The 53,890-nt window shown below is 72.3% G+C and carries 57 protein-coding genes and 1 rRNA gene (1 of these 58 cut by a window edge); 28 read left to right on the top strand and 30 right to left on the bottom strand.

Going from position 1 to position 53,890, the window contains the following annotated elements:
- On the bottom strand, nucleotides 1-24 hold the beginning of the coding sequence (locus ACFWJB_RS21620) for a GntR family transcriptional regulator (protein WP_385458205.1). 852 nt of this gene lie to the left of the window's left edge; only the first 24 of its 876 coding nucleotides appear in the window; the start codon lies at nucleotides 22-24; the stop codon falls past the left edge of the window.
- Between the two features lie 150 nt (nucleotides 25-174).
- On the opposite strand from ACFWJB_RS21620, the gene ACFWJB_RS21615 reads away from it, so the two are divergent.
- Complete coding sequence (locus ACFWJB_RS21615) at nucleotides 175-363, top strand: hypothetical protein (protein ID WP_385458139.1); 189 nt, start codon at nucleotides 175-177, stop codon at nucleotides 361-363.
- A gap of 48 nt (nucleotides 364-411) precedes the next feature.
- On the opposite strand, the gene ACFWJB_RS21610 is transcribed toward ACFWJB_RS21615, so the two are convergent.
- Nucleotides 412-1,323, bottom strand: a complete 912-nt coding sequence (locus ACFWJB_RS21610; RefSeq protein WP_385458204.1) for a winged helix-turn-helix domain-containing protein — start codon at nucleotides 1,321-1,323, stop codon at nucleotides 412-414.
- Nucleotides 1,324-1,512: 189 nt separating this feature from the next.
- Here ACFWJB_RS21610 and ACFWJB_RS21605 point away from each other — a divergent pair, with 189 nt between their 5' ends.
- Nucleotides 1,513-1,698, top strand: coding sequence for a hypothetical protein (locus ACFWJB_RS21605; protein ID WP_385458137.1), 186 nt, complete (start codon nucleotides 1,513-1,515; stop codon nucleotides 1,696-1,698).
- 149 nt (nucleotides 1,699-1,847) lie between these two features.
- Here ACFWJB_RS21605 and ACFWJB_RS21600 read toward each other — a convergent pair whose 3' ends face one another.
- The 3 genes from ACFWJB_RS21600 to ACFWJB_RS21590 all read right to left on the bottom strand — a co-directional run bounded on the left by ACFWJB_RS21600 (nucleotide 1,848) and on the right by ACFWJB_RS21590 (nucleotide 4,975).
- Complete coding sequence (locus ACFWJB_RS21600) at nucleotides 1,848-3,104, bottom strand: GNAT family N-acetyltransferase (protein WP_385458135.1); 1,257 nt, start codon at nucleotides 3,102-3,104, stop codon at nucleotides 1,848-1,850.
- A gap of 161 nt (nucleotides 3,105-3,265) precedes the next feature.
- Nucleotides 3,266-4,249: an asparaginase gene (locus tag ACFWJB_RS21595; protein ID WP_385458133.1), complete on the bottom strand. Its 984-nt coding sequence runs from the start codon at nucleotides 4,247-4,249 to the stop codon at nucleotides 3,266-3,268.
- Between the two features lie 90 nt (nucleotides 4,250-4,339).
- Entirely contained in the window at nucleotides 4,340-4,975 is a 636-nt protein-coding gene (locus ACFWJB_RS21590; RefSeq protein WP_385458131.1) for an aerial mycelium formation protein, read from the bottom strand.
- A 170-nt stretch (nucleotides 4,976-5,145) separates the two neighbouring features.
- On the opposite strand from ACFWJB_RS21590, the gene dtd reads away from it, so the two are divergent.
- Nucleotides 5,146-5,571 (top strand): D-aminoacyl-tRNA deacylase, encoded by a 426-nt coding sequence (gene dtd, locus ACFWJB_RS21585; RefSeq protein ID WP_385458129.1) that lies wholly within the window; start codon nucleotides 5,146-5,148, stop codon nucleotides 5,569-5,571.
- A 33-nt stretch (nucleotides 5,572-5,604) separates the two neighbouring features.
- On the opposite strand, the gene ACFWJB_RS21580 is transcribed toward dtd, so the two are convergent.
- The 3 genes from ACFWJB_RS21580 to ACFWJB_RS21570 are packed head-to-tail and all read right to left on the bottom strand — an operon-like array spanning nucleotide 5,605 to nucleotide 7,609.
- Nucleotides 5,605-6,570 (bottom strand): YgfZ/GcvT domain-containing protein, encoded by a 966-nt coding sequence (locus tag ACFWJB_RS21580; protein ID WP_386924094.1) that lies wholly within the window; start codon nucleotides 6,568-6,570, stop codon nucleotides 5,605-5,607.
- A gap of 9 nt (nucleotides 6,571-6,579) precedes the next feature.
- Nucleotides 6,580-7,017: a Fur family transcriptional regulator gene (locus tag ACFWJB_RS21575; protein WP_385458125.1), complete on the bottom strand. Its 438-nt coding sequence runs from the start codon at nucleotides 7,015-7,017 to the stop codon at nucleotides 6,580-6,582.
- A 16-nt stretch (nucleotides 7,018-7,033) separates the two neighbouring features.
- Nucleotides 7,034-7,609, bottom strand: coding sequence for an FABP family protein (locus ACFWJB_RS21570; RefSeq protein WP_385458124.1), 576 nt, complete (start codon nucleotides 7,607-7,609; stop codon nucleotides 7,034-7,036).
- Nucleotides 7,610-7,859: 250 nt separating this feature from the next.
- On the opposite strand from ACFWJB_RS21570, the gene ACFWJB_RS21565 reads away from it, so the two are divergent.
- Complete coding sequence (locus ACFWJB_RS21565) at nucleotides 7,860-8,222, top strand: DsrE family protein (RefSeq protein ID WP_386924091.1); 363 nt, start codon at nucleotides 7,860-7,862, stop codon at nucleotides 8,220-8,222.
- A 19-nt stretch (nucleotides 8,223-8,241) separates the two neighbouring features.
- On the opposite strand, the gene ACFWJB_RS21560 is transcribed toward ACFWJB_RS21565, so the two are convergent.
- From ACFWJB_RS21560 to ACFWJB_RS21525, 8 genes are all read right to left on the bottom strand, one after another.
- The gene (locus ACFWJB_RS21560; protein WP_362489740.1) at nucleotides 8,242-8,502 is read right to left on the bottom strand and encodes a DUF3099 domain-containing protein; all 261 of its coding nucleotides are present in this window, start codon (nucleotides 8,500-8,502) and stop codon (nucleotides 8,242-8,244) included.
- Nucleotides 8,503-8,598: 96 nt separating this feature from the next.
- The gene (locus ACFWJB_RS21555; RefSeq protein ID WP_004986406.1) at nucleotides 8,599-8,886 is read right to left on the bottom strand and encodes a DUF1416 domain-containing protein; all 288 of its coding nucleotides are present in this window, start codon (nucleotides 8,884-8,886) and stop codon (nucleotides 8,599-8,601) included.
- 35 nt (nucleotides 8,887-8,921) lie between these two features.
- On the bottom strand, nucleotides 8,922-9,767 hold the full coding sequence (locus ACFWJB_RS21550) for a sulfurtransferase (RefSeq protein WP_385458119.1): 846 nt from the start codon (nucleotides 9,765-9,767) through the stop codon (nucleotides 8,922-8,924).
- Nucleotides 9,768-9,894: 127 nt separating this feature from the next.
- Nucleotides 9,895-9,975: a putative leader peptide gene (locus ACFWJB_RS21545; RefSeq protein WP_350310325.1), complete on the bottom strand. Its 81-nt coding sequence runs from the start codon at nucleotides 9,973-9,975 to the stop codon at nucleotides 9,895-9,897.
- A gap of 237 nt (nucleotides 9,976-10,212) precedes the next feature.
- Nucleotides 10,213-10,950 (bottom strand): DUF2993 domain-containing protein, encoded by a 738-nt coding sequence (locus ACFWJB_RS21540; RefSeq protein ID WP_385458117.1) that lies wholly within the window; start codon nucleotides 10,948-10,950, stop codon nucleotides 10,213-10,215.
- A 147-nt stretch (nucleotides 10,951-11,097) separates the two neighbouring features.
- On the bottom strand, nucleotides 11,098-12,495 hold the full coding sequence (locus tag ACFWJB_RS21535) for a hypothetical protein (protein WP_386924088.1): 1,398 nt from the start codon (nucleotides 12,493-12,495) through the stop codon (nucleotides 11,098-11,100).
- Between the two features lie 2 nt (nucleotides 12,496-12,497).
- Nucleotides 12,498-12,752 (bottom strand): MoaD/ThiS family protein, encoded by a 255-nt coding sequence (locus ACFWJB_RS21530; protein WP_385458113.1) that lies wholly within the window; start codon nucleotides 12,750-12,752, stop codon nucleotides 12,498-12,500.
- A gap of 62 nt (nucleotides 12,753-12,814) precedes the next feature.
- Nucleotides 12,815-13,675 (bottom strand): alpha/beta hydrolase, encoded by an 861-nt coding sequence (locus tag ACFWJB_RS21525; protein ID WP_385458111.1) that lies wholly within the window; start codon nucleotides 13,673-13,675, stop codon nucleotides 12,815-12,817.
- 234 nt (nucleotides 13,676-13,909) lie between these two features.
- On the opposite strand from ACFWJB_RS21525, the gene ACFWJB_RS21520 reads away from it, so the two are divergent.
- From ACFWJB_RS21520 to ACFWJB_RS21495, 6 genes are all read left to right on the top strand, one after another.
- Nucleotides 13,910-14,683 carry a winged-helix domain-containing protein gene (locus ACFWJB_RS21520; protein ID WP_386924085.1) on the top strand — a complete coding sequence of 258 codons (774 nt, stop codon included), beginning with the start codon at nucleotides 13,910-13,912 and terminating at the stop codon, nucleotides 14,681-14,683.
- 62 nt (nucleotides 14,684-14,745) lie between these two features.
- Nucleotides 14,746-15,768: a LacI family DNA-binding transcriptional regulator gene (locus ACFWJB_RS21515; RefSeq protein ID WP_386924083.1), complete on the top strand. Its 1,023-nt coding sequence runs from the start codon at nucleotides 14,746-14,748 to the stop codon at nucleotides 15,766-15,768.
- Nucleotides 15,769-15,955: 187 nt separating this feature from the next.
- Nucleotides 15,956-17,035 (top strand): S1C family serine protease, encoded by a 1,080-nt coding sequence (locus ACFWJB_RS21510; protein WP_385458105.1) that lies wholly within the window; start codon nucleotides 15,956-15,958, stop codon nucleotides 17,033-17,035.
- A gap of 17 nt (nucleotides 17,036-17,052) precedes the next feature.
- Complete coding sequence (locus tag ACFWJB_RS21505; protein ID WP_386924081.1) at nucleotides 17,053-17,250, top strand: hypothetical protein; 198 nt, start codon at nucleotides 17,053-17,055, stop codon at nucleotides 17,248-17,250.
- Between the two features lie 112 nt (nucleotides 17,251-17,362).
- Complete coding sequence (locus ACFWJB_RS21500; protein ID WP_385458103.1) at nucleotides 17,363-18,097, top strand: response regulator transcription factor; 735 nt, start codon at nucleotides 17,363-17,365, stop codon at nucleotides 18,095-18,097.
- Complete coding sequence (locus tag ACFWJB_RS21495) at nucleotides 18,094-19,533, top strand: sensor histidine kinase (protein WP_385458102.1); 1,440 nt, start codon at nucleotides 18,094-18,096, stop codon at nucleotides 19,531-19,533. Before ACFWJB_RS21500 ends, ACFWJB_RS21495 begins: the two co-directional genes overlap by 4 nt.
- A gap of 156 nt (nucleotides 19,534-19,689) precedes the next feature.
- Here ACFWJB_RS21495 and ACFWJB_RS21490 read toward each other — a convergent pair whose 3' ends face one another.
- Nucleotides 19,690-21,519 carry a bifunctional metallophosphatase/5'-nucleotidase gene (locus ACFWJB_RS21490; RefSeq protein ID WP_386924078.1) on the bottom strand — a complete coding sequence of 610 codons (1,830 nt, stop codon included), beginning with the start codon at nucleotides 21,517-21,519 and terminating at the stop codon, nucleotides 19,690-19,692.
- A gap of 182 nt (nucleotides 21,520-21,701) precedes the next feature.
- Here ACFWJB_RS21490 and mshD point away from each other — a divergent pair, with 182 nt between their 5' ends.
- Nucleotides 21,702-22,628, top strand: a complete 927-nt coding sequence (mshD, locus tag ACFWJB_RS21485; protein ID WP_385458099.1) for a mycothiol synthase — start codon at nucleotides 21,702-21,704, stop codon at nucleotides 22,626-22,628.
- 26 nt (nucleotides 22,629-22,654) lie between these two features.
- Here the strand turns inward: mshD and ACFWJB_RS21480 are convergent, their stop codons facing one another.
- From ACFWJB_RS21480 to ACFWJB_RS21460, 5 genes are read right to left on the bottom strand one after another with little or no spacing between them, the layout of a single operon-like run.
- On the bottom strand, nucleotides 22,655-23,338 hold the full coding sequence (locus ACFWJB_RS21480; RefSeq protein WP_386924076.1) for an ABC transporter: 684 nt from the start codon (nucleotides 23,336-23,338) through the stop codon (nucleotides 22,655-22,657).
- Nucleotides 23,326-24,855, bottom strand: coding sequence for an ABC transporter permease (locus ACFWJB_RS21475; RefSeq protein ID WP_386924074.1), 1,530 nt, complete (start codon nucleotides 24,853-24,855; stop codon nucleotides 23,326-23,328). The genes ACFWJB_RS21480 and ACFWJB_RS21475 overlap by 13 nt, the downstream gene beginning before the upstream one ends.
- Entirely contained in the window at nucleotides 24,852-25,712 is an 861-nt protein-coding gene (locus ACFWJB_RS21470) for an ABC transporter ATP-binding protein (RefSeq protein ID WP_386924072.1), read from the bottom strand. The genes ACFWJB_RS21475 and ACFWJB_RS21470 overlap by 4 nt, the downstream gene beginning before the upstream one ends.
- Nucleotides 25,713-25,755: 43 nt before the next feature.
- The gene (locus ACFWJB_RS21465) at nucleotides 25,756-26,604 is read right to left on the bottom strand and encodes a zf-HC2 domain-containing protein (RefSeq protein ID WP_386924070.1); all 849 of its coding nucleotides are present in this window, start codon (nucleotides 26,602-26,604) and stop codon (nucleotides 25,756-25,758) included.
- Entirely contained in the window at nucleotides 26,601-27,143 is a 543-nt protein-coding gene (locus ACFWJB_RS21460) for an RNA polymerase sigma factor (protein WP_385458090.1), read from the bottom strand. The genes ACFWJB_RS21465 and ACFWJB_RS21460 overlap by 4 nt, the downstream gene beginning before the upstream one ends.
- Before the next feature lie 424 nt (nucleotides 27,144-27,567).
- Between ACFWJB_RS21460 and ACFWJB_RS21455 the strand changes: the two genes are divergently transcribed.
- The 7 genes from ACFWJB_RS21455 to pstB all read left to right on the top strand — a co-directional run bounded on the left by ACFWJB_RS21455 (nucleotide 27,568) and on the right by pstB (nucleotide 35,916).
- Nucleotides 27,568-29,814 carry an RNA degradosome polyphosphate kinase gene (locus ACFWJB_RS21455; RefSeq protein ID WP_386924067.1) on the top strand — a complete coding sequence of 749 codons (2,247 nt, stop codon included), beginning with the start codon at nucleotides 27,568-27,570 and terminating at the stop codon, nucleotides 29,812-29,814.
- Nucleotides 29,795-31,018, top strand: a complete 1,224-nt coding sequence (locus ACFWJB_RS21450; RefSeq protein ID WP_386924065.1) for a CHAD domain-containing protein — start codon at nucleotides 29,795-29,797, stop codon at nucleotides 31,016-31,018. The genes ACFWJB_RS21455 and ACFWJB_RS21450 overlap by 20 nt, the downstream gene beginning before the upstream one ends.
- A gap of 25 nt (nucleotides 31,019-31,043) precedes the next feature.
- A complete protein-coding gene (locus ACFWJB_RS21445) occupies nucleotides 31,044-31,487 on the top strand; it encodes an NUDIX hydrolase (protein ID WP_386924063.1) in 444 nt (147 codons plus the stop codon).
- A gap of 293 nt (nucleotides 31,488-31,780) precedes the next feature.
- The gene (pstS, locus tag ACFWJB_RS21440; RefSeq protein ID WP_386924061.1) at nucleotides 31,781-32,911 is read left to right on the top strand and encodes a phosphate ABC transporter substrate-binding protein PstS; all 1,131 of its coding nucleotides are present in this window, start codon (nucleotides 31,781-31,783) and stop codon (nucleotides 32,909-32,911) included.
- A gap of 129 nt (nucleotides 32,912-33,040) precedes the next feature.
- The gene (gene pstC / locus ACFWJB_RS21435; RefSeq protein ID WP_385458080.1) at nucleotides 33,041-34,054 is read left to right on the top strand and encodes a phosphate ABC transporter permease subunit PstC; all 1,014 of its coding nucleotides are present in this window, start codon (nucleotides 33,041-33,043) and stop codon (nucleotides 34,052-34,054) included.
- The gene (pstA, locus tag ACFWJB_RS21430; protein ID WP_386924059.1) at nucleotides 34,051-35,109 is read left to right on the top strand and encodes a phosphate ABC transporter permease PstA; all 1,059 of its coding nucleotides are present in this window, start codon (nucleotides 34,051-34,053) and stop codon (nucleotides 35,107-35,109) included. Before pstC ends, pstA begins: the two co-directional genes overlap by 4 nt.
- A 30-nt stretch (nucleotides 35,110-35,139) precedes the next feature.
- Nucleotides 35,140-35,916 carry a phosphate ABC transporter ATP-binding protein PstB gene (gene pstB, locus ACFWJB_RS21425; RefSeq protein WP_030191650.1) on the top strand — a complete coding sequence of 259 codons (777 nt, stop codon included), beginning with the start codon at nucleotides 35,140-35,142 and terminating at the stop codon, nucleotides 35,914-35,916.
- A gap of 104 nt (nucleotides 35,917-36,020) precedes the next feature.
- Here pstB and pitH read toward each other — a convergent pair whose 3' ends face one another.
- Nucleotides 36,021-37,019 carry a low-affinity phosphate transporter PitH gene (pitH, locus tag ACFWJB_RS21420; protein WP_385458075.1) on the bottom strand — a complete coding sequence of 333 codons (999 nt, stop codon included), beginning with the start codon at nucleotides 37,017-37,019 and terminating at the stop codon, nucleotides 36,021-36,023.
- A 7-nt stretch (nucleotides 37,020-37,026) separates the two neighbouring features.
- Nucleotides 37,027-37,647, bottom strand: a complete 621-nt coding sequence (locus ACFWJB_RS21415) for a DUF47 domain-containing protein (RefSeq protein WP_385458073.1) — start codon at nucleotides 37,645-37,647, stop codon at nucleotides 37,027-37,029.
- Nucleotides 37,648-37,874: 227 nt separating this feature from the next.
- Here ACFWJB_RS21415 and ACFWJB_RS21410 point away from each other — a divergent pair, with 227 nt between their 5' ends.
- The gene (locus tag ACFWJB_RS21410; RefSeq protein WP_385458071.1) at nucleotides 37,875-38,252 is read left to right on the top strand and encodes a metal-sensitive transcriptional regulator; all 378 of its coding nucleotides are present in this window, start codon (nucleotides 37,875-37,877) and stop codon (nucleotides 38,250-38,252) included.
- Between the two features lie 12 nt (nucleotides 38,253-38,264).
- Here ACFWJB_RS21410 and ACFWJB_RS21405 read toward each other — a convergent pair whose 3' ends face one another.
- On the bottom strand, nucleotides 38,265-38,444 hold the full coding sequence (locus tag ACFWJB_RS21405) for a hypothetical protein (RefSeq protein ID WP_385458069.1): 180 nt from the start codon (nucleotides 38,442-38,444) through the stop codon (nucleotides 38,265-38,267).
- A gap of 68 nt (nucleotides 38,445-38,512) precedes the next feature.
- Nucleotides 38,513-39,412 (bottom strand): hypothetical protein, encoded by a 900-nt coding sequence (locus ACFWJB_RS21400; RefSeq protein ID WP_386924055.1) that lies wholly within the window; start codon nucleotides 39,410-39,412, stop codon nucleotides 38,513-38,515.
- A gap of 496 nt (nucleotides 39,413-39,908) precedes the next feature.
- On the opposite strand from ACFWJB_RS21400, the gene ACFWJB_RS21395 reads away from it, so the two are divergent.
- A complete protein-coding gene (locus ACFWJB_RS21395) occupies nucleotides 39,909-41,498 on the top strand; it encodes an FAD-binding oxidoreductase (protein ID WP_386924053.1) in 1,590 nt (529 codons plus the stop codon).
- Between the two features lie 2 nt (nucleotides 41,499-41,500).
- Here the strand turns inward: ACFWJB_RS21395 and ACFWJB_RS21390 are convergent, their stop codons facing one another.
- Entirely contained in the window at nucleotides 41,501-42,205 is a 705-nt protein-coding gene (locus tag ACFWJB_RS21390; RefSeq protein ID WP_385458063.1) for a phosphatase PAP2 family protein, read from the bottom strand.
- Nucleotides 42,206-42,429: 224 nt separating this feature from the next.
- Nucleotides 42,430-43,449: an NlpC/P60 family protein gene (locus ACFWJB_RS21385; RefSeq protein WP_386924051.1), complete on the bottom strand. Its 1,020-nt coding sequence runs from the start codon at nucleotides 43,447-43,449 to the stop codon at nucleotides 42,430-42,432.
- Between the two features lie 383 nt (nucleotides 43,450-43,832).
- Here ACFWJB_RS21385 and ACFWJB_RS21380 point away from each other — a divergent pair, with 383 nt between their 5' ends.
- From ACFWJB_RS21380 to ACFWJB_RS21355, 6 genes are all read left to right on the top strand, one after another.
- A complete protein-coding gene (locus ACFWJB_RS21380) occupies nucleotides 43,833-44,141 on the top strand; it encodes a hypothetical protein (RefSeq protein ID WP_019526682.1) in 309 nt (102 codons plus the stop codon).
- A gap of 205 nt (nucleotides 44,142-44,346) precedes the next feature.
- Nucleotides 44,347-45,183 (top strand): hypothetical protein, encoded by an 837-nt coding sequence (locus ACFWJB_RS21375; protein WP_386924048.1) that lies wholly within the window; start codon nucleotides 44,347-44,349, stop codon nucleotides 45,181-45,183.
- Nucleotides 45,173-46,519: a hypothetical protein gene (locus tag ACFWJB_RS21370; protein ID WP_386924046.1), complete on the top strand. Its 1,347-nt coding sequence runs from the start codon at nucleotides 45,173-45,175 to the stop codon at nucleotides 46,517-46,519. The genes ACFWJB_RS21375 and ACFWJB_RS21370 overlap by 11 nt, the downstream gene beginning before the upstream one ends.
- A gap of 14 nt (nucleotides 46,520-46,533) precedes the next feature.
- A complete protein-coding gene (locus tag ACFWJB_RS21365) occupies nucleotides 46,534-48,075 on the top strand; it encodes an SCO6880 family protein (protein ID WP_385458203.1) in 1,542 nt (513 codons plus the stop codon).
- A gap of 12 nt (nucleotides 48,076-48,087) precedes the next feature.
- The gene (locus tag ACFWJB_RS21360) at nucleotides 48,088-49,500 is read left to right on the top strand and encodes an ATP-binding protein (protein ID WP_385458056.1); all 1,413 of its coding nucleotides are present in this window, start codon (nucleotides 48,088-48,090) and stop codon (nucleotides 49,498-49,500) included.
- Nucleotides 49,501-49,518: 18 nt separating this feature from the next.
- Nucleotides 49,519-51,114, top strand: a complete 1,596-nt coding sequence (locus ACFWJB_RS21355; protein WP_386924044.1) for a TraM recognition domain-containing protein — start codon at nucleotides 49,519-49,521, stop codon at nucleotides 51,112-51,114.
- 50 nt (nucleotides 51,115-51,164) lie between these two features.
- Here the strand turns inward: ACFWJB_RS21355 and ACFWJB_RS21350 are convergent, their stop codons facing one another.
- On the bottom strand, nucleotides 51,165-51,725 hold the full coding sequence (locus tag ACFWJB_RS21350) for a GNAT family N-acetyltransferase (protein WP_385458052.1): 561 nt from the start codon (nucleotides 51,723-51,725) through the stop codon (nucleotides 51,165-51,167).
- 92 nt (nucleotides 51,726-51,817) lie between these two features.
- Between ACFWJB_RS21350 and ACFWJB_RS21345 the strand changes: the two genes are divergently transcribed.
- Together ACFWJB_RS21345 and ACFWJB_RS21340 are read left to right on the top strand one after the other, a co-directional pair.
- Complete coding sequence (locus tag ACFWJB_RS21345) at nucleotides 51,818-53,065, top strand: sensor histidine kinase (RefSeq protein WP_386924041.1); 1,248 nt, start codon at nucleotides 51,818-51,820, stop codon at nucleotides 53,063-53,065.
- Nucleotides 53,062-53,739: a response regulator gene (locus tag ACFWJB_RS21340; protein WP_385458048.1), complete on the top strand. Its 678-nt coding sequence runs from the start codon at nucleotides 53,062-53,064 to the stop codon at nucleotides 53,737-53,739. The genes ACFWJB_RS21345 and ACFWJB_RS21340 overlap by 4 nt, the downstream gene beginning before the upstream one ends.
- A 58-nt stretch (nucleotides 53,740-53,797) precedes the next feature.
- Here ACFWJB_RS21340 and rrf read toward each other — a convergent pair.
- Nucleotides 53,798-53,890, bottom strand: a 5S ribosomal RNA gene (rrf, locus tag ACFWJB_RS21335); the annotation flags it as partial.

Genomic DNA, 53,890 nt, shown 5'->3' with positions numbered 1-53,890 from the left:
CACGTTCTCCTGAGTCACGACCAGACGCTACAACTCCGACCTACCTAACGGGAGTTGTTTGAAACTTGTTTATAACTAGTAGCCAAGTGGGGACAACATAGGCAGAGTTGGTTGCCAACTTACTCAAGTTGGCGGAGGTTTTGGTCCCGAAGCTTCCGAAGGGGGAAAACGACCATGCCCGTCCTCGCTCTCGTCTCCGCGGTCTTCGTCGTCGCCTTCGAGCAGATCGTCCAATGGAAGTACGGCGCCACCGGTGTCGTCGGCCTTCTCCTGCTCACCATAGGCATCAAGGCCAAGAGCCCGTCCCTCAGCTCCGCCGGCGCGGTGGTGCTGGCCCTGCTGGTCGCGGGGCCCGCCCTGTGAGGGGCCGGCCCCCGGATCCGCACGGGGGACACCGGACGTGGGAGGCGGTCAGTCCGTGAGCACCAGCTCCGAACTGATCGTCTCCCACAGTGCGTCGAACCACAGCTGCGACTGCCGCACGAATGCCGTGTCACGCCGGCCGGCCCCCTGCTCGAAGGCGAACAGGGTGGAGCGGGTGCCCTCGGCGTCGTACATCTGCATCCGCTCGTCACCGACCTGCCGTTCGTGCCGGTCGAGCGTGTAGTAGGCGAAGAGCGCCTCCTCGCCGTTGAGCAGGTACAGCTTCACCGGCGGGGTGAAGGGCAGCGCGCGGAACGAGACGCTCACGTCGATGCCGTGCGTGGCGCGCAGCGACCGCAGGTTGTGCTGGAGCACCTGCCCCTGGGCGTTGCGCATGGACAGCCACCGCTCGTGCACCGCGCCCTCGTCGCCGCCGCCCGCCACCGGTACCGGGAAGGCCAGGTCGATGCCGCGGCCGGGCAGCAGGACCCGGACGTCGACCTTGGCCGGTTTCCGTCGCCCGGTGTGGATCTGGCGCAGCGCCTCGCCGATGGCGAGCGTGAGGGAGACCGCGGTCAGGCACAGCGCGTCGATCCTGACGTGCGGGGCCGCGAAGGCGTCCGCGATCCGCGGGGCGAGGGCCACCGTGGTGGGCATGGGCAGCGCATGAGGGCCGGTCAGGGCCGCTCCGGGGTCGGGCGCGACGGTCGCCGGGCTCCCCTTGGACACATTGGTGAGCAGCTGCTCCGACTGCAGGATGCGCAGGGCCTGACGGACGGTGCCGCGCTCCACACCGAACTCGTCCGCCAACTGCGCCTGGGTGGGCATGCGCTGCCCCGACTGCAACGTCCCCGACCTGATCCGGGCGCGCAGTTCGTCGGCCACCTCGCGGTGCGTCCGCGCAGGCTCCTGCGGCTTCTTCCGACCGTTGACGACGACGTGATCCCGTTCCACGACCAAACAGTACAACTTCCCGCCATCTTTGGGCAGTTCGCGGGAAGGTGGTTATGCGTCGCCCCCAAGCGGAGATAACTTCAGAGAAGTTGGCTGCCAACTTGGGCAACGTGGTCCTCCCCTTCCAAGGGTTGGTCACCACGCTGACAGCAGAAGGGACCCGTCCCGCCCGGGACGGCCCGAAGGGGGATCGCCATGCCGTTCGTCGCCATCGTCGTCGCCGCTCTGGCCATCGGGTTCGAGCAGCTGGTGCAGTGGAGGTACGGGCCGATGGGAATCATCGCGTTCGTCGCCCTGTCCATCGGCATCAAGGCGAAGAACACCGCCGTCGGCGGTGTGGGCGCGGTGATCCTCGTGATGCTGCTCGCCCAGTCCGGCTGAGCAGGCGTATCGCCGGCCGGGCTCCCGTTCCGGAGGGGAGCCAGGAGCCCGGACAGCGGTCCGTACCACCGCACGACAACCACAACCGAACAGCGTGCGCCCGCTACGGACGGCGCGCGCCCACCCGTCGCCGGCAGAAGGGAGCGGGGTCAGAACAGGTCCGGGCACCAAGGCCGCCTGGACGTACGCAGCAGGGCGTCGGCCAGCCGGGCGGCGCCCGCTCGCTCTTCCCGGACCCGGCCGAGCGCCGCCAGCCGCACGGCCGACTCGTCACCCAGCCACAGCGCCGCCAGCTCGGCGACGTCGAGCACCAGCTCGGCGCTCTCCGTGGTCGGCGTGCAGGACGCCCCGTTCCCTGAGGCCTCCAGCCGCCACCGCCCACCGGTCAGCCCGTCCCGGTCCACGACCTCCAGCACCAGCGACCCCTCGGCGCCGTACGTACGCGCCTCCAGCGCCCGTACGACGTCCAGGATCCGCACCCACAGCCAGTCCGCCTGCGTGAGGATCCTGGCCGCGCGCGGGTCCGGCAGGAGGTGCGGGAGCAGGTCGTCGGGGGCCCGCCAGCCGCTCTTCACGGTCGTGATCCAGTCGATCGAGCACAGGTACCGCCACAGCGCCCGCTCGGCGGCCGGCGTCACGCCGAGCAGCCAGTCGACGGTCGCCGTGTTCAGCGGCTGCTTGGCGTCGCCCCACGTGTCGTCCGCCCGGTAGCAGACCATGCCCTCGACCTCGCCGCCCGCCGAGCGGTACACGGCGTAGAAGGGCTCGGTCCACGGGGTGCCCCGCATGTTCACCACACCGGTGCGCAGCTGCCACCACAGGTCGGTCCGGCTCACCGCGCCCGGCTGCGTCCGGCGCAGCCGCTCGTGCAGCTCGGGGCCCAACTTGCGGACGTCCTCGCCGTCCACGAGGTCGATCCGGCCGCCGTCCTCCGGGGCGGCCCAGCGCGGGTCGAGACCGGCCCGGGGCACGTCGACCGTCCACTCGGTCATGGTGGTGGCGGGGCCGAAGCCGTAGCGGCCGTAGATCCGGTACTCCGCCGCGATCAGCGTCGCGACGACGTCTCCGCGTTCCTTCGCCGCCGCCAGGTCCTGCGCCATCATGCGGGTGAGCAGGCCGCGCCGGCGGTGGGTCGGGCTGACGGTGACGTTGGAGACGGCGTCGGCGCGGACGGGCGCCCCGCCGACGGCGGTGATCTCCTGGTCGAAGGACCGGAAGGTCGCCACGCAGCGGTCGCCGTCGAAGGCGCCGAGGAGCCGTCCGGGGACGAACTCGTGGCGGCGGGCCTCCAGCTGCTCCGCGGAGACGGCGGGCGGCTGGAGGAACCCGGTGCTCATGGCCCGGCTCCAGTCGGAGAGCTCGGCCTCGGATATGGGACGTACGTCGATGTCGGTGCGGCGGGTCATGCGCTCACGGTAGGTCGGCGACCGCACCGGCGTCGCGGGTATTTGCCCCGCCCCGCACGGGCCGGCGCCCCGGACGGCCCCCGGGAGGCCGGCCGTGGCGTCCGGCGTCTCCCGGCCGCCCGCCGGCCTCGTGCGCCCCCCGGCCCCGTGCGCCCCCGGCCTCAGAAGGCCGCGCGGATCTCCCCCACCTCGTGGCCGCCGCCCAGCAGCGGGGCGCGGCCGATGCGGTCCACCACCGGGGCGTCCACGCCCAGCAGCGTCAGCGCGCGGGCCAGCACCGGGCCCAGCGCCCGGCTCGCCCCGTCCTCGACCTTGAAGGCCAGCGCGCGGCCGTCCGGCAGGGCCACCGCCTGGACGGCCTCCGCGCCCATCTTGGAGAGCGTGCCGGGCACCTCGTGCATCAGCCAGGTGTCGGCGCGGCGGGTACCGGCGACGTACTCGGGGTGGGCGCGCATCGCGTCGGCGACCCGTCGCTCGGCGGTGCCGGGCTCGGCACCCACGAAGGCGCGGAAGGCGCGGGCCAGCCCCACCAGGCTGATCGCCATCAGCGGCGCCCCGCACCCGTCCGTGCCGACCGCGGCGACCGGCTCGCCCGCCGCGTCCTCCACCACCCGGTGGATGAGGCGCTGGAGCGGGTGGTCCGCGTCCAGGTAGGTCTCCAGGGGCCAGCCGCGCTGGGCGCAGACGGCCAGCATCGCGGTGTGCTTGCCGGAGCAGTTCATGGTGATCCGGTCGGGCCCGGCGCCCGAGGCCAGGTACGTGTCGCGCTCCTCCGGGTCCAGCGGCAGGTCGGGCGGGCACTGGAGCAGGGCCGGGTCGAGACCGTGCTCGTCGAGCATCTTGCGGACCAGGTCGCGGTGGAAGGGCTCCCCGGAGTGGCTGGCGGCGGCCAGCGCGAGCCGCTCCCCCGAGAGGTCCAGGCCGGCCCGCAGCACGCCCGCCGCCTGCATCGGCTTGTTGGAGGAGCGCGGGAAGACCGGCGCCGTCACGTCCCCGAGCGCCAGCTCCACGGCTCCGTCGGCGGCCAGGACGACCAGACTGCCCCGGTGCCGCCCCTCGACGAAGCCGGACCGGACGACCTCGGCGAGGACGGGCGGTGCGGCGGGCGAGAGGGCGGACGTGGGTGCGGACGGGGACGCGGGCATCGGCGGTGGCCTTCCGAACGGGTGACCCGCCGCTGTGACGGCCCGGGTTCACCGGGCTCTGCGGGGCGGCTGGAGGAAGCCGCTCCCGCGTCACACGAGCAGGTCGTCGACTTGTGCTTCCCCCTCACGGTACCGGCGTGCGATCTCCGCGCTGCAGTCGTCGGCCGTCCGCTGCAGGTGCTGGCGCCGCAGGGAGACCTGCTGCTCGTAGCGCACGAGGCGGCCCATCGCGGCGGCCAGCTCCGGGTCGGTGCGGGCCGTCAGGTCGGACAGCTCGACCTCGCCGAGCATCTCCGCGGCCAGCCGCCGGCCCTCCTCGCTGCGCGGCGTGCCCAGCGTCACATGGCGTGCGGAGGACCGCTGCCGGGCCGGCGCGTCGGTCAGGATCTCCGACAGCCGCTCCACGACGGACGCCACGGACTCCGCGGCCGTCACGTCCGGATCCACCGCGGACGCCGGCCCGCGCCGGGCCAGCTCCGCCCGCAGGATGTCGATCCGCCCCTGCAGCAGCCGCCGTACGTAACTGAGATCGGCCTCCTCGTGCCGGGCGTCCCGGCGCAGGGCGCGCAGCTCGGGCAGGCTCAGCACGGGCAGGCCGGGCTCCGGCGGGCCCACGGGCAACTCCGGGCTGTCCGTGCGCTGCACGGGCGGCCGGGGCGGCTCCAGGCCCCCCGGGCAGGTCCACGCGACAGTCCCGGTCGGCTGCCCCGTACTCGGTGTGCTCATATCCCTCAACCGTCCCCTCGACCGGCGTCCGGCAAGCATCGTGCCACCCCAAGTGGCCACTATGTGACCGAGTGCCCCCGATCGGCCCCAGATGGGGGGTTACGGAGCGAAAAGAAGCCCCCGTACGGCCCGCCCGCCGGGCTCCCCGGACGGCACGGCATCATGGCGGCATGCGTGCGGTGGTGCAGAGGGTGGACGGCGCGAGCGTCGTCGTGGACGGCGAGACGGTGGGCGCGATCGAGGGCGAGGGCCTGTGCGTCCTGGTCGGCGTGACCCACGAGGACACCGTGGAGAAGGCGGCGCAGCTCGCCCGCAAGCTCTGGTCGGTGCGGATGCTGCACGAGGAGAGGTCGTGCAGCGACGTCGGCGCCCCGCTCCTGGTGATCAGCCAGTTCACCCTGTACGGCGACGCCCGCAAGGGCCGCCGCCCCACCTGGAACGCCGCCGCCCCCGGTGACGTCGCCGAACCGCTCGTCGACGAGGTCGTCGCGCGGCTGCGCGCGCTGGGCGCGACCGTGGCGACGGGCCGCTTCGGGGCGCGGATGCGGGTGTCCCTGACGAACGACGGCCCGTTCACGGTGCTGATCGAGGTCTAGGGCCCGGTCCGGACGACGGGCCCCAGGGGCCTCCTACGGCTCCACGACCGTCTCCTGGGCCGCGGCCGTGGTCTCGGCGAGCAGCGGGGCGTCCACGGGCACGTTCCGCTTGACCAGGGCGAGGGCGACCGGGCCGAGCTCGTGGTGGCGTACGGACGTGGTGACGAACCCGATCTTGCGGCCGTCGGGCCCGTCGTCGGCGAGGCGCAGCTCGGCACCGGCGGGGGGCAGGTGGACCTCGCTGCCGTCCAGGTGCAGGAAGACCAGCCGGCGCGGCGGCTTGCCCAGGTTCTGCACCCGGGCGACGGTTTCCTGTCCCCGGTAGCAGCCCTTCTGGAGGTGCACGGCCGTGCCGATCCAGCCCAGCTCGTGGGGAATGGTGCGGTGGTCGGTCTCGAAGCCGAGGCGGGGCCGGCGCTGCTCGACGCGCAGCGCCTCGTGGGCGAGGATCCCGGCCGGCGGACCGGCCTCGGCGGCGAAGGCCTCCAGCTCCTCGCGCGGCAGGAAGAGATCACGGCCGTACGGCGTCTCGCGCACGACGGCGCCCTCGGGGGCCGTGGCGATGGACCCGGCCGGCAGGTGCACGACCGCGGTGTCCGCGGTGCGGTCGGCGACCTCGACCCGGTAGAAGAACTTCATCGACTCCAGGTAGGCGATCAGCGCCTCCTGGCTGCCGGGCTCCACGTGGGCCCAGACGGTCCCGCCGTCGTCCACGAGGTACAGCGCGTGCTCGATGTGACCGTTGGCCGAGAGGATCAGCGCCTCGGTGGCCCGGCCGGCCGGCAGCTCGCTGACGTGCTGGGTGAGCAGCAGGTGCAGCCAGGCCAGCCGGTCGTCGCCGGTGACCGTGACGACCCCGCGGTGGGAGAGGTCGACGAAGCCGGTGCCGTCGGCGAGGGCACGCTGCTCGCGGAACAGGTCGCCGTAGTGGGCGGCGACGCCTTCGTCCACACCCTCGGCGGGGACGGCGCCGGGCAGGGACAGCAGGGGGCTCTTCATATGCCTAGCCTACGACTCGGCGGCGGGGCCCTCCGGAGCGCAGTCCCGGCACCGGCCGAAGATCGCGAAGTGCTTCATGTCCGTGTCGAAGCCGAACTGTTCGCGCAGCTTGGCGGTGAACTCGGCGGCCACCGACAGGTCGGCCTCGATGACGCTGGTGCAGTCCCGGCAGACCAGGTGGATGTGGTGGTGCCGGTCGGCGAGGTGGTAGGTGGGCGCCCCGTGCCCGAGGTGGGCGTGGCTGACCAGCCCGAGCTCCTCCAGGAGTTCCAGCGTGCGGTACACGGTGGAGATGTTGACCCCCGACGCCGTCTTCCTCACTTCGCCGAGGATGTCGTCGGGGGTCGCGTGTTCCAGGGTGTCGACGGCTTCGAGCACCAGCTGCCGCTGCGGGGTCAGCCGGTAGCCGCGCTGCCTGAGGTCGCTCTTCCAGTCGGTGCTCACCACACCCAAGAGTCTAGGACTACTTGAAGAAAGCGATCCCGTCGTCCGGCATGTCGTCGGGGAGGGCCTTGGCCCAGCGCTCGACGTCCTCCGGGGTGACGACTTTCTTCAGGTGCGCCGACATGTAGGGGCGCAGCTCGACCTCGGGGGTCTGCTTCTCGCCGACCCACATCAGGTCGCTCTTGACGTAGCCGTACAGCCGCTTGCCGCCGGTGTAGGGCTGGGAGGCGGCCGTGCGGGCCACGGCGTCGGTCACCAGGTCGATCTGCGGCTTCTGGTCGGCCATCTCGCCGTACCAGATCTCGATGACGCCGTCGTCGCGGGTCATCGTGACCTCGACCTTGCGGTGGGCGTCGATGCGCCAGTAGCCGTGCTCGGACTCCAGCGGGCGGACCTTGTTGCCGTCCTGGTCCAGCACCCAGGTGTGGGACTGGTACTCGAGGAAGTCCCGGCCGTCGTGGCCGAAGGTGACCTCCTGGCCGAAGTTGCACTTCTCGGCACCCGGGAAGTCGTGCACGCCGGCGCCCGCCCAGTCGCCGAGCAGGAAGGCGAGCGGGACGAGGTCCTTGTGGAGGTCGGACGGGATCTCGATCATGAGCAGAACTTCCTGGCGTGAGGGGTCAGCGCTGGCCCTGGTACAGCTTCTTCACGGTCAGTCCGGCGAAGGCGAGGACGCCGACGCAGACCAGGACCAGCAGGGTTTCGAAGAAGATCTCCACGGGTGCTCCTCGATTGAGCGGGGTGCGGTGCGTGCGCTGTGTGCACAGGGCCGGGGCCCAGCTTACGCGGCCGGGCCGGAGGGCACCGGACGAGGTGTGCCCTCGCGGCGGCCGTACGATGCGGCCATGGCGAAGAAGCTCGTGATCAAGGTGACGGCGGGGGCCGATGCGCCCGAGCGGTGCTCTCAGGCGTTCACGGTGGCGGCGGTGGCCGTGGCCAGCGGGGTCGACGTCTCGCTGTGGCTGACCGGCGAGTCCGCCTGGTTCGCCCTGCCGGGCCGCGCGGCCGAGTTCGAGCTGCCGCACGCCGCGCCGCTGCCCGACCTGCTCGACGCGCTGCTGGCGGGGGGCCAGGTGACCCTGTGCACGCAGTGCGCGGCCCGCCGCGACATCACCGAGAAGGACGTCCTGGAGGGCGTGCGGATCGCGGGCGCCCAGGTCTTCGTGCAGGAGTCCCTGGCCGACGGCACGCAGGCGCTCGTCTACTGAGCCCGCCGGGGCGCCCCCGTCAGCGGCCGCGGCGCTTGCCGTCCAGCTCGTCCCACCACTCGTCGGACTTCGCGTCGCCCGAGGGGTCGTCCCACCAGCGGTCGTCGGGGCCACGGCGGTTGGCGACCATCGCCGCCAGCGGGGGGATGACCATGGCCACCACGCACATGCCGACGGCCGCCGGGACGGACCAGAGGCGGACGACTCCCCAGGCCAGCACGAACAGCGCGATGCAGGTGCCCATCATCACGAAGTAGACGTGCCGCCGCCGTGCGTACATACGTCCAGCGTAGGTCCGTGCACGCCGAAGGGGCCGCACCCCAGGCGTCCAACCCGGTGGGTGCGGCCCCTCGGCCGTGGTGTGCCGCGTCCGCCGTCAGACGGCGATCGCGACCTCCGCCAGCCCGCCCTGCTGGGCGACGACGGTGCGGTCGGCGGTGCCGCCCGGCACGAGCGCCCGTACGGTCCAGGTGCCCTCGGCCGCGTAGAAGCGGAACTGGCCCGTCGCGGAGGTCGGGACCTCCGCCGTGAACTCGCCGGTGGAGTCCAGCAGACGGACGTAGCCCGTCACCGGCTCGCCGTCGCGGGTCACCTGACCCTGGATGGTGGTCTCACCGGGCTTGATCGTCGAGGCGTCGGGGCCGCCGGCCTTCGCTCCGCACATGTCGTACTCCTGAGGGGGTTGGTCGGTCGGGGTGGTTACTTCGCGGCGCCGAGCTCGATCGGCACGCCGACGAGGGAGCCGTACTCGGTCCAGGAGCCGTCGTAGTTCTTGACGTTCTCCACGCCCAGCAGCTCGTGCAGCACGAACCAGGTCAGGGCCGAGCGCTCACCGATGCGGCAGTAGGCGATGGTGTCCTTCGCCAGGTCGACCTGCTCGTCGGTGTAGAGCTGCTTGAGCTCCTCGTCCGACTTGAAGGTGCCGTCGTCGTTGGCGTTCTTGGACCACGGGATGTTGCGGGCGGACGGGACGTGGCCCGGACGCTGCGACTGCTCCTGCGGGAGGTGGGCCGGGGCGAGCAGCTTGCCCGAGAACTCGTCGGGGGAGCGGACGTCGACCAGGTTCTGCGCGCCGATCGCCTCGACGACGTCGTCGCGGAAGGCGCGGATCGACGTGTCCTGCGGCTTGGCCTTGTAGTCGGTCGCCGCGCGCTCGGGCACCTCGGTGCCGTCGACCAGCTCGCGGGCGTCCAGCTCCCACTTCTTGCGGCCGCCGTCGAGGAGCTTCACGTTCTCGTGGCCGTACAGCTTGAAGTACCAGTAGGCGTAGGACGCGAACCAGTTGTTGTTGCCGCCGTAGAGGACCACGGTGTGGTCGTTGGAGATGCCCTTCTTCGACAGGAGCTTCTCGAAGCCCTCCTGGTCGACGAAGTCACGGCGGACCGGGTCCTGGAGGTCCTGGGTCCAGTCGATCCGGATCGCGTTCTTGATGTGGTTCTTGTCGTACGCGGACGTGTCCTCGTCCACCTCGACGATCGCGATGGTCGGGTCGTCCAGGTGGTCCTGCAGCCAGTCGGCGTCGACCAGGACGTCGCTGCGGCTCATGCTTTCTCCTCCGGGGCAGTTGCGGCGGGGCGTGCGAGTGAGAGGGCGTGCGCGCTCATGCCGGAGCGGCGCGCGGGTGCCCTGAGCAGGGCGGTGAGGGGAACCGGACGGCGGTGTCGCCGTCCGCTCAGAAGGTGCGACAGAGCATGGCGGCAACGCGGCACAGGTCCACTGCCCGCCGCTTCGTGAGATCCGCCTGTCGCTTCATAGCCCCGATCGTAGGGACGGATACCGGGCCATGTCACCGGCGTGTCGCATGATGAGACACGATCGTCCGCACTGTGGGATCAGGGTCCTGCCCGAGCGCCGCCCGGCGACCCGTCGGCCCGCCGCGCCCACCTTCACATCTGCGGTACGGACATCGGCGTCTCGCCTGTCGGACGCCGACTCGCTCCCGCCGGTCGGCGGGCGGTCCGTGGGCCTCCCCGGGGGGCCGACCGTCGTCCTACCCGGCCAGCTTGACGCCCGAACCCTTCACCGAGATCTCGACACCGTTCTTCGCCGCCTCGACCTTGTCCAGCTTGATCCCGCCGGGCAGCTCGTCGATGGTCTGCTGGAAGTCGGTGATGGCCCGGATCCGGGACTCGGCGAACTGCTTGCCGCCTATGGTCGGCAGGCCGTCGGCGACCACCTCGACGTTGTCGTCCTTGACCTTGACCGAGCTGAGCACGTCGACCGGCTCGGGCAGTTCGACGCCCAGGACCGTGGCCTGGAGAGCGACCTTGATCTTGCCGTTGCCGCCGTCGGAGAGGCCGACGACCTTGGCGGTGATGCCGGGCCCGATGTCCGTGGGCTCGGACTTGGCGGCCTTCATCAGCTCGTCGTAGCCGATCGTCGCCGTGCCGGTGGCCGTGGCCGCGGTGGCGGAGCTGAAGTCGCCGGAGAACTCGACGCCCTTCATGTCCGCGCGCAGGTCGTCGATGCGGATCTTCTCGGTGCCGTCGCCGGTGGCGGCCTCGTAGTCGTGGATGCCGACCTCGACCTCGTCGAGTTCACCGCCGGCGAGCTGCGTGAGGAAGGGGAAGCCGTTGATGGACACGTCCGGCGTCGAGGCCAGGTTCTCCGTGGTGCGCAGCTTGTCCGCCGCCCGGTCCTCCGCGAAGTTGACCGCGATCCGGTCGGCGATCACGAAGAGGCCGCCCAGGATCACGACGACGACCAACAGTATTCGCAGTGCGCGCATGCGAGTGTTCCCCACCAGTAGGCGTCAACGGCAGCGGTCTCCCGACGACCGGCGGCCGTCCAGCGCGAGCCTAACGCGGTGGATGACGGCCGCCGGATTTTGTCGATCACCTGTGACAGGAGGAACGCGAGTGCCTCGCGGGCCGGCTCAGCCGAGCGCCCGTCCGAGCACGTACACGGCCGGTGCCGAGGCCGCCAGCGGCAGCGCCACACCCGCCGTGAAGTGCACGAACCGGGACGGGTAGTCGTAGGCCGCGACCCGGTGCCCGATCAGCGCGCACACGGCCGCGCCCGCTCCGAGCAGCGCCCCTGACGTGCCGAGGTCCGTCACCGCGCCGGCCGCGAACCCGGCGCCCGCCGCCGCGAGCAGTGCGACGAGCACGGACGCGGGCGTCGGCAGCGGCAGCGCGCGGGCCACGACGGCCACCGCCACGGCGACCGCGCCGACCGTCACCGCGTCCGCGTCGGCCGCGAGGTACCCGCCCGCGACGACGGCCAGGGCCGTCGCGGCGACGGTCGCCATCAGGCCGTACATCCGCTCGTCCGGGTCGGCGTGCGACCGGAGCTGCAGGACGAGGGACAGCAGCACCCACACGCCGAGCGTGCCGAGGAGCGCCGCCGGGGAACGGTCCGACGCCAGCATCGCCGCGTCCGCGGCCAGCGCGCCCGCGAAGCCCAGCGCGATGCCCTGCCGGGCGGGCCACATGCCGTTCAGCCGGAACCAGCCCGCCGCGGTGACCGCCTGGAGGACGACCAGCGGGACGAGCAGCGCGTACGTGCCGACCGCGGCCGCGCCGGCCAGCAGCAGCCCGAGCAGCGCGGTGAGCGCGGCCGGCTGCATCCCGGGGTCGATGATCGGCGAACGCCCCTCGGCGCGGGCCCGCTGCGCGTCGGTGATCCGGGCGTTGCCCGCGAGGGTGGCCGGCCCGTACTCGGGCCCGTCGGCGGAACCGGCGGAACCGGCAGCCGCCGGGGAAGCCGGGGCGGCCTGGGGCTCGGGGGCGGTGGGGGCCGCCGGAGGCTCGGAGGCGTAGGGCTGCGGCTGCGGCTGCGGGGTGTACGCCTGGGGCTGGTACGGCTGCGGCTGGGGCTGCGCCTGGTACTGCTGCGGCTGCCCCTGGTACTGCTGCTGCTGGGGCTGTGCCTGCTGCTGCCCTTGATACTGCTGCTGCGCGTGGTGCTGGGGTGCCTGTGGCTGTTGCGGTGCCTGTGGCTGTTGCGGCTGGTACTGCTGCTGCGGGTGCGGCTGGTACTGCTGTGGTTGCGCCTGGTACTGCTGCGCTCCGTGGGTCTGCCCGCCGTACCCGCCGCCGTACGAGCTGTCCCCCTGCGGCGGCAGGTAGGCCGTCTCCTCCGCCGGCACGGGCGGTTGCAGCTGGGTCTCCCAGGTCTGTCCCTGCCACTGCTGCGTGTGCTCGCCGCTGTCCGGGTCGTCGTACGCCCGGTGGCCCTGCTGGTGCTGTCCGGGCCACACCTGGGCGTCGTACCCCTCGTGTCCCGGGTACGGCTGATGCGGCTGCTGTCCCTGATACGGCTGGTCGGTCATCGTCACCCTCCCGCGAACGGCGGGAGCACCTCGACCGTGCCGCCCTCGGCCAGCCGCACCGTCTCGTGCGCGCGCGTGCCCACCGGGTCGCCGTCGACGAGGAACGAGCAGCGCGACAGCACGCGCGTGAGTTCGCCGGGGTGGCTCTCGCGCACCGCGCCGAGCGCGTCGGCGAGGGTGGCCGCCTCGTACGGCTCCTCGGCCACTCCCGCCGCGGCCTTCGCGGCGGCCCAGTAGCGCACCGTGACCTTTGCCATCTGGATCCTTCGTCGCCGGTGCCGGTCGGCGTCGGTGCCGACCGGCGGTGAACACCGTCAGGCTAGCCCGCCCGCGACACGGCCCAGTCGCCGATCCTGCGCAGCAGCTCCTCGCCGGAGGCGTGCTCGGCGTGGCCCATGCCGGGCTCCACCCAGAGTTCGCCGTGGTCACCGGCCGCCTCGGCCAGCATCCGGGGGTGGTCCAGCGGAAAGTAGCCGTCCCGGTCGCCGTGCACGACGAGCAGCGGCGTCGGCGCGATCCGCGGCACCGCCTCCACCGGTGACAGCGGCACCGGATCCCAGTCGCGGTGGTGGATACGGGTCCGCAGTCCGTAGCGGCCCACCAGGCGCCCGGCGGGGCGCATCACCAGCCAGTGCAGCCGGCGCATGGGCGCCGTGCCCCGGTAGTACCAGCGGGCGGGGGCGCTCACCGAGACGACGGCGTCCGTACGGGCGGCGCTGTCGCCGCCGTACAGCGCGGCGTGCCGCAGCACCACCGAGCCGCCCATGGAGAAGCCGACGGTCACCACGCGCGCGTGCCCGAAGCCGCGCGCCCAGGCCACCGCCGCCGCCAGGTCCAGCACCTCGCGGTCGCCGACGGTCGAGCGCCCGCCGGAGGCGCCGTGGCCGCGGAAGGAGAACGTGACGACGGCCCCGTGGTGCGCGAACGCCCGCGCGATCCGGCGCACGTGCGGGCGCCCGGCGTCGCCGGTGAACCCGTGCGCGACGACGAACACCAGGTCGGCGGCGTCCCGCCGGGCCGGCCCGGGCTCGTACACCGCGTCGATCCGCACCCCGTCGGACGTGCGCAGGAACGTCCGCGCGGGCGTGCGGCGGGGCCTCCGTCCCGCCGTCTCCCGGGGCGTCCCGGGATGCGGACGAATGGTGGAACGCGCCACATGACCTGCCCGACCGTCGCTCATGTCGGCTATTCTGCTGGGCAGAGGACTCGGGCGACGTAGCCCCCGGGTCCTTTTGTGCTTTCGGGAGCGTTCACCAGCGTTCACCTCCCGGACCCGCAGCGGACCCCGCGGGCGTGGGATCCGCACCGTTCGAAGCAGTGCCGTAAACGTCCTCGCAGGGACCGAGGAGGAACCAGACGTTATGGGCGAGCGAAACGTGCACGACCGCAGGACGACCCAGGCAGGTGGGGCGCGATGAGTTCTCTGCTGCTCCTGACCAACGCCCTCCAGCCGTCGACGGAGGTGCTTCCCGCCCTCGGCCTGCTGCTGCACAACGTCCGCGTGGCCCCGGCGGAGGGGCCCGCTCTCGTCGACACCCCCGGCGCCGACGCGATCCTCGTCGACGGGCGCCGCGACCTCCCCCAGGTCCGCAGCCTGTGCCAGCTGCTGCGCTCCACGGGCCTCGGCTGCCCGCTGATCCTCGTCGTCACCGAGGGCGGCCTCGCCGCCGTCACCGCCGACTGGGGCATCGACGACGTCCTGCTGGACACCGCCGGTCCGGCGGAGGTCGAGGCCCGGCTGCGGCTGGCCACGGGCCGCCGGCAGATCGTCGGCGACGACTCCCCCATGGAGATCCGCAACGGCGACCTGTCGGTCGACGAGGCGACGTACTCCGCCAAGCTCAAGGGCCGGGTCCTGGACCTGACCTTCAAGGAGTTCGAGCTGCTGAAGTACCTCGCCCAGCACCCGGGCCGGGTCTTCACGCGCGCCCAGCTGCTCCAGGAGGTGTGGGGCTACGACTACTTCGGCGGCACCCGCACCGTCGACGTGCACGTACGGCGGCTGCGCGCCAAGCTCGGCCCCGAGCACGAGTCGCTGATCGGCACCGTCCGCAACGTCGGCTACCGCTTCGTCACGCCCGAGAAGCCGGAGAAGAAGGAGCGGGCCGCGGAGGAGGCGACGGCGAAGGCCGGGGCGAAGGGGGACGCCGTGGAGGCGGCACCCGCCGCGGCCGAGGCACGAACGTGACCGGGCGGACCGAGGGCTGATACGCCCTGCCCGGAGCGGGTCCATCCGCGTAGACTCCGCGCGTGGCCAAGGTGACTCGGGATGATGTGGCGCGGCTGGCGGGGACTTCGACCGCCGTCGTCAGCTATGTCATCAACAACGGACCCCGGCCGGTCGCCCCGGCCACGCGCGAGCGTGTCCTCGCCGCGATCAAGGAGCTGGGGTACCGGCCCGACCGGGTCGCCCAGGCCATGGCGTCGCGGCGCACGGACCTCATAGGCCTGATCATCCCCGACGCCCGCCAGCCCTTCTTCGGGGAGATGGCGCACGCCGTCGAACAGGCCGCGTCCGAGCGCGGCAAGATGGTCCTCGTCGGCAACACCGACTACGTCGCGGAGCGCGAGGTCCACTACCTGCGGGCCTTCCTCGGCATGCGGGTATCCGGCCTGATCCTGGTCAGCCACGCCCTGAACGACCTCGCCGCGGCCGAGATCGACGCGTGGGACGCCCGGGTCGTCCTGCTGCACGAGCGCCCCGAGGCCATCGACGACGTCGCCGTCGTCACCGACGACCTGGGCGGCGCCCAGCTCGCCGTGCGCCACCTGCTGGAGCACGGGTACGAGTACGTCGCCTGCATGGGCGGCACCGCCGACACCCCGTCCGTCGGCGACCCGGTCTCCGACCACGTCGAGGGCTGGAGGCGGGCGATGAAGGAGGCCGGGCTCTCCACCGAGGGCCGGCTCTTCGAGGCGCCGTACAACCGCTACGACGCGTACGAGGTGGCCCTGGAACTCCTCGCCGGGCCGCACCGCCCGCCCGCGATCTTCTGCTCCACCGACGACCAGGCGATCGGCCTGCTGCGCGCGGCCCGCGAGCTGCGCCTCGACGTCCCCGGCGAGCTGGCGGTGGCCGGCTTCGACGACATCAAGGAGGCGGACCTGGCCGACCCGCCGCTGACCACGGTCGCCTCCGACCGGTCGGCGATGGCGCGGTCCGCCGTGGACCTGGTCCTGGACGACGGGCTGCGGGTCGCGGGCTCGCGGCGGGAGCGGCTGAAGGTGTTCCCGTCGCGGCTGGTGGTACGGCGGTCCTGCGGCTGCGAGTAGCCTCCGGCGGCTGTGCGGCTGTGCGGCACGGGTGCCATTCGGCGGTCTCTCGGCTGCGGGCCGGGCCTCTTCACGGCGGCTCGGCGACTGCGGGGCGGGGCCTCTTTATATCGGGCATACGAGGTTCTGCCGGGCTTCTCAGGCGGGACTCAGAAAGCTCTCATCCGCGGGCGGGAAGCTCATGAACATGACCGAGAGCTTCCGCCGCAGCGGCGAGTACGAGAACGCGAATCCGTACGTCACCCCCTACGAGGGCGCCGGGCAGCACGCCTCCTCGCCGGAGCCGGAGAGCCGCACGAGCCCGGTGAACCCGGAGTGGCCGCCCCCGCCGGCCCTGCCGCCCCACCTTCCGGCGGCCGCGGCACCGCAGGAGCCCGGCCGGCCGCCCCGCCGCAGGAGCCGGCGCGGCCCGGTCGCCCTGCTCGCGGCCGTGGCGATCGTCGCGGCGGCCGTCGGCGGCGGCACCGCCTTCGGCATCCAGGAGCTGACCGGCGGCGACACCGTCGCCTCCAGCTCCACCAGCACCACCGTGGTGCCCTCCAGCCAGAAGGGCACGGTCGCCGGCGTGGCCCGGGCGGTCAGCCCGAGCATCGTCGAGATCAGCGCGACCTCGAACGCCGGCTCCTCCACCGGTTCCGGTGTGATCATCACCGGCGACGGCGAGATCATCACCAACAACCACGTGGTGTCCGGTGCCTCCTCGGTCAAGGTGACGACCAGCGACGGCAAGCAGTACGGCGCGCAGGTCGTCGGCACCGACAGCAAGAAGGACCTGGCGCTGATCAAGCTGGAGAACGCGTCCGGCCTGACGACCGCCACCCTCGGCGACTCCGACGGCGTCCAGGTCGGCGCCCAGGTCGTGGCGATCGGCTCGCCCGAGGGCCTGACCGGCACCGTGACCAGCGGCATCGTCTCGGCCCTGAACCGCGACGTGACCGTGTCGACCGACGAGGGCCAGCAGCAGCAACAGCAGCAGCAGGGCGGCCAGTGGCCGTTCGAGTTCGGCGGCCGGCAGTTCAACGGCGACACCGGCTCGTCCACGACGACGTACAAGGCGATCCAGACGGACGCCTCCCTCAACCCGGGCAACTCCGGCGGCGCGCTGATCGACATGAACGGCAACATCATCGGCATCAACTCGGCGATGTACTCGGCGGCCGGTTCCTCGTCCTCGGCGGACGCCGGCAGCGTCGGCCTCGGCTTCGCCATCCCGATCAACACGGTCAAGGCGGACCTGGCCACGCTGCGGGCGGGCGCCCAGAACTGAGCGAAGGAGCACAGTCCATGATCCAGCGGATCGCCCACGCGGCGACGTCCACCGGCGGCGGCCCGGCCGCGCTCGCCCTCGCGCTCGAGGTCGCCGCCGCGCTGCACCCGCCGGCGCCCCGGCCGCCGGAGGTCTCGGCCCGCGCGGCCACCCGTGCCCCCGCCCGCCGGGCGGCGCGCCGCTCCGCGCACCGCCGTCGCGCCGCGCGGGGCTGACCCGGACGCACGACGCCGCACCGTCCGGCGTCCCCGTCCCGGGGCCCGCCCCGACGTGCGACGCTGAAGGCGTCGGCAGCCCGTACCCACCGCACCCGAGGAACCCGAGACCATGAGCCCCGCAGAAGGCGACCGTGACCCCCAGCGCATCCTGATCGTCGACGACGAGCCGGCGGTCCGCGAAGCCCTCCAGCGCAGCCTCGCCTTCGAGGGGTACGGCACCGAGGTCGCCGTCGACGGCGCCGACGCCCTGGAGAAGGCGGCGGCGTACCGGCCCGACCTGGTCGTCCTCGACATCCAGATGCCCCGCATGGACGGCCTGACCGCCGCCCGCCGGATCCGCGGCGCGGGCGACACGACCCCGATCCTGATGCTCACGGCTCGCGACACGGTCGGCGACCGGGTGACCGGCCTCGACGCCGGCGCCGACGACTACCTGGTCAAGCCCTTCGAGCTGGACGAACTCTTCGCCCGCATCCGGGCGCTGCTGCGCCGCAGCTCCTACGCGGCGGCGGTCGAGGCCACCGCCGGCGACGACGACACCCTCCGCTTCGCCGACCTGACCATGGACCTGGCGACACGGGAGGTCACCCGGGCGGGACGCCCGGTGGAGCTGACCCGCACTGAGTTCACCCTCCTCGAGATGTTCATGGCCCACCCGCGCCAGGTCCTCACCCGGGAGCAGATCCTCAAGGCCGTCTGGGGATTCGACTTCGAGCCGTCGTCCAACTCCCTCGACGTGTACGTCATGTACCTGCGCCGCAAGACCGAGGCGGGCGGCGAACCGCGCCTCGTCCACACGGTCCGCGGCGTCGGCTACGTCCTGCGGCAGGGCGGCGCGGAGTGATCCGACGGTTCCGCAGCCTGCCCCTGCGCTCCCGCCTGGCCCTGCTGGTGGCGGCGGCGGTGGCGTTCGCGGTCGCGGCGGTCTCGGTGACGTGCTGGTTCGTGGTGCGCAACCAGCTGTACCACCAGCTCGACGACCAGCTGCGCGGGGAACAGGTCTCCAGCCAGCTTCTGCAGAGCATGCTGGCGAACTGCCGGTCGGCCGACCCGCAGGCGCTGCCCCAGGCACCGAACGCGCCCATCGTCACGATCCTCTACTCGGACGGCTCCACGTGCGTCGACCCGGGCAGCGAGCAGATGCGCGTGCAGGAAGCGGACGTGGCCGTCGCCGACGGACTGGCCGAGAGCACCCTGCACACCGGCAGGACCACGGACGGCACCACGGTCCGCGTCTACACCCGGCCGGTCGTCGACCGGCTCACCAAGCAGGTGCAGCCCGGCATCGCCGTGTCCGTCGCCAAACCGGTGAAGGAGGTCACCGAGCCGCTGTCCTCGCTGGTCTGGGTCCTCCTGCTCGTCTCCGGCATCGGCGTCGTGGGCGCCGGGGCCGCCGGGCTCGCCGTCGCCCGAGCCGGGCTGCGCCCGGTGGACGACCTGGCCCAGGCCGTCGAACACGTGGCCCGCACCGAGGACCTGAACGTCCGCATCCCCGTGGAGGACGACAGCGAGGACGAGATCGCCCGCCTCTCCCGCTCCTTCAACTCCATGACCTCCTCCCTGGCCAGCTCCCGCGACCTGCAACAGCAGCTCATCGCCGACGCCGGCCACGAACTGCGCACCCCCCTCACCTCCCTGCGCACCAACATCGAGCTGCTGTCCCGCAGCGAGGAGACCGGCCGCCCGATCCCCGAGGCCGACCGCCGGGCCCTCCTCGCCTCCGTGAAGGCGCAGATGACGGAACTCGCCGCGCTGATCGGCGACCTCCAGGAGCTGTCCCGGCCGGACACCGGCCAGCACGCGGGCAAGACGCAGATCCTCGCCTGGCAGGACGTCGTCGAGGCGGCGCTGCGCCGGGCCCGCCTGCGCGGCCCGGAGCTGACGATCACCGCCGACGTCCGGCCCTGGTACGTCCGGGCGGAACCCTCCGCGCTGGAACGCGCGATGGTCAACATCCTGGACAACGCGGTGAAGTTCAGCCCCGAGCGCGGCACCGTCGACGTACGCCTCCGGGACGGCGTCCTCACCGTCCGCGACCACGGCCCGGGCATCCCCGCCGAGGAACTCCCGCACGTCTTCGACCGCTTCTGGCGCTCACCGTCGGCACGCGCGCTGCCCGGCTCGGGCCTCGGCCTGTCGATCGTGGCGCGCACGGTCCAGCAGGCGGGCGGCGAGGTGACGCTGACCCCGGCGGAGGACGGTGGCACGACGGTCACGGTGCGGCTGCCGGGGGCGCCCGTGCCGCCGCCCGGCCCGGACGCGGCGGACGGCGACGGCTGACCGGCCGGGCCCGGGATCCGGCGGTCGGGTCCGGCGGTCGGGTCCGGCGGTCGGGTCCGGCGCCCTCGTGGGCGAAGACGGCACGAGGCTCGGGACGCGTACCGGTCGTGCCGGTGTACGCGTCCCGGGCCTCGGAGCGGAGGAACCGGGAGATCCCTACTGCACGATCGTGATCCGGTCCGCCGCCGGCGGCGCGATCGGCGCGGACGCCGACGAGTTGGCCGTCAGGTACTGCTCGAGGGCCGACAGGTCGTCGGTGCCGACCACCTCGTCCGTGCCCTGGCCCAGCGTGGTGAAGCCGTCGCCGCCGCCCGCGAGGAAGCCGTTCATCGCGACGCGGTAGGTGGCCGCCGGGTCGATCGGGGCGCCGTTCAGGCGGACGGAGCCGGTGACGACCCGGTCCGCGCCCGTCTTCGTCAGGTCCAGGGTGTAGGTGAGACCGGACGAGATCTGGAGGATCTTCGGCGCCGCCTCGTTGCCGCCGCTCACCTGCTCCTTGAGCGCCTGCACCAGCTGGGCGCCCGTGTAGCTGCGCAGGTTCACCGTGTTGGCGAAGGGCTGGACCGTGAAGCCCTCGGCGTACGTCACCACGCCGTCGCCCTCACCGCCCTTCGCCGCGTACGTGAGCGACGCCCGGATGCCGCCCGGGTTCATCAGGGCCAGGTCGGTCTCCGGGTCCAGGGTCCTGCCGTAGGCCAGTTGCGCGTCGGCGATGAGGTCGCCGAGGGGGGACTCGGTGCCGTCGCGGTTGATGTCGCCGGAGATGTAGCCGATGGGGCGGTTGCCGATGGGGGCGGCCAGGGCGTTCCACCGGTCGATCAGGCGCGTGATGTCGGACGCCTTCGGGACGTCCCGCGTGACCACGTGGTTCGCCGACTTCACGGCCGTGCGGGCGATGTCGCCCGTCGCGCGGTCGTACGTCAGCGTCGTGTCCGTGTAGAGGCGGCCGAAGGAGGCGGCCGACGTGACCATGCGGGGCTTGCCCGCGGGGTCGGGGATCGTGCAGACGTACGCGTTGTGGGTGTGGCCGGTGACCAGCGCGTCCACCTGGGGCGAGACGTTCCTGGCGATGTCGACGATCGGTCCGGAGATGCCGTCGCCGGCGCCCGGGGAGTCGCAGCCGTAGTTGTAGGACGACGACGCCGGGAAGCCGCCCTCGTGGACGAGGGCCACGATCGACTTCACGCCCTGGCGCTCCAGCTCCTTGGCGTACTTGTTGATCGTGTCGACCTCGTCCTTGAAGCGCAGGCCCTTCACGCCGTCCGCCGAGACGATGTTCGGGGTGCCCTCCAGGGTCACGCCGATGAAGCCGACCTTGACGCCGTTCCGCTTCCACACCCAGTACGGCTTGAGGATGGGCTTGCCGGTCTTCTCGTCGAGGACGTTCGCCGCGAGGTAGGGGAAGTCGGCGCCCTGGAACTCCTTGTCCGTGTAGCAGCCGTCGGTGGGGTGGCAGCCGCCGTTCTGCAGGCGGGCCAGCTCCTTGGCGCCCTCGTCGAACTCGTGGTTGCCCACCGACGTGACGTCGAGGTCGAGCTTGTTCAGCGCCTCGATGGTCGGCTCGTCGTGGAAGAGACCCGACATCAGCGGGGAGGCGCCGACCATGTCGCCGCCGGCGGCGGTGATGGAGTACGGGTGGCCCTTGCGGGCCTGGCGCAGGTGGGTGGCGAGGTACTCGGCGCCACCCGCGTCGATCGTCTTCGTGGTGCCGTCCGGCTGGAGCTCGGTGACCCGGCCGGAGGAGCCGGCCGGGGGCTCCAGGTTGCCGTGCAGGTCGTTGAAGGACAGGAGCTGGACGTCCTGGTAGCGGCCCGGCTGGTGGTGACCGCGGTCGTGGCCCCGGTCGCTCTCGCCCGCGCTCGCCGTTCCCGGCAGTGCGGCGGCGGCGAGTGCCCCTGCGGTGGCCACACCGGCGGCCACCGCGAGGAGGCGGCGGCCGGCGCGGCGTCTGCGGCGCGGTTCGTACGACTGTGCTGTGGCTGGCATGCGCCCCCCTGTGGGTCTGCCTGCGGATCTGCCTGGATACGGGTCGTCGGGAGAGGAACGGCCCGTCGGCGCAGCCTAGGGTCAACGCGCGTAGCGCAACAGGGGTTTCCGGGTTACATCCTGGTTTACCTTCCCCGTCCCGTGCCGCCACTTTGCCGGGCCCGCCCCTTACCCTCGTACGCATGACCAGCGACGACACCGTGCGACCCGGCCGCCCCCGCTCGATCGAGACCCTCGCCGCACTCACCCCGGAACAGACCGAAGCCGTGCTCGCCCTGCTCGGCGAGGCCGCCCGGAACGACGGGCAGCACGCCGTGTCCGAGCAGGGACGACTGCAACTGCGGGGTGAGGCGCGGGAGGGCATCGCACACCTGCTGCTCACCGTGGACGGCCAACTCGTCGGGTACGCCCAGCTGGAGGACACCGACCCGGTGGAGCCGCCGGCCGCCGAACTGGTCGTCCACCCCTCCTACCGCGGGCAGGGGCACGGGCGGGCGCTGGGCTCCGCGCTGCTCGCGGCCTCCGGGAAGCGGCTGCGGATCTGGGCGCACGGCGGCCACTCCGCCGCCCGGCATCTCGCGCAGGTCCTCGGGCTGACCCTCTTCCGCGAACTGCGGCAGATGCGGCGCCCCTTGGCCGACCTGGACCTGCCGGACCCCCGCCTGCCCGACGGTGTGGGCGTACGCACCTTCGTGCCCGGTCAGGACGACGCGGCCTGGCTCGCCGTGAACGCCGCCGCCTTCGCCCACCACCCCGAGCAGGGCTCCCTCACACAGCGGGACCTCGACGACCGCAAGGCCGAGGCGTGGTTCGACCCGGCCGGGTTCTTCCTCGCCGAACGCGGGGACGAACTCATCGGCTTCCACTGGACCAAGGTGCACGCCGAGGAACGGCTCGGTGAGGTGTACGTCCTCGGCATCCGCCCCGACGCCCAGGGCGGTGGCCTGGGCAAGGCCCTGACCACCATCGGCCTGCGGCACCTGGCGGAGCAGGGCCTGCCCACGGCGATGCTGTACGTCGACGCCGACAACAAGGCGGCGGTGTCCGTCTACGAGCGCCTCGGCTTCGTCACGCACGAGACGGACCTGATGTACCGCACGGAGACCTGAGGCGCCCTCGGTGTCCCAGCCGTGCCCTAGCCGTGTCCGCCGGGCGGGCCGGGCACGGTGACGGCACCCGGCGGTCGCCGCCGCCCCCGCCGGCCCAGCGGCTCCGGCCCGGACACCGCCCACACCACCACGACCGCCGCCAGCAGCACCGCCCACCGGTCGTGCGCCGCCGGCCACCGCGGGTCGTCCGGCACCACGAGCAGCGCCCACTCCGCGGGTATCAGCAAGGGCCCGAGGACGGCCGTGACCAGCAGGGCCGCCGCGACGCCCGGACCGGGGCGCGGTTCGTCCGTCAGGCGTACCGCCGCCGCGGCACCGGCGAGCGCCAGCCCGCAGATCGCCGCGGCCTCCAGCGTGATGTCGCCGGCCGGGGGCCTGATGCCGGCGGGCGTGAGCAGCAGCACCGCCGTCCACCACAGCACGGCGGCCGGTGCCACGAGGGCCGCTCGCAGAGCCTGCCGGAGGGGGCGCCGGGTCGGGACCGGCGCGGTGAGGTGCCGGGCCCGGTCGTCCAGCAGGAAGACCAGGCCGAGCGCGCCGACCAGGGCGACGCCCCGCAGCAGGGTGAGCGTCTGCCAGGGGCTCGGCTCGGCGCCCGTCAGCCTCGGCGTCCCGGCGAGCAGCAGCCCGAGGACCCCTGCGGAACCCAGGGCCCGCCACGGCAGCGTGCGCCACACGGGGCCGGCCAGCGCACACGTCAGTCCTCGCACGAGTCCGCCTTCTCCGGCACGGTCACGCCCAGCAGCCGGGCGGCCTCGGCCGTCGTGACGCCCGGGGAGGTCAGCTCGGCCCAGTGCGCCTTGACCCGCTCGGCGACGCCGGGGTCCGGCTTCTCGAGCAGCTGCCGCACGACATCGGTTGGGCCCTCTTGCATGGTGAGCGGGTCGGTCGGCGACAGGACGACCGCGGACCCCTCGACGCTGTCGTCGAGACGGACTCGGCGCAGGGCGCTCATCGGGTCGTCCTGCCAGCTGAGGGAGAGCCACATGACGGTGACCATGCGCCCGTCGCACAGCGTGCTCCCCGCCTCCTCGCTGCCCGCGACCAGCACGGCGGCTACGGCGGTGGAGAACTCCGGGACCCGGTTGCCGCCCCAGGCGGTGCCGACGGTCACCTGGTGCGGCGCGGTCAGCGCGGGGATCGCGGTGTCGCCCCCCAGCCCGTACCGGGCGTCTATCCGCTGCCGTACGACGAGCCGCTGATCGTGCGCGGCGCCGCCCGCCAGGGACTGGACGCGGTCCACCACGTCCGCCCAGGTGCCGGTCCGGGCCACCCACTCGGGGAACGCGCAGTAGGTCGACCGGCCCCGCTCGACGCAGGTCTGCTCCTTCTCCGGGCTCACCGAGGCCCGGTCCCGGGCCGCGGTCAGCTCCGGCGACGGTGCCGCGCCCCGGGCCTGCAGTATGCCGCCGGCGACCGCCACCGCGAGGGTCAGGGCGACGCCCGCCCGGACGGCGGCTCCGCGTCCGCCGGCGGCCAGCACCGCGACGAAGCCCACGCACGACGCGACGCCCGCCAGATACAGGGCGTGCCAGGCGGCGGGCCGCCCCAGCAGGTCGGAGGGCAGGGACTCGGCGCCCCCTCCCTCGACGACCACCGGGGACAGCCACGACAGCCCGTCCGTGCTGTCCGGGCCGGTGCCGAGGACGAGCGTGAACAGCAGGCAGGCCACCAGCAGCGGCGCGCCCGCCGGCGACCGCAGCACCCGGGCCAGCAGCACCCCGAGGACGCCGAACAGCAGGACCGTCAGCGGACCGACGAGCAGCTCGGCCGGCGAACCGTCGCCGACCGCGCCCGCCTTGGCCGCCTCCCAGGCGAACTGCCCGCCCACGCAGACCGCGGTGAGCAGGACGGCCGGCAGCACGGACAGCGCGTGGGCCGCCGTACGGCGCCAGGGCGCCACGGCCAGGACCGCGAACTGGCCCTCCGTACCGTGCCGCCCGGAGCGCAGCACGGCGGCGTTGGCGTGGAGCAGGACGGCGAGGCCGACGAGCAGGGGCCCGCCCTGGGTGGCGCGGTCGGCGTCCTGGAGGGCCGGATAACCGTCCCAGGAGTCCCGCGTACGCCAGACGATCCAGGCGATGTACGCGACGAAGGCGATGACGACGGGGATGCTCAGCAGCAGTTGGCGGGCCTCGAACCGGGCGAGGGCGAGGACGGCCCGGGCTCCGCCGACGCGCGGCCCGGTGTCCTCGGCGGGCCGGGCCGCCGTCGTCAGGGCACTCATGCCGCCACCTCCGCACCGGCGCCGTCGAGGGTCAGCAGGTACCCGTCCTCCAGCGTGGGGTCGAGCAGGTGGGCGCCGGCGGGCGGGTCGCCCACGTTCCGGAAGGAGCCGGTGCCGGTGCGCCACCCCGCCTTCGCGTGCGGGTCGCGTTCCGTACTGCTCCACACGCGCCCGTCGGCCCGGGCGGTCAGCTCGTCCGGGGTCCCGTCGAACCGCACGGCCCCGGCGACCAGGACGATCACCCGGTGGCAGAGCATCGCCACGTCCTCGGTCTGGTGGGTGGACAGCAGCACGGTCCGCCCCTCCCCCGCCCCGGCGATCAACTCTCTGAAGCGCATGCGCTGTTCGGGATCGAGCCCGACCGTCGGTTCGTCGAGGACCAGGAACCCGGGGTCGCCGACGAGCGCGGCCGCGAGCGCGACCCGCTGCCGCATGCCGCCGGACAGCTTCCTGATCCGCTTGCCGCGCACGTCGCCCAGTGCGACCTCGTCCAGGACGCGCCGCACCTCGCGGTGCCGTCCGGCCCGGTCGGTGAGCTCCTTCAGGATCGCGACGTAGTCGACGAACTCGAAGGCGGTGAAGTCCGGGTGGAAGCCGGGGGCCTGCGGCAGGTACCCGAGCCGCCGCCGCACCTCCTGCCGTCCCCGCGCGGTGCCGGGATCGTGCCCCAGCACGGTGAAGGAGCCGCGGTCGGCGGGCACGGCGGTCGCCAGCACGCGCAGCAGGGTGGTCTTCCCGGCCCCGTTCGGCCCGAGGAGCCCGGTGACGCCCGGCGTCAGCCGCAGCGACACCTCGTCCAGGGCCCGGGTGCGCCCGAAGTGCAGGCTGAGCCCGGCGGCGGAAACGGTGGGGGTCATGCGCCACTCCCGTACAGAGATCGGAGGAAGAAGGAAGAAGGACTCACGCGGCACCCCGCGGAAACACGTCGAACCGGTCGCGGAACAGGACCAGCAGCCCCGCCCCCAGCACGGCCACGGCCGCGGACACGCCCTGCCCCGCCGCGGTGAACGGCGCCAGCGGGCCTCCACCGGGGGCCTGCGCCGCGTCCGCGGCGAGCAGCACCGCGCCCCACGCCCCGGCGACGACCGAGGGCGCGGCCACCGGACCCAGCCGGGGCGTCAGCGCCAGCCCCGACGCGGTGAGGGCGAGCGCGGGCAGCAGCCAGGCCAGGGCACGCAGCCCGTACCCCGGCAGGGCGAGCGTCGCGAGGCCGTTGACACCGAGCCCGACGGCCAGGACGGCGACCGTACGAATCATCAGCAGCCGGAAGCCGTGCAGCGGCGAGACGACCGCCATCTCGTACGTCGGATCCAGCGTGGGCCCGTAGGCGAGCGCCACCCCGGCCAGCGGCAGCAGCGGCGCGAAGGCGAGGAAGACCGTCGGCCGGTCGGTGACGCCGGACGTGAAGGCGACGGCGAAGGTCATCACGAGCACGGCGACGACCGCGCCCAGCCAGGACCGGCGCAGCACGGGCGTGGCCGCGAGCAGCCGCGCGGTGTGGTCGGCGACCCCGAACCGCACCAGCAGACCCTCGAGCCATCCCGGCCGGGGCGCGTCCAGCTCGGCGTCGAGCCGCTCCCACCCCGCCTCCAGGGCGGCGGCATCGCTCACCTCGGCGAGGACGCCCCGGCACCGCCCGCAGGCGGCCAGATGCGCGTCGGCGGACCACAGCACGGGCGCCGCGAGCTCGCCGAGGGCGTACGCCCGCAGGTCGTCCTCGCCCACGTGCCAGCCGTTGTCGGTTCTCATGCCAGCGCCTCCCTCAGCTGCCGGCGGGCCCGCATCGCCCGCGTCTTGACCGTGCCCGGCGGGATGCCGAGCAGGACGGCCGCCTCGCGGGTGGTCAGCCCGTCGATGACCGTCGCCTGGAGCACCGCGCGCAGCTCCGGCGAGAGCCGGACGAGTGCGCCGGCGAGGTCCCCGTGCTCCACCCCGGCGAGCACCCGCTCCTCGGCGGACGCCTCGTCCCGGTGCCGGAGGCGGGCCAGCGCCTGCCGCAGCCGCCCCCGGGCGCCGTCGCCGCGCAGCGTGTCGACCAGCCGCCGGGAGCCAATCCGCCACAGCCAGCCGGCCACGTCCCCGTCCTCCCGATACCGCGCGCTGCCGCGCCACACCGCGAGGAACGTCTCCTGCACGACGTCGTCGACGACACCGGGGTCGGCGCAGCGGCCGCGCATCCGGGCGGCCAGCCAGGGGGCGTACCTGCGGTACAGCTCCTCAAAGGCGCGCCGGTCGGCGTCCGCCGCGACGGCCCGCAGCAGCTCGCCGTCGGTTCTCGTTTCGCTCACATCTCCTCATCGGACGAGCGGGTGCGACCGGTTCACGAGATCACGCAGCGATTTCCCGACGGAATGGGGGTGGAACGCCACCCGGCCTTCGCGGGGCCCCGGCGCGGGTGCGTGGCGGGGTCGGGCCCGCTCGGCCCGGCGCTGCCGGGGTGCCTCCCCCTACTCTCGGCTTCGCTCGAGCGGGGACCCCCACCGCCCACCCGTGCCGTCCCAGCGGCACGACTGCCCGCACAGGCCGCCGCAGGCGCCGCCCGTCGTCACCACCGCCGGAGGCATCCCGCTATCCCACACGTCATGTCCCCGTAACCATCGATTCAGACAGCCTTGCAACCCTCGCCGAATGAAACCGACCGCGCCGCCAGGAGCAGAGCATTCCGCGCCGTCCGACGCGCCTGTCCTGCGCTCGGCGCGGAAGAATGGGTTCATGAGGCAGCCGAACACCCAGGCAGAGGTCCAGCACCCCCAGCCCTCCGTGGGCTCCATCGCCGCGCACCGCCCGCACACCGTGGCCGCGGCCGTCTCCGACCTGGAGCCCGACCTCGACGCCGACCTCGACGCGTACGAGGACGCCCCGGAGCCCGGATCCGACGGCACGGGCGCCGCGCTCCCGCAGGGCCGCTTCCTGGACCGCGAACGCAGCTGGCTCGCGTTCAACGAACGCGTCCTGGAGCTCGCCGAGGACCCGACCACCCCCCTCCTGGAGCGGGCCAACTTCCTCGCGATCTTCGCCAGCAACCTCGACGAGTTCTTCATGGTCCGCGTCGCCGGTCTCAAGCGCCGCATCGCCGCCGGCGTGGCCACCCGCTCCGCCTCGGGCCTGCAGCCCCGCGAGGTCCTGGACATGATCTGGGCGCGCTCGCGCGAGCTCATGGCCCGGCACGCCGCCTGCTTCCAGGAGGACGTCGCCCCGGCCCTCGCCGAGGAGGGCATCCACCTGGTCCGCTGGAGCGAGCTCGCCGAGAAGGAGCAGGCCCGCCTCTTCACCCTCTTCCGGCACCAGATCTTCCCGGTCCTCACCCCCCTCGCCGTCGACCCAGCGCACCCCTTCCCGTACATCTCGGGCCTCTCCCTGAACCTCGCGGTCGTCGTCCGCAACCCCGTCACGGGCCACCGGCACTTCGCCCGCGTCAAGGTCCCCCCGCTGCTCTCCCGTTTCCTCGAGGCGTCCCCCGGCCGTTTCGTCCCCGTCGAGGACGTCATCGCCGCGCACCTGGAGGAGCTGTTCCCGGGCATGGAGGTCCTGGAGAGCCACGCCTTCCGCGTCACCCGCAACGAGGACCTGGAGGTCGAGGAGGACGACGCGGAGAACCTCCTCAAGGCCCTCGAGAAGGAGCTGATGCGGCGCCGCTTCGGGCCGCCCGTCCGCCTGGAGGTCGAGGAGTCCATCGACCGCGAGGTTTTGGACCTGCTCGTCCGCGAGCTGAAGATCGGCGAGTCGGAGGTCTACCCCCTCCCCGGCCCCCTCGACCTCACCGGCCTCTTCCGCATCCACAGCCTCGACCGCCCGGAGCTGAAGTACCGCAAGTTCGTCGCCGGCACCCACCGCGATCTCGCCGAGGTCGAGTCGGCGTCCGCGCCGGACATCTTCGCCGCCCTGCGCAGCCGCGACGTCCTGCTCCACCACCCGTACGACTCCTTCTCCACCTCCGTGCAGGCCTTCCTGGAGCAGGCGGCGGGCGACCCGGACGTCCTCGCGATCAAGCAGACGCTGTACCGCACCTCCGGCGACTCCCCGATAGTCGACGCGCTCATCGACGCGGCCGAGTCCGGCAAGCAGGTCCTCGTCCTGGTCGAGATCAAGGCCCGCTTCGACGAGCACGCCAACATCAAGTGGGCCCGCAAGCTGGAGGAGTCCGGCTGCCACGTCGTCTACGGCCTGGTCGGTCTGAAGACCCACTGCAAGCTGTCCCTGGTCGTCCGCCAGGAGGGCGAGACCCTCCGCCGCTACAGCCACGTGGGCACGGGCAACTACCACCCGAAGACGGCCCGTCTCTACGAGGACCTCGGTCTGCTCACCGCGGACCCGCAGGTCGGCGCGGACCTGTCCGACCTGTTCAACCGCCTCTCCGGCTACTCGCGCCGCGAGACGTACCGCCGACTCCTCGTCGCGCCCAAGTCCCTGCGCGACGGCCTGGTCTCCCGTATCCACAAGGAGATCCAGCACCACCGCGCCGGCCGCCCGGCCCACATCCGCATCAAGGTCAACTCGATGGTCGACGAGGCCGTGGTCGACGCCTGCTACCGCGCGTCCCAGGCGGGCGTCCCGGTCGACGTGTGGGTGCGCGGCATCTGCGCGCTGCGCCCGGGCGTCGCGGGCCTGTCGGAGAACATCCGGGTCCGTTCGGTACTCGGCCGCTTCCTCGAGCACTCGCGCGTCTTCGCCTTCGGCAACGGCGGTGAGCCCGAGGTGTGGATCGGCAGCGCCGACATGATGCACCGCAACCTCGACCGTCGTATCGAGGCACTCGTCCGGGTCACCGACCCGGCCCACCGGGCGGCCCTCAACCGGCTGCTCGAGACCGGCATGTCCGACGGCACCGCGTCCTGGCACCTCGGGCCGGACGGCGAGTGGACCCGGCACGCGACCGACGCGGACGGCCAGCCCCTGCGCAACGTCCAGGAGATGCTCATAGACGCCCGGAGGCGCCGGCGTGGCACAGCGACACCTTGACCCGACGAACCCCCTGGCCGAACCGGCCCGCGCGACCGCGACCGAACCCTCCGCCCGCCCGACCCGTCCGGCGAGCGTGACCCGGCCGGCGGGCCCGACCGAGCCGGCGGCCCCGGCCGCACCGGTGTCCGCGGAGGCCCTCGCGCGCTACCTCCGCGCCCAGGCCACGGAGTTCCTCCGCGCCCTGCGCCTGCACCGCGAGTCGGGCGCGGGCGCGAACCATGCCGCCGCCGGAGCCACCGCCAACGGCTCCGCGGGCCCCGTCGACGCGGCCCGCGCCCTGCGCCGCGCGGCCCGCCGCCTCAGCGGGACCCTGCACACCTACCAGCCCCTGCTCGACGCCGACTGGGCGGAGGGCATGCGCCCCGAACTGGCCTGGCTGTCCGGCACGCTGGCGCTGGAGCACGCCTACGCCTCGCGCCTGGAACGCCTGCTCCAGGCCCTGCACCGCCTGTCCGGCTCCTCGGCGTCGCCGGCCCGCCGGCAGGTGGCGGCCACGGCCGTGTCCGCGAGCGTCCCCGCCGCCCCGGCGCCCCCGCCGGCCCCCGTGCTCCCGGACCGCGGCAACCTCACCGTGGGCGCGGCCAAGGCGGGCGCCCTGCTCGACCGCCAGCTGACCCTGGCCCGCACCCGGGCGCACTCCACCGCCCTCCAGGCCCTCGGCAGCAGCCGCTTCCACGCGGTCGCCGACAAGGTCGCCTTACTGGCCAGCGAGGTGCCCCTGCGGGCGACCGCCGGCGCCGGCGCCGACCTCCGCCCGCTGGCCGGAGCGGCGGAGGGCCGCCTCGCCGACGCGGTGGCCGCGCTGCCCCTGGTCACCGCGGGCCACCCGTACAACGCGGAGGCGCTGATCCACGGCCTGTCCCCGGACCCGGCGCCCCACCCGCAGGACGCCCCCTGGCACCAGGTCCGCCTGCTGCTGCGCCTGCACCGGTACGCCCGCGAGGTCCTGGCCGGCGAGGACGGCCCGAGCGGTGAGGACGCGCGCCTGCTCACCGCGGGCCAGTCCCTCGACCGCCACCGCGACGCGTCCGAGGCCGCCGCCGCGGCGGCCCAGGCCGCCCGCACGCCCCGCATCGCCCCGGCCACGGCGTACGCGCTCGGCGTCCTCCACGCCGACCAGCGCCACGAGGTGGAGGCGGCGCGGTACGCGTTCCAGCACGACTGGCGGCACAGGACCGTCCGCCCGGCACCGGCACAGTGACCCGCGAAGGGACGGCGAGCCCCGCATGAGCACTCCCGAGGACACCACCGTCCACGCCGCCGGCTGCGTCCTGTGGCGCCTCGCCCAGGGCACCGGCGAGCCGCAGCTCTGCCTGGTCCACCGGCCCAAGTACGACGACTGGTCGCACCCCAAGGGCAAGCTCAAGCGCGGCGAGGACCCGCTCGCCGGCGCCCTGCGCGAGGTGGCGGAGGAGACGGGGTACACCGCGGTGCCCGGCCCCGGGCTGCCCACCGTGCGCTACCTGGTGGACGGCCGCCCCAAGGAGGTCCGGTACTGGGCGGCGGAGGCCGTGTCGGGCGACTTCGCCCCGAACGACGAGGTCGACCGCATCGTCTGGCTGCCGGCCGCTGCCGCCCGCACCCGCCTCACCCAGCCCAGGGACCGCGACCTGCTCGACGCGCTGCCGCTCGCGCTGCGCCGGGACGAGGACGGCCCGCACGACGGGTGACCGGGACGCCCCGCACTCCGGGAGGAAGGGCCCGCACGAAGGACGCCCCGGGCCGGAAACGGCCCGCCCCGCCGGTGCCCCGGGGCCGGAACGACCCCTACGACGGGTGCCCCGGGACCGCGTCGTGTCATCGACGTAAGCATTCCGTGACCTCACCGCACCGTCCACAGGGGTTCACCCCTCGTTCATTCACGCCCATCGGCGGCTTCACCTGATCTGCCTAATTTCGGCCGTAGACAGTCCTCGCACGCCGCCGGATTCAGGACGGCGGCTCCTGGAAGGAATTCCCTCAAGTGAAGCTTCAGCGCGTGAACCGGCGGGCCCTCGCTCTCGGTGCTCTCGCCGTCTCCGGCGCCCTGGCCCTCACGGCGTGCGGTTCCGACGACACCGGCGACGCCGGCAACGGCGGGGGCTCCGGCGCCACCACGGCCAACAGCAACATCAAGTGCGACGACGCCAAGGGCCAGCTCCAGGCCTCCGGCTCCTCGGCCCAGAAGAACGCGATCGACGCCTGGGTGAAGCAGTACGTCGCGGCCTGCAAGAGCGTGCAGATCAACTACAACCCCACGGGTTCCGGCGCGGGCATCACCGCGTTCACGCAGGGCCAGACCGCGTTCGCCGGTTCGGACTCCGCGCTGAAGCCCGAGGAGGTCGAGGCGTCGAAGAAGGTCTGCAAGGACGGTCAGGCCATCGACCTGCCGATGGTCGGCGGCCCGATCGCCGTCGGCTTCAACGTCCCGGGCGTGGACACGCTCGTCCTGGACGCCCCGACCCTGGCGCAGATCTTCGACAGCAAGATCTCCAACTGGAACGACCCGGCGATCGCCAAGCTGAACCCCGGGGCCAAGCTCCCCGACCTCAAGATCCAGGCGTTCCACCGCTCCGACGAGTCCGGCACCACGGACAACTTCACCAAGTACCTGAAGGCCGCCGCGCCGAAGGACTGGACGTACGAGCCGGGCAAGTCCTGGGAGGCCAAGGGCGGCCAGTCCGCGCAGGGCTCCTCCGGTCTGGCCGCGCAGGTGAAGCAGACGTCCGGCGCCATCTCGTACTTCGAGCTGTCGTACGCCAAGGACGGCATCAAGACGGTCGACGTGAAGACCGGGGCCGCCGAGCCGGTCAAGGCCACCGTCGACAACGCCACCGCCGCAATCGGCGCGGCCGAGGTCGTCGGCACCGGCAAGGACCTCGCGCTGAAGCTGAACTACACGCCGACCGCCGACAAGGCCTACCCGATCGTCCTGGTGACGTACGAGATCGCCTGTGACAAGGGCAACAAGGCGGAGACCCTGCCCGCCACCAAGTCCTTCCTGAACTACGTCGCCTCGGAGGACGGCCAGGGCCTGCTGGCGGAGGCCGGCTACGCCCCGATGCCCACCGAGATCATCACCAAGGTCCGCGAGACCATCTCGGGCCTGAGCTGACCCGAGTGCGGTCCGGTCTCCGCACGGGGGCCGGGCCGCACCGTCCGGTGCACCGCCGCCAGGAGCCCCCGCACGGGACGGCTCCGCCCGAGCCGCCGCGTACGACGGCTCCGCAGACCGGAGAACCCGATGGACATATCCACTGACCCCCAGAAGCCAGCAGCAGCCCCCGTACCCCACCAACCCCCGGCCGAGGACGACAGGCGCCCCGGGCGCGGCGCCGTCCGCCCCGGCGACCGGATCTTCGTCGGGCTCTCCCGCGGGTCCGGCATCCTGGTGCTGGTCATCATGGCCGCCATCGCGGCCTTCCTCACGTACCGCGCCACCCTCGCGATCAGCAAGGACGAGGCCAACTTCTTCACCAGCTTCGACTGGAACCCCAGCGGCGTCCCGCCGCAGTTCGGCATCGCGGTCCTGGCCTTCGGCACCGTCGTGTCGTCGATCATCGCCATGGCCATCGCGGTCCCGGTCTCGGTCGGCATCGCCCTGTTCATCACGCACTACGCGCCCCGCAGGCTGGGCGGCGCCATCGCGTACGTGATCGACCTGCTCGCCGCCGTGCCCTCGATCGTCTACGGCCTGTGGGGCGCGCTCTTCCTCGTGCCGCACATGGACGGGCTCTTCGGCTGGCTGGACGCGTACCTCGGCTGGACCGGCATCTTCGAGTGGAACGGCGGAGCGCCGCGCTCGCTGCTCACCGTGGGCGTCCTGCTCGCGATCATGATCCTGCCGATCATCACCAACGTCAGCCGCGAGGTCTTCCGGCAGGTCCCGCGCATGCACGAGGAGGCCGCCCTGGCCCTCGGCGCCACGCGCTGGGAGGTCATCCGGATGTCGGTGATCCCCTTCGGCCGCTCCGGCGTCATCTCCGCCTCCATGCTCGGCCTCGGCCGCGCGCTCGGCGAGACCATGGCCGTGGCCATGGTGCTCTCGCCGACCTTCGACATCAACGCCAGCCTGCTCGACCCGGGCGGCGGCACCTTCGCCCAGAACATCGCCAGCAAGTTCAACGAGGCGACCGTGATGGGCCAGGACGCGCTGATCGCCTCCGGCCTGGTGCTCTTCGTCATCACGCTGCTGGTCAACGGCGCGGCCCGCATGATCATCGCTCGCCGCAAGGAGTACTCGGGGGCCAACGCATGAGCAACGCAACCCTCACCCCCAAGAGCAGCGGCTCCCTGCGCGGCGCCACCCTGCCCACGTGGTTCCCCTGGGCGGTCGCGGCCGGCTCGGTCGTCGCCGGCCTCGGCATCAGCACCGTGGCCGGGCTGAACAGCAGCATCCAGTGGGCCCTGATCGCCGTGGTCCTCTTCGTCGGCGGCACCTACGCCATCTCGGCGCGCGTCGAGGGCGGCCGGCAGGCCAAGGACCGGGTGGCGACCAGCATGGTCTGGGTCGCGTTCCTCCTGGCCCTGATCCCGCTGCTCTCCCTGATCTGGGAGACGCTCAAGCGGGGCGTGCGGATCCTCGACGGCTACTTCCTCACCCACTCGATGGGCGTGGTCGCCGACAGCGAGCCCGGCGGCGGCATCTACCACGCCATCCTCGGCACCCTGGAGCAGGTCGGCCTCGCCACCCTGTTCTCCGTGCCGATCGGTGTGCTCACCGCGATCTACCTGGTCGAGTACGGTCGCGGCCGGCTCGCCAAGGCCGTGACCTTCTTCGTCGACGTCATGACGGGCATCCCGTCCATCGTCGCGGGCCTGTTCGTCCTCAGCCTGTGGGTGCTCATCCTGGACATGGGCCCCTCCGGCGTCGCCGGCTCGTTCGCCCTGTGCATCCTGATGATCCCCGTGGTCGTCCGCTCCACCGAGGAGATGCTCAAGCTCGTCCCGAACGAGCTGCGCGAGGCGTCACTGGCGCTCGGCGTGCCGAAGTGGCGCACGATCCTGAAGGTGGTCCTGCCGACGTCGGTCGGCGGCATCATCACCGGCGTCATGCTGGCCGTCGCCCGCATCACCGGCGAGACGGCCCCCGTGCTGCTGCTGGTCTGGGGCACCGACTTCATCAACGCGAACCCCTTCCAGGATCCGCAGGAGTCGCTGCCGATGTACATCTACCTGCAGTACAGCGCGGGCTCCGACGCGGCGTACGACCGTGCCTGGGCCGCGGCCCTGACGCTCATCGCGTTCATCATGATCCTCAATGCGGTGGCCCGCGGCATAGCCCGCTGGAAGGCCCCGAAGACCGGTCGCTAAGGCCCCGGACCGAAAGAAGCAGTGATTCACATGGCCAAGCGCATCGATGTCAGCGGCCTCAACGCCTACTACGGCTCCTTCCTGGCCATCGAGGACATCTCGATGACCGTCGAACCCCGCTCCGTGACGGCCTTCATCGGCCCCTCCGGCTGCGGCAAGTCCACCTTCCTGCGCACCCTCAACCGCATGCACGAGGTCACCCCCGGCGGCCGGGTCGACGGCAAGGTCATGCTGGACGACGAGAACCTGTACGGCGCCGGCATCGACCCGGTGGCCGTGCGGCGCGAGGTCGGCATGGTCTTCCAGCGGCCGAACCCGTTCCCGACCATGTCGGTCTACGACAACGTCGCGGCGGGCCTGCGGCTGAACGGCAAGTACAAGAAGTCCCAGCTCGACGACATCGTGGAGAAGTCGCTGCGCGGCGCCAACCTCTGGAACGAGGTGAAGGACCGCCTGAACAAGCCGGGCTCCGGTCTCTCCGGCGGCCAGCAGCAGCGTCTGTGCATCGCGCGCGCGATCGCGGTGGAGCCGAACGTCCTGCTCATGGACGAGCCCTGCTCCGCCCTCGACCCGATCTCCACCCTCGCGATCGAGGACCTGATCGGCGAGCTGAAGGAGCGCTTCACGATCGTCATCGTGACGCACAACATGCAGCAGGCGGCGCGCGTCTCGGACCGCACGGCCTTCTTCAACCTGGCCGCGGTCGGCCAGCCCGGCAAGCTGATCGAGATCGACGAGACGGAGCGCATCTTCTCCAACCCGTCGGTCCAGGCCACGGAGGACTACATCTCCGGCCGCTTCGGCTAGGCCGGATCCGGTCCCCTCGCGGTGCTGCATGGCGGTGCCACCGCGAGGCGCACAAGGGCCCGCCCCCGAAACGGGGGCGGGCCCATTGCCTTGCGGAGCTGCGCCTACAGGAACGCCAGATCCACCAGCCAGTACGAACACGCCGCCACCAGCGCGGCCGCCGGCATCGTGATGAACCACCCCAGGATGATGTTCTTCGCGACGCCCCAGCGCACCGCGTTGACCCGCTTCGTGGCTCCCACGCCCATGATCGCCGACGTGATCACGTGCGTCGTGGAGATCGGCGCGTGGAACAGGAACGCCGAGCCGAACATGATCGACGCGCCCGTCGTCTCCGCGGCGAAACCCTGCGGCGGGTCGAGCTCGATGATCTTCCGTCCCAGCGTCCGCATGATCCGCCAGCCACCCGCGTACGTCCCGAGCGACAGCATCAGCGCGCAGGCGATCTTCACCCACACCGGGATCGGGTCGCCGTAGTCCTCGACGTCGGCGATGACCAGCGCCATCACCACGATGCCCATGGTCTTCTGCGCGTCCTGCAGACCGTGGCCCAGCGCCATGCCCGCCGCCGACACCGTCTGCGCGATCCGGAAGCCGCGCTTGGCCTTGTGCGGGTTGGCCCGGCGGAACATCCACATGATCGCCGTCATGACGAGGTAACCGACGACCAGGCCGATCACCGGCGACACGAACATCGGGATGACGATCTTGTCGACCACGCCGTTCCAGTACACGGTCGTGCTGCCCGCGAGCGCCGCGCCGACCATGCCGCCGAACAGCGCGTGCGACGACGACGAGGGCAGGCCGAAGTACCAGGTGATGAGGTTCCACACGATGGCGCCGATCAGCGCCGCGAAGAGGATCCCCATCCCCTTCGAGCCCTGAGGCGTCTCGATCAGCCCCTCGCTGACGGTCTTGGCGACCCCGGAACCGAGGAAGGCGCCTGCGAGATTCATCACGGCCGCCATCGCGAGCGCCGCCCGGGGGGTCAGCGCCCGCGTCGACACGGACGTCGCGATCGCGTTCGCCGAGTCGTGGAAACCGTTGGTGTACGTGAAGAAGAGCGCGACCCCGATGGTCACGATCAATGCGAAGGTGTCCATGAAGGGGTCAGGACTCCTTGACGGCGATGGTCTCCACCGTGTTCGCCACGTGCTCGAACGCGTCCGCCGCCTCTTCCAGCACATCCACGATCTGCTTCAGCTTCAGCACCTCGATGGCGTCGTACGTGCCGTTGAAGAGGTGGGCCAGCAGCTTGCGGTGGATCTGGTCGGCCTGGTTCTCCAGCCGGTTGACCTCGATCCAGTACTCGGTGAGGTTGTCCATGGTCCGCAGGTTCGGCATGGCCTCGGCGGTCAGCTCGGCGGCCCGGGCCAGCACCTCGATCTGCTGCTCGACGCCCTTCGGCAGCTCCTCGACGTTGTAGAGGACGACCAGGTCGACGGCCTCCTCCATGAAGTCCATGATGTCGTCCAGGGACGACGCGAGGGAGTAGATGTCCTCGCGGTCGAACGGCGTGATGAACGAGGAGTTCAGCTGGTGGAAGATCGCGTGCGTGGCGTCGTCACCCGCGTGTTCGGCGGCCCGCATACGCTCTGCGATCTCGGCCCGGGCGGAAGCGTCCGCCCCGAGCAGTTCCATCAGGAGCTTGGAGCCCGTGACAATGTTGTCCGCGGACGCGGCGAACATGTCGTAGAAGCTCGTCTCCCTGGGGGTCAGACGAAAGCGCACGTGGGGTCCTCGGGGTGCATCGGTTTCGGTCAGGCTGATGCTAGGCGCATCATCCGGCCACGGCTAACGGGCCGTCCCCCAGTGTCGCCCATGAGGCAGGCTGATGAGCAGGGGGGCGACCCGGGGCCGTGCCCAGCGCTGCGACCAGGACTCCCCTACCCCGGAAAATTCGGTATCATATACCCAGTAGGGGTATACGTCGGCAAACTGCCCAACAGGAGGACGCGATGACGACCACCGAGGCCGGCGCAGGCGCGCCCTCCGCCGCCGTGGACACGGTGGAGACGGACGGCACGGACGTCGTCACGGACCACGACCGCGGCGTGCACGGCTACCACAAGCAGAAGAGCGAGCACCTCAAGCGGCTGCGCCGCATCGAGGGCCAGATCCGCGGCCTGCAGCGCATGGTCGACGAGGACGTCTACTGCATCGACATACTGACCCAGGTCTCCGCCTCGACGAAGGGCCTGCAGTCCTTCGCCCTGCAGCTCCTCGAGGAGCACCTGCGCCACTGCGTCGCCGACGCGGCCGTCAAGGGCGGTGCGGAGATCGACGCGAAGGTCGAGGAGGCGACGAAGGCGATCGCCCGCCTGCTGCGCACCTGAGTCCGGGGCCGGCTACTGGCCGGCGCCGGCGCCGCGCTCCTCGGCGACCCTGAGCACCTCGTCGATGCTCTCCAGGCTGAGCCGTCCCCGGGCTGCCGAGGCCGCGATGATCAGCTCTCCGCAGAGTTCTATCTCGGCGAGCGCCACGTGGTCCTGAACTGCCGTACCGCCGACCGGAGCCACGCGCGTCACCTCGTCTCTGCCGTCACCGGCTTCCTAGAGTAGGGAGCGGCCTACGCACCGCGCATGGCACGGAAGGGCTAGTTCTTGCCGTCCGTGCCTTCCTCCGCGCCACCGCCCGGCGTCCCACCGGCCTCCTCGGCGATCCTCCCGGCGTAGATGTCGTCCTCCTCGGGCAGCTGTACGCGCACGGCGGTGCCGAAGTCGTAGAGCAGTGTCGTGGAGGCGACGGCCACGGTGCCCGCGCCCTGCCCGTTCGCGAAGCTGAACCGGTGGCGGACCTTGCGGACGCGGCCCGCGTCGTCGAGATAGGCGTCGAACGGCACCTGGGCGGTGGCGAACCCCTCGGCCGCCGCGGCCAGCGCCGCCCTGTTCCCCTCCGAGGCGTCCCGCGCCGCCCGGGCGAGGTCGGCGGTCCCCCGGTAGTGCCGCACCGCGGTCCCGGCCACCTCGGTGCGCCCCACGTACGTCGCGGTCCGCGTGCCCCGCAGCACCTCGGCGGCGGCGAACGGGTCCGTCGCCCCACCGGTCACCAGGTTCCCGTCGGAGAGGGTGGCGGTCGCCACCCGCACCCACTTGTCGTCGGGCACGCCGGCGCCCCGGTTCTTCATGAACAGGGCGCCGGGCGTCAGCAGTTCGGTGATCGGCCGGTGCCCGCTCGTGCCCGCGGGGTCCTGCGGCAGCTTCACCTTCAGCCTGCCGAGCCGCTCGCGGAAGTCGTACACCCCCTCGCCGCGGATGGTCACCCGCGTCCCGCCGCTGGCCATCTCCATGGCCGTGCGGGCCTTCGAACTGCCGGCGGCCACCAGACGGTCCGCGGCCCCGTGGAGCACACGGACCGGATCACCGGACCGGGCGTCCTGCACGGCGGCCCCCTGTCCGGAGCACCCGGCCGCGGCCAGTCCCGCACCGACCACGGCCCCGGCCACGCAGGCCGCCCCCGCCCTCCTGCCCCGTCGCGCCCTCTCCCGCCCGCCCATCGCCACCTGCCCCAGCCGACACGGCCCGTCCCGGGCCCCCTGTCGTCCCGGTTAACGACGGGCGGGCGACCCCGGTAACGTGGTCCCGTGGCTCAGCCGGACGCTAGTGAAGCTCCCCAGGACATCCCGGAACACCGCACCAGCACGGTCGAACAGGGCGCCTTCTGCACGGCCCGCTGCACCTGCGGCTGGCGAGGCCCGGCCCGCAGAGCCAGAAGCCAGGCCCGCACAGACGCCCAAACCCACCCGACCCCGCCCTGACAACCCCCGCGCCCCGTCAACCGCGGGCAACCGTGCCGTCAGCCGCGGGCAATCGTGCCGCCAAGGGCGGCACGGGTGGGCGCGGCGGCACCCCGCCGGCACCGGGCCGCGCACCCCACCCCCGCGCACACCCTCCGCCCGCCACCCGGTCGGCCCCGCCCGTGGAACCCGCATGCCCACCTCCTCGTCTCCCCCCAAGACCCCCCACGGGCCCCCACGGGACGCGGAGACGCAGATGAACCGGCGCACCTTCCTCGGCGGCACCACAACCGCCGCCCTCGCCCTCACCACCGCCACGACCGCCTGCTCGGGCATCCCCCTCGACGCACCCCCGGGCGGAGACAAGAACCCCGCCCCCACCCACACCCCCCGCCTCACCCGCACGGCCACCTCCACCAGGCCGGCATCGACCCCCACCCCCGCCACGTGGACCGCGCTCGCCGCCTCCCTGGACGGCCTCCTCGTCCGCCCCGGCGACCAGCCCTGGCAGACGGCCCGTCAGCTCTACAACACCCGCTTCGACACCCTCCGCCCCACCGCCGTCGCCTACATCTCCCACCCCGGCGACATCCGCACCGCCCTCTCCTGGGCCCGCGCCCACCACGTCCCCGTCGCGATCCGCAACGGTGGGCACTCCTACGCCGGTTGGTCCTCCGGAAACGGCCGCCTGATCATCGACGTCTCGCGGCTCGACCGCGTCCGCACCAGCGGCAACCAGGCCACCGTCGGCGCCGGCGCCAAGCTGATCGACGTCTACCGGGCCCTGACCGCCAAGGGCGTGACCGTCCCGGCCGGCTCCTGCCCCACCGTCGGCATCTCCGGCCTCACCCTGGGCGGCGGTCACGGCGTCGTCTCCCGCGCCTACGGCCTCACCTGCGACAGCCTCATCCAGGCCACCCTGATCACGGCGGACGGCAAGCAGCTCACCGCCGACGCCACCGCCAACAAGGACCTGTTCTGGGCCCTGCGCGGCGCCGGCAACGGCAACTTCGGCGTCGTCACGGAGCTCCGCTTCCGCACCCGCCCCGCGCCCCAGGCCGTGTCGGCGTATCTGACCTGGCCCTGGGCGAAGGCCGCCGCGGTCGTCCGCGCCTGGCAGGAGTGGGGCCCGGGCCAGCCCGACGAGATCTGGTCGTCGCTCCACCTGGAGGCCGGGCCCCGCGGCACCCCGACCGTGTCGGTCTCCGCCTTCTCCCTCGGCACCTACGGCGAGCTGCAGAACGCGGTCGACCGCCTCGCCGCCCGCATCGGCGCCTCGGCGAGCAACGTCTTCCTGAAGCGCCGTTCGTACGAGGCGTCGATGGAGGTGTACGCCGGCTGCTCGTCCTTCGCGACGGACGCCCGCTGCCATCTCCCCGGCGCAACGCCCGGCCGGTCGCCGCAGGGCGCGCTGCACCGCGAGACCTACGCGGCCCGCTCCGACTTCTACGACCGTTCCCTGCCGCCCGCCGGCGTCCGGGCCCTGCTGTCCCAGGTCCGCCCGGTGAGCGGCGGCACCACCAGCATCGCGTTCACGGCGCTCGGCGGGGCGGTGAACCGGGTCGCGCCGACGGCCACGGCGTTCGTGCACCGCCGGTCCCGGATGCTGGCCCAGTACCTCGCCTCCTGGCGGCAGGGCACGAGCGGCACGGCGGCCCAGTCCTGGCTGGCGTCCGCGCACGGTGCCATGCGCCCGTACGCCTCGGGCGCCGCGTACCAGAACTACGCGGACCCGACCCTCAAGGACTGGCGGCGGGCCTACTACGGAGACGCGGCCCCGCGCCTGGCGAAACTCAAGCGCCAGTACGACCCGGACCGCGTCTTCACCTACCCCCAGGCTCCGTAGTCCTAGGCGGCGAGGTCCCGCTCCTCCGCCCCGGCGTTCTCCTGCCGGGCACCCGGGATCACGGAGCGCCCCGCTTCGCTTCGCCCCCGCGCACTGACCAGCCATCCCGCCCGCGGCGACCGCTCCACGGCCTTGACGAGCGGCGTCAGCAGGGCCATGGCGACCGGCGACAGCAGCAGCGCGACGGCCGTGCCGAGGGCGAAGCCGCCGATGACGTCCGTCGGGTAGTGCACACCCATGTAGACCCGGGCGAAGCCGCCGAACAGGGCCAGCACGATCGCGCCGATCCCGAACTTCCGGTTGGCGACGAACAGCGCGACGGCCAGCGCCATCACGAGCGTGGCGTGGTCGCTGACGAAGGAGAAGTCGTCCTTGCCGGAGACGAGCACCTCGAGCCCCTCGTGGTCCTTGAAGGGCCGGGGCCGCTCCACGAAGCCCCGTATCGGCACGTTGACGAGTACGGCGATGCCGGCCGCCAGCGGCGCCCACACCAGCGCGGCCACGGACGAGGCCGCGTCCGCGCCGCCCCGCCGCCGCACACCCCACCAGCACCACAGCACCAGCAGCACGATCGCGAACAGCAGTCCGTACTCACCGACGAACTCCATGACCCGGTCGAACCAGTGCGGCGCGTCCTTGGCCAGTCCGTTGATGTCGTAGAGCAGCTCGACGTCGGGGTTCGACCCGGATTCGGCGAGTCCAGCCATGGTGCTGCGGCCCCTTCGTCATGTCCTCCGGCGCACCTTGCGCACGCCTCTCCTGCCACCCCCGTGGTCGTAGATCCGCCCGCTCTCCTCGTGCGCCGCACACCTACACGACAACAGGAACGCACGGTCCCCGTTGATACGTTCCACGCTCCACCGAATGATCACGCAGACGTTATCGAAGAGAGATACGTCATCGCAGCTCAGGGGATGGGTTCACGCTCGGTTCACACCGTCGTGGGCAACGCTTTCGCGCCATCTTCGGTCACCCGGGTCGCACCGAAGTAGTCGGGCGTGTCGACCGGGTCGAACCGGATCACGGCCCCCGACCGCGGCGCGTCGATCATGTACCCGCCGCCGACGTAGATCCCCACGTGCCGGATGGCCCGGGAATTGGTCAGGTCGTCGGAGAAGAAGACCAGGTCCCCCGGCAGCAGCTCGTCCCGCGCGGGATGCGCCCCCGCGTTGTACTGGTCGTTGGCGACCCGGGGCAGCTTGATCCCGACACTCTCGTACGCGGCCTTGGTCAGCCCCGAGCAGTCGAACCGCCCGCCCTGGTCGGCGGTCCCGTTCCCACCCCACAGATAGGGCGTCCCCAGCTTCTTCTGCGCGTACGCGATGGCCCCGGCGGCCTGCTCGGAGGGATCGACCCGCGTGGTGGGCGCGGCGAAGCTCTTCTCCAGCGTCGTGATCACCTTGACGTAGTTCTGGGTCTCCTTGTACGGCGGCACACCCTGGTACTTGATGACCGCGTAGGCGCCCGCATTGTAGGACGCCAGCATGTTTTCGGTCGCGTTCCCGGGAACGTCCTTCACGTAGGACGCGAGGGAGCAGTCGTACGACGCCGCGGACGGGATCGCGTCCGCCGGGTCCCACACGTCCCGGTCGCCGTCCCCGTCCCCGTCGATGCCGTGCGTGGCCCACGTCCCGGGGATGAACTGCGCTATGCCCTGCGCGGCCGCCACGCTCCGGGCCTGCGGGTTGAACCCGCTCTCCTGGTAGAGCTGTGCGGCGAGCAGCGCGGGGTTGATGGCGGGGCACAGATTGCCCCACTTCTGCACGAGCCCCTGATACGCCGCCGGCACGGACCCCTTGGCCAGGTTCTTGACCCCGCCGCCCACACCGCCCGCGAGGTTCCCGGCGACGATGTAGACCCCGACGACCAGCAGCAGCACGAAACTGACGCCCAGTCCGACTGCGGCGCCGCCGATGAACCACACTTTGCGCACGGCCCAACCCTTCCCCATCCGACCGGTCCCCAGGCCACGTCATCCGAGTGTGACGCTATTTCACCTGGCCCGCAGGGCACTCGACTCGACGCGGGCGCGCCCCCACCGGAGCGGCGGAGCCGCAGGAGTGGCCGACGACGGACCGCGCGGCACATTGCGGACCCACCTCATTGCCCACCGTGACGCAGCGTGATACACAGAGTGACGATACGAATCTTTGCATACCGGTCCGCGCCACCCTACGAGGGTCCGGCGCGGTCCGGTGGCAAGCTATTCCTACGAAACCCGCCAATCAATGACGCCAAGTCGACATACGACGGCGCCGTTGTCGGCGACAATGAGGCCTGACCTCTGCACGAAGGCAGAGGGCGCGGAACTACCCAACAGGGGCGGTGACTTACATGCTCTTTGCGGCCGACGAGGGAGACATCAACACCATCATCGGAGGGATCGCTCCGGACTGGGGCCCCTTCGGCAGCCTGGGCAACGAGGCGAAGGTGATGATCGAGGTGGTGATGGCCGTCGCCATCCTTCTCTGTCTGGGCATCGCCATCTGGGGCGCCGCCAAGCAGCGCATCGGTGCCACGGCCCTCCGGGACACCTTCAGCGCCGAACAGGGCAAGGGCCTCATCATCGCGGGCCTGACGGGCGTGTTCATCATCGGCTCGCTCGGCACGCTCTTCACCATCGTGTACGGCATGGCCGTGTAGGCGGGCGCGCGGTCCACCGGCCCCGCCGGGCGCGCCCGGCTCCCCCTCCATCCCACCCGCCCGTCGTGCCCACCGGCTGAGGTTGCGTTTCCCTGATGTCCAGTCACCACACCGCGCCCGAACGGGAGCCAGCACCGCTACCGTCATACTTCTACGGCATGGGGTACGAGGTGTTCCCGCACGACGTCGAGGGGGCGTACGCGGCATGAGTCTCGGAGACGACCACCAGTCCTCCGGCGGTTACGGCGGCACGGGCCAGACACGGACGCGGCTGCCCGACAACGGCGGCGACGCCTACGGAGGCGCCCGCCGCGGTGGACGCACGTCCTCGCGGAGCCTGGTCACCGTGGTCGGCGTGGTCGTCCTGCTGATCGCCGCGATCGCCTTCGCGAACCGTGGAGGAGACGATTCCGCGGGCTCCGACGAGGCGACGACCGGCGACAAGCCGAAGACCTCGGCGACGGCGCCCTCCGGCCGGCAGCCGACGACCACGAAGACGGCCGGCATCCCCACGGGCTTCCCCCACGACCAACAGGGAGCCCAAAGCGCAGCCGCGAACTACGCGGTAGCACTGGGCTCCGACGGGATGTTCAACACAGCCCGCCGTCACGAGATCGTGCAAGCCATCTCCGACCCCGGGTCCGTCAATCAACTCCAGACAGGCTTCGACGCTGACTACTCGGCGAGCTTCCTGCAGAAGATCGGCCTCGGTGAGGACGGTAGAGCACCTTCGGGCAGCACGTTCGTCAATCGCACGCTACCTGCCGGCACCAAGGTCACCGCCATCAGCGACAGTGCAGCCACAGTCGAGGTGTGGTGCAACGGTCTTTTCGGGCTGGCGGGTGAGAAGACGACCAACCCGGTGACGAGCAGTTGGTTCACCGTCGTCATGAAACTGAAGTGGAGCGGCAACGACTGGAAAGTCCTCGAGACCAGTCAGAAAACCGGCCCGACCCCCGTTCCGGGGGACAGCCCAGTGTCCGGGGCCGATGAGATGAGCAAGGCGGTCCAGGAATTCGGAGGCTTCAGCTATGCCCGGTAGCCGATACCGCACGCTCCAGCTCACCGGCTTGGTGCTCGCCACACAGACAGCTGCTGTCCTGGGGGCGACGCACGCCTTCGCCGATCCCACTCCGACACCGACGAAGTCCGAGGATCCCTGCTCGCTCATCGCCGGCCCCGCCAAGAAGTACTGCGAGCGCGGGGAATCCGGTGGTGGTTCCACCGGAGGTACCGGTGGGGACGCCCCCAGCCTCACCTCCACCCTCGACCCCCTCTCCTCCCTCGCCAAGGGCTGCGCCGACGCCGCGTCCTGGACGATCGACAAGCTCAGTGCCGCCGTACAGGACACCGCGAAGGTCGACTTCACCAACCCGAAGTTCCTCCAGCAGTACGCCGTCGTCTTCGCCGCGTCGACGATCCTCACGCTGCTCCTCTGGCTCCTCGCGGTGGCGAAGCGGGCCGTGCGCGGCGTCCCCCTCACCACCGCGCTCTCCGAGGCCATCGGGTTCCTCTGGCTCACCGTCCTGGCGTCGGCCTTCACGCCGCTCATCCTCTACACGGTCGTCTCCGCCACCGACGGCGTCACCGACGTCCTCGCCAAGGCCACCGGCGACCAGACGGACACCTTCTTCGGCACCTTCTCCGGCGCCCTGAAGAAGGGCGAGGACATCGGCGGCGGCCCGATCATGCTGATCGTCGTCTCCCTGGTCTCCATCCTCGCCGCCGGCATCCTGTGGCTGGAGCTCGTCATCCGCGCCGCCCTGCTCTACGTCGGCGCCCTGCTCGGCACCGTCGTCTACGCCGGGCTGGTCGACAAGAACCTGTGGGGCCACGTCCGCCGCTGGGCCGGGATCATGATCGCCGTGATCCTGGTCAAGCCCGTCATCGTCATCGTGCTGGGCCTCGCCGGTGCCCTGTCCGCCGACGACGGCCCCGACGCCTTCTCGGCCGTCGTCTCCGGCCTCGCGATCATCCTGCTGGCCATCTTCGCCTCCGCGATGATCTACCGCTTCGTGCCCGGCTTCGGCGACGAGCTCGCCGGCTCCCGCAACAACCGCATCATGCAGGGCGCCGAGGGCAAGGCCGCCGCCGTCATCAGCTCGCCGGCCAACCTCGTCGCCCAGGGCATCAGAACCCACAGCACCCGGAACAACGGCAGCGGCGGAGGCGGGAGCCAGTCCAGCTCCTCCGGGTCCCGCCCCTCCAACCCCGCGTCCGGCGGGGTCGCCGCGCACAGCTCGCGCCCCTCGAACGGCGGCGGAAGTGTCCCCTCCGTCGCACCCGCACCGCGCTCCGGCAGCCCGGTGAACACGCCCCATGCCAGTAACACCCGCAACAGCGGCACCAGCAACAGCTCAGGAGGTGACGGGCGTTGACGACCGAGTCCCACATGTCCCATCCGGTCACGCCCCGCCGTACGTATCTGATCGGCCGCGCCCGGCCGAACGCGATCGTCGGCCGCAACCGCGAGACCGGCGAGATCGCGCTGATCATCGCGGGCGCGTTCCTCGGCATGATGTGCGGTCTCCTCGTCCCCGTCCTGACCCTGCGCATCGTGCTGCTCATGGGCTTCCCGATGATCGCGCTGGCGGCGGTCTACGTGCCGTACAAGCACCGCACGTTCTACAAGTGGTTCGAGATCAACCGCAGCTTCAAGCGGACCCTGCGCAACGGCACCACCTACCGTTCCGGTGCCGTCGAGGCCGGCACCCGGCTCGACGGCCGGGAGATCGAGGTCGGCCCGCCGCCCGGCATCGGCCGCATCACCTGGCTGGCCGCGCCCTTCGGGCCGGACGAGATCGCCGTGCTGCTGCACGCCGACCGCAAGACCGTCACGGCCGCGATCGAGATCGAGGGCCCCGGCGTCGGCCTGCGTGACTCCGAGGACCAGGAGGCCCTCGTCGACCGCTTCGGCACGCTGCTCAAGCACGTGGCCAACGGCGACGGCTTCGTCACCCGCATCCAGATGCTCGCCCGCACCCTCCCGGCCGACCCGGACGCGCACGCCAAGGACGTCGCCCAGCGCGGCGACGACAAGGCACTGCCGTGGCTGCAGCAGTCGTACGACCAGCTCCAGTCCATGGTGTCCACCAGCAGCGAGCAGCACCGCGCCTATCTCATCGCCTGCATGCACTACACGCGCGAACTGGCCGCCGAGGCGCACACCATGGCCCGGGCGGCCCGCGCGCAGAACGGGCGCAAGGTGGACCGGGACGCGGGTCTCGCGGTCGTGATGGCGCGCGAGCTGACCGACATCTGCTCGCGCCTCCAGGAGGCCGACATCCGCGTGCGCCAGCCGCTCGGCCAGGGCCGGCTCGCCTCCCTCATCCACTCCATGTACGACCCGGACCACCCGATCGACCACATCCAGGCGATGACCAAGCGCAACGCCTGGCCGGCCGAGCTGGACGCCATGGAGCCCACCTACCTCCAGGCCAAGACGCGCGAGTCCTCCACCCGCGCCCCCTGGTGCCACGCCACGGCGTGGGTCAAGGAGTGGCCGATGACCCCGGTGGGCGTGAACTTCCTCGCCCCGCTGCTCGTGCACACCCCGGACGTCATCCGGACGGTCGCCGTGACGATGGACCTCGAACCCACCGAGGTGGCCATCGAGCGCATGCTGACCGAGAAGACGAACGACGAGGCCGAGGCCTCCCGCGCCGCCAAGATGAACCGGACCGTCGACCCGCGCGACATCGCCGCCCACAGCCGCCTCGACCAGCGCGGCGAGGACCTCGCCAGCGGCGCGGCCGGCGTCAACCTGGTCGGCTACATCACCGTCTCCTCCCGTTCCCCCGAGGCGCTCGCCCGCGACAAGCGGACGATAAGGGCCTCCGCCGGAAAGTCGTACCTGAAACTGGAATGGTGCGACCGTGAGCACCACCGCGCCTTCGTGAACACACTTCCGTTCGCCACCGGCATCCGAAGGTAGGGGCTGAGCCTGATGCGGGACCCGCTGTCCGTCCTCACCGACGCCTTCACGTCTTTCCTGTTCGGGAAGGTCGAGACGACCCGCCTCCCGGTCCGCACCTCCACGGGCCAGGCACAGGCCGTCTACCTGCCCACCGCCGCACCGGGCCTCGGCGACTCCGGCGTGATCATCGGCCGGGAGGTCTACTCCGGCAAGGGCTACATCTACGACCCCTTCCAGCTCTACGGCCAGCAGCTTCCGGCCCCGCACTGGCTCGTCCTCGGCGAGTCCGGCAACGGCAAGTCGGCGCTGGAGAAGACGTACGTGCTGCGCCAGCTCCGCTTCCGCGACCGCCAGGTCGTCGTCCTGGACGCCCAGGGCGAGGACGGCGTGGGCGAGTGGAACCTGATCGCCGAGGAGCTGGGGATAACTCCCATCCGGCTGGACCCGATGGCCGCCCTGGACCACGGCATCCGGCTCAACCCCCTGGATCCGGCGATCACCACGACGGGGCAGCTCGCCCTGCTCCGCACGATCATCGAGGTCGCCATGGGGCACGGCCTCGACGAGCGCTCCGGCTTCGCGCTCAAGGTCGCGCACGCCTACGTCAACGAGACCATCGTCGAGCGCCAGCCCGTCCTGACCGACATCGTCGAGCAGCTCCGCCACCCCGAGCCGGAGTCGGCCGAGGCGATGAACGTCGACATAGACGACGTACGGGCCTGGGGCCTGGACGTGGCGCTGGTACTGGACCGGCTCGTCGACGGCGACCTGCGCGGCATGTTCGACGGCCCGACGACCGTCGGCATCGACCTCGACGCGCCGCTCATCGTCTTCGACCTGTCGCACATCGACCGCAACTCCATCGCCATGCCGATCCTCATGGCCATCGTCGGCGTGTGGCTGGAGCACACCTGGATCCGCCCCGACCGGAAGAAGCGCATCTTCCTGGTCGAGGAGGCCTGGCACATCATCAACAGCCCCTTCGTGGCGCAGCTGTTCCAGCGGCTGCTGAAGTTCGGGCGCCGGCTGGGTCTGTCGTTCGTGGCGGTGGTGCACCACCTGTCGGACGTCGTGGACGGCGCGGCGGCCCGGGAGGCCGCGGCCATCCTCAAGATGGCGTCGACACGGACGATCTACGCCCAGAAGGCCGACGAGGCCCGGGCGACCGGCCGGGTGCTCGGCCTGCCCAGGTGGGCGGTGGAGATCATCCCCTCGCTCACCCCCGGCATCGCGGTGTGGGACGTCAACGGCAATGTCCAGGTGGTCAAGCACCTGATCACCGAGACCGAACGCCCTCTGGTCTTCACGGACCGGGCGATGACCGAGTCCTCGGCCGACCTCGCGGACGACGCCCTGCGCGCCGCCGAGCTGGAGGCGGAGGAGCGCGCGGCGGCCTTCATGGAGCAGCACATCGGCGACTCGTCCGAATCGACGGTGGCGTAGGCGCGGCGGGAGGGACCCATGAGACCGGACGACCGCCGCGACCAGCGGCCCGGGCAGCAGGGGGGCATTCCCGACGGCCTGCTGGTCGGCATACTCGCCTTCCTCCTCGGCATGACCCTGCTGGTGTGGTCGGCGACGGGCCTCGCCGGCCTGTTCGCCCACGGTTCCTGGCCCGCCGGCATCACCTTCGCCGGTACGCCCCTGGCCATGCGCCACCTGATCGCCGAGCCCCACGACATCACCGGCGCCTGGCCGGACGCTCCCGCGGAGGGCCTCTCCGGATACGGGCTGTTCTGGGGGCTGCTCATCGGCCAGCTGATGATCCTCGTGGTCCTGGCCGTGTTCGTGATGGGCACGGTGGCCCGCTGGAGGGCCGTTCGGCAGCGGCGACGGGCCGCGCAGTCACCGGCGGGCCAGGTGCCACCGCCCCCCGTTCCCCGCACGCCGTCCGGACCGTCGCAGGCGGCGGGGCCCGTACAGGCCGCGGGGCCCGTGCAGCCCCCGCCGCCCGGCCCGACCGCCCCGGCCTGGACCCCGGCCCCGTCGGCGCAGGCACCCGCGGAGCCGCCCCGCCACGAGGTGCCGCCCCCGAGGACCGCCCCGGAGCCCGCACCGGCCGACGCTCCGCAGGCCCGGCCGGCGACGGAGCGGACGCCCACGGCCTCCCCCCTCGACGGCGGACACGGCGGACGGGAGAAGATCCTGCTGGGCACACGGGAGAGCCGCCGCTCCACCGCCGCGCAGGCCGTGAGCGACGCGGACGGTCCCGCCCTCGTCGTCACGTCGAACCCCGCCCTGTGGCAGGACACCAAGGACGCGCGCGCCAAACTGGGCCCGGTCCTCCTCTACGACCCCACGCACCTCTGCGACACCCCGGCCCGCCTCCACTGGTCCCCCATCGCGGGCTGCGAGGACAAGCCGACGGCGGTGGCCAGGGCGACCGCGCTCCTCACCCCGGTCCGGCCCACCGCACGGCTCGACCAGGCCGTCAGCGACACCGCCACCACGCTCCTGCGCAGCTACCTGCACGCGGCCGCCGTCGACGGCCGCACCATCCGCCACGTCCACCGCTGGTCCCAGGGCGGCCAGATCCAGGACGCCGTACGCATCCTCCGCACCAACCCCAAGGCCGCCCCCGGCGCGGCGGGCGAACTGGAGGCGGCCCTCACCGCCCATCCCGAACGCCGGGACATGGCTCAGCAGCTGACCACGCGTGCTCTGGCCGCCCTCTCCGTGGTCAACATCCGCGAGGCGTGCACTCCCAACCGAACTGATGCCCTCGCCTTGGATTCCTTCGTCCACGAACAGGGCACGCTTTACGTGGTGGGGGAATCCATCGAGGACCCCCGGACGAGCCCGGGCGCCATGCCGCTGCTGACGGCGCTCGTCTCCAGCGTGGTCGAGCGCGGCCGGCGCATGGCCGAACGGTCATCCTCCGGTCGGCTCGACCCACCACTCCTGCTCGTCCTGGACGACGTCGCCGCCGTGGCCCCGCTGCCCCAGCTCCCCGAGCTGCTGGCCACCGGCGCGGACCGGGGCATGCCGGCCCTGGCCCTGCTCCGGTCCCGGGAACAGGGCCGCGCCCGCTGGCCGCACGACGAACTGCCGGTGTAGCGGGACCGGAAGCGCGGAGGACCCGGGGCGGGGGCCGCGGGAGCGGGGGATCAGCGTTCGACGGCGAACTCCAGCTCCATCTCCTCCGGCCGACCCGCCAGCGGCACGGTCCGGCCGCTCGGCGCGAAGCCCGCCTTGAGATAGAAGCCCTGGGCCCGTCCGTTGTCCTCGTGCACGATCAGCCGCACCCGTTCGGCCCCGGCGGCCCACGCCCACTCGAGACCGGCGTCGAACAGGGCCTTGGTCAGCCCGCTCCCCCGCCACTCGGGCCGCACGAACACGCCGACGACGTGCCCCTGCCTGCGGTCCACGGGGAGACCGGCCCAGTCCGTCGTCCCGGCCTCCTCCATCAGCACGGTCAGCGTGCCGAGCCACTGCCCGCCCGGCCCCTCCGCGACGATCTGCTGCGCCTCGGACGCCCCCTCGGCGGCACCTGCCGCCCTTTCCTGCCAGTAGGCGTCCGACCGGCCCACGGCGTCGTCGTGGGTCTCCAGGAAGGCCAGGTGCGCGACCGGGTCCCGCAGCGCGCGCAGCCTCAACTCCTTCACGGCGGGCCATTCGTCGGCACGTATGGACCGGATCACGTAGTCACCGGGAACCGAGGCACTCATGCGGCCACCGTAGTACCCCGGTACCACGCCCCTCACCTCATATACGGTCCCGGACGGACGCCCGCCGCGCCGGCGGGCCCGATCATGGTCGGATGGAGCCCGTGGGGGAAGAGCGAGCGGCCGAGCCGCTCACCGAGTACGTGCAGCGCGTGAACCGGCGGGTGCGTGCGTTCGACCGACGCCGACCGCTCGTGTGGGACCTCCATGTCACCGGCTTCTGGGTGACGGCCGCCCTGATCGACTACGCCGGCGGAGGCTGGCGCAGCGTCGCCCAGGACCCCGGCGTCCCCGGCGGTCTCGTCCTCGCCCTGAGTCTCGGCCTCTCCGTCCCCCTGCTCTGGCGTCGTAGTCACCCCCGCGCCGCGCTCCTCGCCGTGGCTCCGGTCGCCGTGGTGAACACCTGGACGGGCGCCGCCCTCCAGGTCTCCCTGCTGCAACTGGCCCTGCTCTTCCACATCACCCTGCGCCTGCCGCTGCGCAACCTGTGGTGGGCCACGGTCCTGATGACCGTCCCGACGTGCGTCACGCTGGTCCGGTACGGAGAGGAGGTGGGCCCCTGGAACCAGCAGGTCGGCTCGCAGTTGCTGTCCATGGGCGTGGTGGCCCTCATCGCCGTCACGGTCCGCACCCGGCGCAACTACACCGAGGTCCTCGAGGACCGTGCCCGCCGCCTGGAGATCGAGCGCGACCAGCAGGCCCAGCTCGCGGCCGCCGCCGAACGGGCCCGCATAGCGCGGGAGATGCACGACATCATCGGCCACAACCTCTCCGTCATCACGGGCCTCGCCGACGGCGGCCGGTACGCCGCCGCCAAGTCCCCGGAACGCGCCGCCCAGGCCCTCGACGCCATCGGCACCACCAGCCGCCAGGCCCTGGGCGAACTGCGCCGCCTCCTCGACGTCCTGCGCGACGAGGAGAAGGAGCAGGCCGAGCTGGCCCCGCAGCCCGCCCTCACCGACCTCGACCGGCTGGTCGACGGTGTCCGCAAGGCCGGCCTGCCCGTCCGCACCTCCGTCAAGGGCGACGCCTCCCTCCCACCGGGCCGTCAACTCGCCCTGTACCGCGTCATCCAGGAAGCCCTCACCAACACCCTCAAGCACGCCGGCCCCGACGCGACCGCCCGGATCGACCTCGCCTACGGGGCCGGTGGCGCCGTCAGCCTCACCGTCACCGACACCGGCCGGGGCGGCCCGGCCCCCGCACTCTCCGACGGCCGTGGACTGACGGGGATGCGGGAGCGAACATCCCTGTACGGCGGCACACTTGAGGCCGGCCCGCGCCCGCGCCCCGACCGGGGCTGGCGTGTTCACCTGTACCTACCGGAGGAACCCCCGCAGTGACGACCGTCCTCATCGCCGACGACCAGCCCCTTCAGCGTTTCGGTTTCCGGATGCTCCTGGAGAGCCAGGACGACATGACGGTGGTCGGCGAGGCCGCGGGCGGCGCGGAGGCCGTCCGTCTGACGGCCGAACTCCACCCCGACGTCGTCCTCATGGACGTCCGCATGCCGGGTCTCGACGGCATCGAGGCGACCCGCCGCATCGTGGCCGCCGGCCACCGCACCCGGGTGCTCATCCTCACCACCTTCGATCTCGACGAATACGCCTATGCCGGCCTGCGGGCCGGTGCCTCCGGTTTCCTGGTGAAGGACGCCCAGCCGGAGGAGCTCCTCTCCGGCATCCGCGCGGTGGCCACGGGCGACGCCGTGGTGGCCCCGAGTCTGACCCGCCGTCTCCTCGACGCGTACGTACACCATCTGCCGGCCGGGACCGCGGCCGATGCCCCGTCCGACGACGCCTCCCACCCGCGGCTGGCCTCGCTCACGGACCGCGAGCGCGAGATCCTCATGGTCATGGGCCAGGGCTGGACCAACACGGAGATAGCGCAGCGCCTTCATCTGGCCGAGTCGACGGTGAAGACGCATGTGGGCCGCATCCTGGCCAAGACGGGCTCCAGGGACCGTGTCCAGGCGGTGATCCTGGCGTACGACACGAAGCTGGTGCAGCCGTCCTGAAAGGGCCCTGAAACGCAGAAAACCCCGCACCGTGAGGTGCGGGGTTTTCCCAATATTTGTTCGGCGGCGTCCTACTCTCCCACAGGGTCCCCCCTGCAGTACCATCGGCGCTGAAAGGCTTAGCTTCCGGGTTCGGAATGTAACCGGGCGT

The organism is Streptomyces sp. NPDC127100, from assembly GCF_042724095.1.
Taxonomy (GTDB): Bacteria; Actinomycetota; Actinomycetes; order Streptomycetales; family Streptomycetaceae; genus Streptomyces.
This window is presented reverse-complemented; position numbering and strand designations above follow the sequence as displayed.

What these genes read in the sequence shown, in the direction of transcription:
- mshD (WP_385458099.1), top strand. Translation starts at nt 21,702, where the DNA reads ATGACCAGCGACGACACCGTGCGACCCGGCCGCCCCCGCTCGATCGAG.
- ACFWJB_RS21550 (WP_385458119.1), bottom strand. Translation starts at nt 9,767, where the DNA reads ATGAGCCGCAGCGACGTCCTGGTCGACGCCGACTGGCTGCAGGACCAC.
- ACFWJB_RS21590 (WP_385458131.1), bottom strand. Translation starts at nt 4,975, where the DNA reads ATGAGCACACCGAGTACGGGGCAGCCGACCGGGACTGTCGCGTGGACC.
- ACFWJB_RS21580 (WP_386924094.1), bottom strand. Translation starts at nt 6,570, where the DNA reads ATGAAGAGCCCCCTGCTGTCCCTGCCCGGCGCCGTCCCCGCCGAGGGT.
- ACFWJB_RS21375 (WP_386924048.1), top strand. Translation starts at nt 44,347, where the DNA reads ATGAGTCTCGGAGACGACCACCAGTCCTCCGGCGGTTACGGCGGCACG.
- ACFWJB_RS21360 (WP_385458056.1), top strand. Translation starts at nt 48,088, where the DNA reads ATGCGGGACCCGCTGTCCGTCCTCACCGACGCCTTCACGTCTTTCCTG.
- ACFWJB_RS21345 (WP_386924041.1), top strand. Translation starts at nt 51,818, where the DNA reads ATGGAGCCCGTGGGGGAAGAGCGAGCGGCCGAGCCGCTCACCGAGTAC.
- ACFWJB_RS21595 (WP_385458133.1), bottom strand. Translation starts at nt 4,249, where the DNA reads ATGCCCGCGTCCCCGTCCGCACCCACGTCCGCCCTCTCGCCCGCCGCA.
- ACFWJB_RS21545 (WP_350310325.1), bottom strand. Translation starts at nt 9,975, where the DNA reads ATGAAGCGACAGGCGGATCTCACGAAGCGGCGGGCAGTGGACCTGTGC.
- ACFWJB_RS21615 (WP_385458139.1), top strand. Translation starts at nt 175, where the DNA reads ATGCCCGTCCTCGCTCTCGTCTCCGCGGTCTTCGTCGTCGCCTTCGAG.
- pstA (WP_386924059.1), top strand. Translation starts at nt 34,051, where the DNA reads ATGAGCAACGCAACCCTCACCCCCAAGAGCAGCGGCTCCCTGCGCGGC.
- ACFWJB_RS21350 (WP_385458052.1), bottom strand. Translation starts at nt 51,725, where the DNA reads ATGAGTGCCTCGGTTCCCGGTGACTACGTGATCCGGTCCATACGTGCC.
- pstB (WP_030191650.1), top strand. Translation starts at nt 35,140, where the DNA reads ATGGCCAAGCGCATCGATGTCAGCGGCCTCAACGCCTACTACGGCTCC.
- ACFWJB_RS21390 (WP_385458063.1), bottom strand. Translation starts at nt 42,205, where the DNA reads ATGGCTGGACTCGCCGAATCCGGGTCGAACCCCGACGTCGAGCTGCTC.
- ACFWJB_RS21475 (WP_386924074.1), bottom strand. Translation starts at nt 24,855, where the DNA reads ATGAGTGCCCTGACGACGGCGGCCCGGCCCGCCGAGGACACCGGGCCG.
- ACFWJB_RS21510 (WP_385458105.1), top strand. Translation starts at nt 15,956, where the DNA reads ATGACCGAGAGCTTCCGCCGCAGCGGCGAGTACGAGAACGCGAATCCG.
- ACFWJB_RS21565 (WP_386924091.1), top strand. Translation starts at nt 7,860, where the DNA reads ATGGCGAAGAAGCTCGTGATCAAGGTGACGGCGGGGGCCGATGCGCCC.
- ACFWJB_RS21555 (WP_004986406.1), bottom strand. Translation starts at nt 8,886, where the DNA reads ATGTGCGGAGCGAAGGCCGGCGGCCCCGACGCCTCGACGATCAAGCCC.
- ACFWJB_RS21560 (WP_362489740.1), bottom strand. Translation starts at nt 8,502, where the DNA reads ATGTACGCACGGCGGCGGCACGTCTACTTCGTGATGATGGGCACCTGC.
- pstC (WP_385458080.1), top strand. Translation starts at nt 33,041, where the DNA reads ATGGACATATCCACTGACCCCCAGAAGCCAGCAGCAGCCCCCGTACCC.
- ACFWJB_RS21605 (WP_385458137.1), top strand. Translation starts at nt 1,513, where the DNA reads ATGCCGTTCGTCGCCATCGTCGTCGCCGCTCTGGCCATCGGGTTCGAG.
- ACFWJB_RS21395 (WP_386924053.1), top strand. Translation starts at nt 39,909, where the DNA reads ATGAACCGGCGCACCTTCCTCGGCGGCACCACAACCGCCGCCCTCGCC.
- ACFWJB_RS21445 (WP_386924063.1), top strand. Translation starts at nt 31,044, where the DNA reads ATGAGCACTCCCGAGGACACCACCGTCCACGCCGCCGGCTGCGTCCTG.
- ACFWJB_RS21540 (WP_385458117.1), bottom strand. Translation starts at nt 10,950, where the DNA reads ATGCGCGCACTGCGAATACTGTTGGTCGTCGTCGTGATCCTGGGCGGC.
- ACFWJB_RS21385 (WP_386924051.1), bottom strand. Translation starts at nt 43,449, where the DNA reads ATGGGGAAGGGTTGGGCCGTGCGCAAAGTGTGGTTCATCGGCGGCGCC.
- ACFWJB_RS21380 (WP_019526682.1), top strand. Translation starts at nt 43,833, where the DNA reads ATGCTCTTTGCGGCCGACGAGGGAGACATCAACACCATCATCGGAGGG.
- ACFWJB_RS21365 (WP_385458203.1), top strand. Translation starts at nt 46,534, where the DNA reads ATGTCCCATCCGGTCACGCCCCGCCGTACGTATCTGATCGGCCGCGCC.
- ACFWJB_RS21465 (WP_386924070.1), bottom strand. Translation starts at nt 26,604, where the DNA reads ATGAGAACCGACAACGGCTGGCACGTGGGCGAGGACGACCTGCGGGCG.
- ACFWJB_RS21500 (WP_385458103.1), top strand. Translation starts at nt 17,363, where the DNA reads ATGAGCCCCGCAGAAGGCGACCGTGACCCCCAGCGCATCCTGATCGTC.
- ACFWJB_RS21370 (WP_386924046.1), top strand. Translation starts at nt 45,173, where the DNA reads ATGCCCGGTAGCCGATACCGCACGCTCCAGCTCACCGGCTTGGTGCTC.
- ACFWJB_RS21505 (WP_386924081.1), top strand. Translation starts at nt 17,053, where the DNA reads ATGATCCAGCGGATCGCCCACGCGGCGACGTCCACCGGCGGCGGCCCG.
- ACFWJB_RS21600 (WP_385458135.1), bottom strand. Translation starts at nt 3,104, where the DNA reads ATGACCCGCCGCACCGACATCGACGTACGTCCCATATCCGAGGCCGAG.
- ACFWJB_RS21410 (WP_385458071.1), top strand. Translation starts at nt 37,875, where the DNA reads ATGACGACCACCGAGGCCGGCGCAGGCGCGCCCTCCGCCGCCGTGGAC.
- ACFWJB_RS21535 (WP_386924088.1), bottom strand. Translation starts at nt 12,495, where the DNA reads ATGACCGACCAGCCGTATCAGGGACAGCAGCCGCATCAGCCGTACCCG.
- ACFWJB_RS21470 (WP_386924072.1), bottom strand. Translation starts at nt 25,712, where the DNA reads ATGACCCCCACCGTTTCCGCCGCCGGGCTCAGCCTGCACTTCGGGCGC.
- pitH (WP_385458075.1), bottom strand. Translation starts at nt 37,019, where the DNA reads ATGGACACCTTCGCATTGATCGTGACCATCGGGGTCGCGCTCTTCTTC.
- ACFWJB_RS21530 (WP_385458113.1), bottom strand. Translation starts at nt 12,752, where the DNA reads ATGGCAAAGGTCACGGTGCGCTACTGGGCCGCCGCGAAGGCCGCGGCG.
- ACFWJB_RS21570 (WP_385458124.1), bottom strand. Translation starts at nt 7,609, where the DNA reads ATGATCGAGATCCCGTCCGACCTCCACAAGGACCTCGTCCCGCTCGCC.
- ACFWJB_RS21355 (WP_386924044.1), top strand. Translation starts at nt 49,519, where the DNA reads ATGAGACCGGACGACCGCCGCGACCAGCGGCCCGGGCAGCAGGGGGGC.
- ACFWJB_RS21490 (WP_386924078.1), bottom strand. Translation starts at nt 21,519, where the DNA reads ATGCCAGCCACAGCACAGTCGTACGAACCGCGCCGCAGACGCCGCGCC.
- ACFWJB_RS21455 (WP_386924067.1), top strand. Translation starts at nt 27,568, where the DNA reads ATGAGGCAGCCGAACACCCAGGCAGAGGTCCAGCACCCCCAGCCCTCC.
- ACFWJB_RS21400 (WP_386924055.1), bottom strand. Translation starts at nt 39,412, where the DNA reads ATGGGCGGGCGGGAGAGGGCGCGACGGGGCAGGAGGGCGGGGGCGGCC.
- ACFWJB_RS21525 (WP_385458111.1), bottom strand. Translation starts at nt 13,675, where the DNA reads ATGAGCGACGGTCGGGCAGGTCATGTGGCGCGTTCCACCATTCGTCCG.
- dtd (WP_385458129.1), top strand. Translation starts at nt 5,146, where the DNA reads ATGCGTGCGGTGGTGCAGAGGGTGGACGGCGCGAGCGTCGTCGTGGAC.
- ACFWJB_RS21520 (WP_386924085.1), top strand. Translation starts at nt 13,910, where the DNA reads ATGAGTTCTCTGCTGCTCCTGACCAACGCCCTCCAGCCGTCGACGGAG.